This is a genomic window from Aeromonas molluscorum, from assembly GCF_051376105.1.
GTDB classification, from domain to species: domain Bacteria; phylum Pseudomonadota; class Gammaproteobacteria; order Enterobacterales; family Aeromonadaceae; genus Aeromonas; species Aeromonas molluscorum.
This window is the reverse complement of record NZ_JBPQCY010000001.1, coordinates 1-57,671: the sequence shown is the minus strand read 5'-3', so window position 1 is coordinate 57,671 and position 57,671 is coordinate 1. Positions and strand designations below refer to the sequence as shown.

At 59.2% G+C, this 57,671-nt stretch carries 46 protein-coding genes and 1 pseudogene (1 of these 47 running past the window's edge); 15 read left to right on the top strand and 32 right to left on the bottom strand.

Annotation, left to right across the window (positions count from 1 at the left end; genetic code table 11):
- Positions 1-208: the 5' portion of a lipid A biosynthesis (KDO)2-(lauroyl)-lipid IVA acyltransferase gene (locus ACSMDR_RS00235; protein WP_436466608.1), read on the bottom strand. 782 nt of this gene lie to the left of the window's left edge; 208 of the gene's 990 nt are visible here — the first part of the coding sequence; its start codon is at positions 206-208; its stop codon lies off the left edge, out of view.
- A gap of 348 nt (positions 209-556) precedes the next feature.
- On the opposite strand from ACSMDR_RS00235, the gene ACSMDR_RS00230 reads away from it, so the two are divergent.
- Both ACSMDR_RS00230 and ACSMDR_RS00225 read left to right on the top strand, forming a co-directional pair.
- Positions 557-1,108 carry a lipoprotein gene (locus ACSMDR_RS00230; protein WP_436468157.1) on the top strand — a complete coding sequence of 184 codons (552 nt, stop codon included), beginning with the start codon at positions 557-559 and terminating at the stop codon, positions 1,106-1,108.
- A gap of 129 nt (positions 1,109-1,237) precedes the next feature.
- Positions 1,238-3,235, top strand: coding sequence for a hypothetical protein (locus ACSMDR_RS00225; protein ID WP_436466607.1), 1,998 nt, complete (start codon positions 1,238-1,240; stop codon positions 3,233-3,235).
- 74 nt (positions 3,236-3,309) lie between these two features.
- Here ACSMDR_RS00225 and glgC read toward each other — a convergent pair whose 3' ends face one another.
- Positions 3,310-4,590 carry a glucose-1-phosphate adenylyltransferase gene (glgC, locus tag ACSMDR_RS00220; RefSeq protein WP_436466606.1) on the bottom strand — a complete coding sequence of 427 codons (1,281 nt, stop codon included), beginning with the start codon at positions 4,588-4,590 and terminating at the stop codon, positions 3,310-3,312.
- Between the two features lie 186 nt (positions 4,591-4,776).
- On the opposite strand from glgC, the gene ACSMDR_RS00215 reads away from it, so the two are divergent.
- Positions 4,777-6,357 (top strand): EAL domain-containing protein, encoded by a 1,581-nt coding sequence (locus ACSMDR_RS00215; RefSeq protein WP_436466605.1) that lies wholly within the window; start codon positions 4,777-4,779, stop codon positions 6,355-6,357.
- Here the strand turns inward: ACSMDR_RS00215 and ACSMDR_RS00210 are convergent.
- The 10 genes from ACSMDR_RS00210 to ACSMDR_RS00165 form a co-directional block, all read right to left on the bottom strand.
- Complete coding sequence (locus tag ACSMDR_RS00210; RefSeq protein ID WP_436466604.1) at positions 6,351-6,845, bottom strand: hypothetical protein; 495 nt, start codon at positions 6,843-6,845, stop codon at positions 6,351-6,353. The two genes, ACSMDR_RS00215 and ACSMDR_RS00210, sit on opposite strands and share 7 nt — an antisense overlap.
- A gap of 127 nt (positions 6,846-6,972) precedes the next feature.
- A complete protein-coding gene (locus ACSMDR_RS00205; protein ID WP_005907707.1) occupies positions 6,973-7,335 on the bottom strand; it encodes a DUF2750 domain-containing protein in 363 nt (120 codons plus the stop codon).
- 196 nt (positions 7,336-7,531) lie between these two features.
- Complete coding sequence (locus ACSMDR_RS00200; protein ID WP_436466603.1) at positions 7,532-9,163, bottom strand: methyl-accepting chemotaxis protein; 1,632 nt, start codon at positions 9,161-9,163, stop codon at positions 7,532-7,534.
- Positions 9,164-9,319: 156 nt separating this feature from the next.
- Entirely contained in the window at positions 9,320-10,624 is a 1,305-nt protein-coding gene (locus ACSMDR_RS00195; RefSeq protein WP_005908563.1) for an inosine/guanosine kinase, read from the bottom strand.
- A 252-nt stretch (positions 10,625-10,876) separates the two neighbouring features.
- Positions 10,877-11,269, bottom strand: a complete 393-nt coding sequence (locus tag ACSMDR_RS00190; RefSeq protein WP_436468156.1) for an MAPEG family protein — start codon at positions 11,267-11,269, stop codon at positions 10,877-10,879.
- An 89-nt stretch (positions 11,270-11,358) separates the two neighbouring features.
- Complete coding sequence (hemH, locus tag ACSMDR_RS00185; protein WP_436466602.1) at positions 11,359-12,333, bottom strand: ferrochelatase; 975 nt, start codon at positions 12,331-12,333, stop codon at positions 11,359-11,361.
- Positions 12,334-12,406: 73 nt separating this feature from the next.
- Entirely contained in the window at positions 12,407-13,051 is a 645-nt protein-coding gene (gene adk, locus ACSMDR_RS00180; protein WP_005908560.1) for an adenylate kinase, read from the bottom strand.
- Positions 13,052-13,302: 251 nt separating this feature from the next.
- Positions 13,303-15,216, bottom strand: coding sequence for a molecular chaperone HtpG (gene htpG / locus ACSMDR_RS00175; RefSeq protein ID WP_436466601.1), 1,914 nt, complete (start codon positions 15,214-15,216; stop codon positions 13,303-13,305).
- A 168-nt stretch (positions 15,217-15,384) separates the two neighbouring features.
- Positions 15,385-15,987, bottom strand: coding sequence for a recombination mediator RecR (recR, locus tag ACSMDR_RS00170; RefSeq protein ID WP_436466600.1), 603 nt, complete (start codon positions 15,985-15,987; stop codon positions 15,385-15,387).
- 57 nt (positions 15,988-16,044) lie between these two features.
- The gene (locus ACSMDR_RS00165) at positions 16,045-17,946 is read right to left on the bottom strand and encodes a putative bifunctional diguanylate cyclase/phosphodiesterase (protein WP_436466599.1); all 1,902 of its coding nucleotides are present in this window, start codon (positions 17,944-17,946) and stop codon (positions 16,045-16,047) included.
- 553 nt (positions 17,947-18,499) lie between these two features.
- On the opposite strand from ACSMDR_RS00165, the gene sbcB reads away from it, so the two are divergent.
- Both sbcB and ACSMDR_RS00155 read left to right on the top strand, forming a co-directional pair.
- Positions 18,500-19,906 carry an exodeoxyribonuclease I gene (gene sbcB, locus ACSMDR_RS00160; RefSeq protein ID WP_436466598.1) on the top strand — a complete coding sequence of 469 codons (1,407 nt, stop codon included), beginning with the start codon at positions 18,500-18,502 and terminating at the stop codon, positions 19,904-19,906.
- Positions 19,907-20,015: 109 nt separating this feature from the next.
- Positions 20,016-20,522 carry a hypothetical protein gene (locus tag ACSMDR_RS00155; protein ID WP_005907752.1) on the top strand — a complete coding sequence of 169 codons (507 nt, stop codon included), beginning with the start codon at positions 20,016-20,018 and terminating at the stop codon, positions 20,520-20,522.
- A 59-nt stretch (positions 20,523-20,581) separates the two neighbouring features.
- On the opposite strand, the gene ACSMDR_RS00150 is transcribed toward ACSMDR_RS00155, so the two are convergent.
- A complete protein-coding gene (locus ACSMDR_RS00150; protein ID WP_436466596.1) occupies positions 20,582-22,294 on the bottom strand; it encodes a glycoside hydrolase family 36 protein in 1,713 nt (570 codons plus the stop codon).
- A 179-nt stretch (positions 22,295-22,473) separates the two neighbouring features.
- Between ACSMDR_RS00150 and ACSMDR_RS00145 the strand changes: the two genes are divergently transcribed.
- The 3 genes from ACSMDR_RS00145 (at position 22,474) to cdd (ending at position 24,703) form a co-directional block, all read left to right on the top strand.
- The gene (locus ACSMDR_RS00145; RefSeq protein ID WP_436466595.1) at positions 22,474-22,878 is read left to right on the top strand and encodes a CidA/LrgA family protein; all 405 of its coding nucleotides are present in this window, start codon (positions 22,474-22,476) and stop codon (positions 22,876-22,878) included.
- Positions 22,875-23,561, top strand: coding sequence for an LrgB family protein (locus ACSMDR_RS00140; RefSeq protein WP_005907749.1), 687 nt, complete (start codon positions 22,875-22,877; stop codon positions 23,559-23,561). Before ACSMDR_RS00145 ends, ACSMDR_RS00140 begins: the two co-directional genes overlap by 4 nt.
- Before the next feature lie 263 nt (positions 23,562-23,824).
- Positions 23,825-24,703 carry a cytidine deaminase gene (gene cdd / locus ACSMDR_RS00135; protein WP_436466594.1) on the top strand — a complete coding sequence of 293 codons (879 nt, stop codon included), beginning with the start codon at positions 23,825-23,827 and terminating at the stop codon, positions 24,701-24,703.
- Between the two features lie 145 nt (positions 24,704-24,848).
- On the opposite strand, the gene ppiD is transcribed toward cdd, so the two are convergent.
- From ppiD to tig, 6 genes are all read right to left on the bottom strand, one after another.
- Positions 24,849-26,762: a peptidylprolyl isomerase gene (gene ppiD / locus ACSMDR_RS00130; protein WP_005904130.1), complete on the bottom strand. Its 1,914-nt coding sequence runs from the start codon at positions 26,760-26,762 to the stop codon at positions 24,849-24,851.
- A 149-nt stretch (positions 26,763-26,911) separates the two neighbouring features.
- Positions 26,912-27,184, bottom strand: coding sequence for a nucleoid-associated protein HU-beta (gene hupB / locus ACSMDR_RS00125; RefSeq protein ID WP_005315375.1), 273 nt, complete (start codon positions 27,182-27,184; stop codon positions 26,912-26,914).
- 240 nt (positions 27,185-27,424) lie between these two features.
- Positions 27,425-29,779 (bottom strand): endopeptidase La, encoded by a 2,355-nt coding sequence (lon, locus tag ACSMDR_RS00120; RefSeq protein WP_042043129.1) that lies wholly within the window; start codon positions 29,777-29,779, stop codon positions 27,425-27,427.
- 141 nt (positions 29,780-29,920) lie between these two features.
- Entirely contained in the window at positions 29,921-31,195 is a 1,275-nt protein-coding gene (gene clpX / locus ACSMDR_RS00115; protein ID WP_005904125.1) for an ATP-dependent protease ATP-binding subunit ClpX, read from the bottom strand.
- A 70-nt stretch (positions 31,196-31,265) separates the two neighbouring features.
- Positions 31,266-31,889 carry an ATP-dependent Clp endopeptidase proteolytic subunit ClpP gene (gene clpP, locus ACSMDR_RS00110; RefSeq protein WP_005904123.1) on the bottom strand — a complete coding sequence of 208 codons (624 nt, stop codon included), beginning with the start codon at positions 31,887-31,889 and terminating at the stop codon, positions 31,266-31,268.
- Positions 31,890-31,975: 86 nt separating this feature from the next.
- Positions 31,976-33,286: a trigger factor gene (gene tig / locus ACSMDR_RS00105; protein WP_436466593.1), complete on the bottom strand. Its 1,311-nt coding sequence runs from the start codon at positions 33,284-33,286 to the stop codon at positions 31,976-31,978.
- 422 nt (positions 33,287-33,708) lie between these two features.
- Here tig and ACSMDR_RS00100 point away from each other — a divergent pair, with 422 nt between their 5' ends.
- Both ACSMDR_RS00100 and yfbR read left to right on the top strand, forming a co-directional pair.
- Entirely contained in the window at positions 33,709-34,143 is a 435-nt protein-coding gene (locus ACSMDR_RS00100; protein WP_005904121.1) for a YccF domain-containing protein, read from the top strand.
- Between the two features lie 90 nt (positions 34,144-34,233).
- A complete protein-coding gene (yfbR, locus tag ACSMDR_RS00095; protein WP_436466592.1) occupies positions 34,234-34,824 on the top strand; it encodes a 5'-deoxynucleotidase in 591 nt (196 codons plus the stop codon).
- 96 nt (positions 34,825-34,920) lie between these two features.
- On the opposite strand, the gene lolE is transcribed toward yfbR, so the two are convergent.
- The 3 genes from lolE to ACSMDR_RS00080 are packed head-to-tail and all read right to left on the bottom strand — an operon-like array spanning position 34,921 to position 38,139.
- Entirely contained in the window at positions 34,921-36,162 is a 1,242-nt protein-coding gene (gene lolE / locus ACSMDR_RS00090; protein ID WP_005904117.1) for a lipoprotein-releasing ABC transporter permease subunit LolE, read from the bottom strand.
- Positions 36,162-36,860 carry a lipoprotein-releasing ABC transporter ATP-binding protein LolD gene (gene lolD / locus ACSMDR_RS00085; protein WP_005904115.1) on the bottom strand — a complete coding sequence of 233 codons (699 nt, stop codon included), beginning with the start codon at positions 36,858-36,860 and terminating at the stop codon, positions 36,162-36,164. The genes lolE and lolD overlap by 1 nt, the downstream gene beginning before the upstream one ends.
- Before the next feature lie 43 nt (positions 36,861-36,903).
- On the bottom strand, positions 36,904-38,139 hold the full coding sequence (locus ACSMDR_RS00080) for a lipoprotein-releasing ABC transporter permease subunit (RefSeq protein ID WP_005904112.1): 1,236 nt from the start codon (positions 38,137-38,139) through the stop codon (positions 36,904-36,906).
- Between the two features lie 76 nt (positions 38,140-38,215).
- Here ACSMDR_RS00080 and ACSMDR_RS00075 point away from each other — a divergent pair, with 76 nt between their 5' ends.
- Both ACSMDR_RS00075 and mfd read left to right on the top strand, forming a co-directional pair.
- Positions 38,216-38,791 carry a PilZ domain-containing protein gene (locus ACSMDR_RS00075; RefSeq protein WP_436466591.1) on the top strand — a complete coding sequence of 192 codons (576 nt, stop codon included), beginning with the start codon at positions 38,216-38,218 and terminating at the stop codon, positions 38,789-38,791.
- A 92-nt stretch (positions 38,792-38,883) separates the two neighbouring features.
- Positions 38,884-42,360 (top strand): transcription-repair coupling factor, encoded by a 3,477-nt coding sequence (gene mfd, locus ACSMDR_RS00070; RefSeq protein ID WP_436466590.1) that lies wholly within the window; start codon positions 38,884-38,886, stop codon positions 42,358-42,360.
- 137 nt (positions 42,361-42,497) lie between these two features.
- Here the strand turns inward: mfd and nfo are convergent, their stop codons facing one another.
- Both nfo and ACSMDR_RS00060 read right to left on the bottom strand, forming a co-directional pair.
- Positions 42,498-43,340 (bottom strand): deoxyribonuclease IV, encoded by an 843-nt coding sequence (gene nfo / locus ACSMDR_RS00065; protein WP_005899484.1) that lies wholly within the window; start codon positions 43,338-43,340, stop codon positions 42,498-42,500.
- 200 nt (positions 43,341-43,540) lie between these two features.
- Positions 43,541-45,562 (bottom strand): glycoside hydrolase family 3 protein, encoded by a 2,022-nt coding sequence (locus ACSMDR_RS00060; protein ID WP_436466589.1) that lies wholly within the window; start codon positions 45,560-45,562, stop codon positions 43,541-43,543.
- Positions 45,563-45,805: 243 nt separating this feature from the next.
- Between ACSMDR_RS00060 and ACSMDR_RS00055 the strand changes: the two genes are divergently transcribed.
- Positions 45,806-46,816 carry a helix-turn-helix transcriptional regulator gene (locus ACSMDR_RS00055; RefSeq protein ID WP_436466588.1) on the top strand — a complete coding sequence of 337 codons (1,011 nt, stop codon included), beginning with the start codon at positions 45,806-45,808 and terminating at the stop codon, positions 46,814-46,816.
- A gap of 211 nt (positions 46,817-47,027) precedes the next feature.
- Positions 47,028-48,431: a GGDEF domain-containing protein gene (locus ACSMDR_RS00050; RefSeq protein WP_436466587.1), complete on the top strand. Its 1,404-nt coding sequence runs from the start codon at positions 47,028-47,030 to the stop codon at positions 48,429-48,431.
- Here the strand turns inward: ACSMDR_RS00050 and ACSMDR_RS00045 are convergent.
- Positions 48,428-49,393, bottom strand: coding sequence for a LysR family transcriptional regulator (locus ACSMDR_RS00045; protein WP_436466586.1), 966 nt, complete (start codon positions 49,391-49,393; stop codon positions 48,428-48,430). The two genes, ACSMDR_RS00050 and ACSMDR_RS00045, sit on opposite strands and share 4 nt — an antisense overlap.
- Before the next feature lie 122 nt (positions 49,394-49,515).
- On the opposite strand from ACSMDR_RS00045, the gene ACSMDR_RS00040 reads away from it, so the two are divergent.
- Positions 49,516-50,274: an SDR family NAD(P)-dependent oxidoreductase gene (locus ACSMDR_RS00040; RefSeq protein WP_436466585.1), complete on the top strand. Its 759-nt coding sequence runs from the start codon at positions 49,516-49,518 to the stop codon at positions 50,272-50,274.
- A 198-nt stretch (positions 50,275-50,472) separates the two neighbouring features.
- Here the strand turns inward: ACSMDR_RS00040 and ACSMDR_RS00035 are convergent, their stop codons facing one another.
- The 7 genes and pseudogenes from ACSMDR_RS00035 to ACSMDR_RS00005 form a co-directional block, all read right to left on the bottom strand.
- Positions 50,473-51,801 (bottom strand): MltF family protein, encoded by a 1,329-nt coding sequence (locus tag ACSMDR_RS00035; RefSeq protein ID WP_436466584.1) that lies wholly within the window; start codon positions 51,799-51,801, stop codon positions 50,473-50,475.
- A 58-nt stretch (positions 51,802-51,859) separates the two neighbouring features.
- Complete coding sequence (locus ACSMDR_RS00030; RefSeq protein WP_436466583.1) at positions 51,860-52,654, bottom strand: immunity protein TsiV2 protein; 795 nt, start codon at positions 52,652-52,654, stop codon at positions 51,860-51,862.
- Positions 52,654-54,840 carry a hypothetical protein gene (locus tag ACSMDR_RS00025; RefSeq protein WP_436466582.1) on the bottom strand — a complete coding sequence of 729 codons (2,187 nt, stop codon included), beginning with the start codon at positions 54,838-54,840 and terminating at the stop codon, positions 52,654-52,656. Before ACSMDR_RS00025 ends, ACSMDR_RS00030 begins: the two co-directional genes overlap by 1 nt.
- 100 nt (positions 54,841-54,940) lie before the next feature.
- A complete protein-coding gene (locus ACSMDR_RS00020; protein WP_436466581.1) occupies positions 54,941-55,102 on the bottom strand; it encodes a hypothetical protein in 162 nt (53 codons plus the stop codon).
- On the bottom strand, positions 55,099-55,824 hold the full coding sequence (locus tag ACSMDR_RS00015; protein WP_436466580.1) for a toxin VasX: 726 nt from the start codon (positions 55,822-55,824) through the stop codon (positions 55,099-55,101). The genes ACSMDR_RS00020 and ACSMDR_RS00015 overlap by 4 nt, the downstream gene beginning before the upstream one ends.
- The gene (locus ACSMDR_RS00010) at positions 55,821-56,702 is read right to left on the bottom strand and encodes a DUF4123 domain-containing protein (RefSeq protein WP_436466579.1); all 882 of its coding nucleotides are present in this window, start codon (positions 56,700-56,702) and stop codon (positions 55,821-55,823) included. Before ACSMDR_RS00010 ends, ACSMDR_RS00015 begins: the two co-directional genes overlap by 4 nt.
- A 5-nt stretch (positions 56,703-56,707) precedes the next feature.
- Positions 56,708-57,671, bottom strand: a pseudogene (locus ACSMDR_RS00005) (type VI secretion system Vgr family protein); the annotation flags it as partial.

Sequence of the window (57,671 nt, the reverse complement as noted above, 5' to 3'; positions counted from 1 at the left end):
TATCGAGGTTGGTATTGGCGATATAGATCTGTTTCTTGGAAAAACGCAGTACCAGGGGGGTCAGCCAGTCCGCCAACTTGTCACGCAGACACACAGGAATGAAAGCCATGACAAAGAGCAGGCCAAGTGCCAACCAGCTGAGCCAGTAGCGGGGACTGAGCAGGCGAGCTTGAAATGAGGTATCGAAAACAGGATCTGACACAGGCATGAAACGGATCAAAAAGTGGGGGGAAACATATTGTAAAGCGACTGACAGGTTATACCAGTTAATTCATCAATATCCCCTCACAGTGATGACATATCCCTGCCATTAGGCAGGAGATACCCCACTTATCTCGCTTCATCTGCATCCCTGTTGCCTTAACCGGACGGTCAGTTACCGCCCTCATCGGATGCAACCTTCACCCCGAATGAACTACGCTCTTCATCCTGTGCCTGCCCCTTGCGCCTGTTGTTACAGTCGCTCGGCCAGCCGCTCCCGGGTTGGCGAGTTCACGGTTTATCCGTAAGATGGCAGCCTCTAACGACCATCCCTGGATACCCTATGTCAACCAGCCTGTTACGCACCCTGTTACTACTGCCATTAACCCTGCTGCTTGGCGCCTGCTCCTTGACGCAATACAACGTCAGTGAGAGCGAGATCAATGACTACCTGAAAAACCAGGTGGCCTTCGAGAAGCAGCTCGGCATACCGGGCATCATGTCGAGCAAGATCCGCCTGGACGAGATGCAAAGCCGCATCGGCCGGGCCAAGGCCGACAGAGTTGAACTCGATGCCGCAGGGGATTTGCAGGTAACCAGCCCCCTTGGCAGCCAGCAGATGAAGATCCGTCTCACGCTGAGTGCCCGCCCCGACTATGTGGCCGAGCAGGGAGCCATCTACCTGCGCGATCTCGAGCTGCTCTCGGTCAAGACGGAGCCTGCCGACATAGGTGCCGCACTGGGCCCCGTGCTGCCCTCCTTCAATCGATCCCTCGGCCTCTTCTTGAACCAGACCCCCATCTATCGCCTCGATGGCAATCACCAGAACGAGGCCCGCATCAAGGACAAGGTGGAAGGGCTCAAGGTCGAGCCGGGACGCCTGGTGATCCCTTTCAAGTTGTTGTGATTAATTCAGCCGCTCCTTCGAGCGGCTTTTTTCTTCTCATGACTGATAGCATGTCGCATAATGCACACCATTCTCATTTAGATTGATGAGAAGCGTCGCTGCAACATCACAGATAAGAAGAAGGGATACATGAACAAAACCGCACTGGTACAGGGGATCACCCTGGCGCTGCTGGGCAGTGCTGCCCACGCCGCCGTCAAGGTTGAAGATACTAGCTTCAATACCGCCGCCAACATGCTGGCCTACACCGAATTCGAACTGTCCGGTGAACCCCTGGCCGAGGCCCTTGGACTGGATCTGGATGTGCTGGATCCCAATCGCGCCGATGAGCCGACTCCCTTCGACTTCGCCGCAGGTATCGAGTCCTACGAGTATTCTGAAGAGGCGATGTACGCCCTCAACTACCAGTCCGGCATGGGTCCTCATCTGGTCAATGGCCCGCAGAACCTGGCGCGGGGTGGTACCATGGCCGCCCTCGGCGAACGAGTATTGGCGATGGCCGACGCCGTTGGCTTCCCGGCAGATGAAGTGCCACAAGGCATGTATCCCCTCTCCCTGCCCTACTCGTCGGCCAAGCCGCAGTTTGCTGGCGCCGTCAATGCCAGCCCGGTCAATGGTGACGAACTGAGCATCAAGACCGCCAAAGGCGTTGAGAAGAGCGTCAAGACGCAAGTACCTGCCTACTTCCGTGATTACACCACGCTGCGCTGGAGCGGCTCGGACAATCTGCTCAATCCGGCAGCCGTCGGCGGCATTCTGCTCAAGGAAGTGATGTGGTCCCAGGACTTCCTCGGCGGCATGCATGTCGCCGCCACCGATGAGGAGGTCGAAGCCGCCTCCGCCTCCATGGACCAGGATGGCAAACACAAGCTCGGCGTCTCTGCCGCCGATGGCTTCAACGGCATGATGCTGACCGAGCAATCCATCGACAAGCTCGCCATCTTGCAAGGCCAGCTGGGGTTTGACGGTAAACAATTGGGCGCAGCCATCACACCGCAATACGACCCAGCCAAAGGGATCGTTTACTTCCCTCATCAGGTGAAAGTGACCGAGAGCGCCAAGAATGACGTCGGCGCCATCGGCAAGCTGGATCTGGTCGATGCCTCGTCCCAGTTGCGCGACAGCTGGATGCTGCTGTGGCCACTGTCTGAGTTCTTCGCCTACAGCGATCAGCGCAGTGCCAACAGCAACCAGAATCCGGCCTTCCACGCCGTGTTCGATGGTCAACCCTTCGCCGCGGCCCCGGTTGCCAATCAGAGCGGGGATCTGAGCAAGGCCACCGCCGGTCAGGATGCCTTCTCCCTGGCCCTGAACCTCTCCAACATGGTGTTCAAAAACCTCGATGCCCTGCATTTCAATCGCAACGCGGGCACCCTGGTCGACAGCTGGCAAGCGGGCAAACAGGGTCAGCATGTCACCACCTTCGATGCCGCCTACGCCCTGGTCGCTCTGCAGATCTTCCAGCGTGCCCAGGATGCCCTGCCGGTCGGTTATGCCGCCGGTGACAATGGCGAGCTGAACCTCAACACCCCCCAAGGCAAAGAGGCACTGGTGCTTGTCCGCAAGCAGGCCGACTTCATCCTGACCCAGTTGATGGGCAAGAACGGCTTGGTCTACGACGGCCTGACGCTCGGTGGCAAACCTGATGCAGGACAATCTGTGGATGCCCAGTTTGCCGCAGTGCGTGGCCTGAGTGCGGCCTTCCTGGCGACCCAGGACACCAAGTACCGCACTGCCGCCCGTAAGCTGTTTATCGCCACCGACAAGGCTTACTTCAATGCCAAGGCGGGTACCTGGCTGGTGGGCTCTCAGGGTGACTATACCCCCTGGACCCAGGCTGCCATCTCGGGTGGCTTGCGCGCGACCATGCTGAACCTGCGCAATACCGGCGCAGAGAAAGCCCCAGCTCTGGAGCTGGCGCAACTGACGCAACGTTATGTGAGCTGGTTCCGTGGCACCGTCAACGGCGGCATGCAGATGGCTGAATGGGTGGGTGACTCTGGTGAGAACATCATCCAGGGTGCGGGCAGTGACACTGATGAAGATGGCGTGCCCCAAGTGACCGCCGCCGGGGGTCAGCACGGCACTGCCATGGTGATGGCCGCCAAGGCAAGGATCAGCGAATAGATGAACCGCTGATCCGCATAACGAAAAGGGAGCGCGTTGCGCTCCCTTTTCTATTGGGGGTTGTGAACCTCGATCTACTTCTTGGTCAAGGCCTGCAACATGGGTTTGGTCACCAGCACGATACCGTTTTCAGAACGGTAGAAACGACGAGCATCTTCATCGGCGTTCTCCCCTATCACCATGCCATCTGGCAGCAGACAGCCTTTATCGACCACCACACGGCGCAGACGACAGCCGCTGCCTATCTCGACGCCAGGGAAGATGATCGATTGATCCAGAGTACAGAAGGAGTGCACCCGCACGTTGGTAAAGAGCACCGAGTTGAGCACGAAGGAGCCGCTGACGATGGATCCCCCGGCAAAGATCGAGTTGATGGTCATGCCATGCTGACCATTTCTGTCCTGCACGAACTTGGCCGGTGGCGTCATGATCTGGCTGGTCCAGATAGGCCAGTTTTGATCATAGATATCCAGATCCGGTACCACTGAGGCCAGATCCATGTTTGCCTCCCAGAAGGAGTCCAGGGTACCCACATCGCGCCAATAGGGTTTCTGCCCCTCACGCGCTCCGACGCACGACATGCTGAATGGATGGGCATAAGCCATCCCCTCGCCGACGATACGCGGGATCACGTCCATACCGAAGTCGTGCTTGGATTCCAGGTTGTTGATGTCCTCCTCCAGCAGTTGATAGAGATACTCGGCATCGAAGATATAGATCCCCATGGAAGCAAGGGAGGTGTCATCGCAGCCCGGCATCGCGGGGGGGTTGGCCGGTTTTTCCACGAAATCGCGGATCTTGCGCTGCTCGTCTATGTCCATGACTCCGAAGGCGGATGCCTCGCAGCGCGGCACCTCGATGCAGGCCACCGTCACTTTGGCACCCAGGCTCACATGATCGAGCAGCATGGCGGCATAATCCATCTTGTAGATATGGTCGCCGGCCAGCACCACTATGTATTTGGGACCGTAATCCCGAATGATATCGACGTTCTGATAGATGGCATCGGCAGTGCCTCTATACCAGTGCACCTCATCCACCCGCTGTTGAGCAGGCAGCAGATCGATGAATTCATTCATCTGATAGCGCAAGAAAGACCAACCCGATTGCAGGTGGCGCAGCAAACTGTGGGACTTGTACTGGGTGACCACACCAACGCGTTTGATCCCAGAGTTGATGCAGTTGGACAATACAAAATCGATGATCCTGAACCGGCCACCGAAGTGAACTGCCGGCTTGGCGCGATTATCGGTCAATTGCTTGAGACGACTTCCTCGCCCCCCTGCCAAGACCAAGGCCATACTCTGGTTCAACAGCTGCCGTGCCTTGGCAGTATTCATGGGCTCTAACGACATATTCACCTCGACGTCTCTGTCTCTGTTTCCATCCCATACTCCCTCTTTTCGGGGATCGTGAAAGTGGTTTCACTCACATTTACGGGATCCCGATTACCCTTATGGAAGGCTTATGCTCAAACTTAACTGCAGCATCCATACTGGCTGCATGCTTTACTCTAAGCGAACCAAGCACGGGATCCTAGGATGCATTTAAAACCGTCCAAGACCATTATTCCCTATCCTCTGATGACGATACTGATCCTGCTGGCGCAATGGAGCCTGCTTCCTGCCGATCACCCCTTGCTGGCAACCCTGGCACTGCTCGCTTGCACTCTGCTCGCCCTCGCCTATGGCCGTTATCACCGCCATAAAGCGCATGAGGTAAGGCAGATGGCCCTCATCAAGTCGCTCGAGCAAGGCTCGGCGGAGCCACTGCCTCCCTCACCGGAGCGCCTGGCTCTGCAACAGCTGCTCAATCGCCACAGTCTTGAGCAGGATCAGCTGCGCCAGCAACTCAACGATCTCAAGCATCGCACCGAGAAAGATCCCCTGACCCAGCTCGCCAATCGTCAACGTTTTCGTCACGATATCACCCATCTGTTACAGGAAGACCAAGGCACCCGCACCGCCATCCTGGTGTTGATCCGGGCCACCGCACTGGAGAGCCTCAATCGTCAACGTGGATTTCAGTCCGGGGACACCTACCTCAAAGACGTGGCGACCCTGATCCAGCAAGCAGCCCAGCGCTGGCCGGAACACAGGATCTATCGTATTTCGGGCGCCGACTTTGCCGTGCAGATCCATGCCATCAATAACACCCCCCTTCCTCTGCTCGGCCGGGATCTCAAGCTGGCATTCGATCTCTATCAAAACAGTCAGAAGATAGAGAGTGTGGCGTGCAGCGGCATCACCTCCATCTGCAGTGGCCAACGTATCGAGGCCATATTGGCCCGTGCCGATCTGGCGTTGGCGCGTGCCCAGACTCAAGAGATCAACGGCTGGTCCATTCAGTTGGAGGATGAATATGAGGAGGGGCTGGGTCAGCAGCAGTGGCGCCAAGTGCTCGAGCATATCATGCAGCAGGAGCGCATTACGCTCTCCTACCAGCCCATCGAACTCCTCAATGGCCATCATCCGGCCTACTACAGCCTCTACCCCCAGTTCTATGGGGAAGATGGGGCCGTATTGGCCTCGGATAGCCTCTTTGCCATGGCCCAGCGCCTGGACCTGCTGATACGGCTGAGCCAGTTGATGATACGGCACCTGATCCGCGAGCACAGAACCCTGGGGGGGCAACAGAGCCGATGGGGCATCAAGCTCTCCCCCCATCTGCTCCATAACAGCAGTTTTCTCATCTGGCTGGAGCGCCAGCTCATCACTGAGCCCGATATCAGTGCGCATCTGGTCTTCGAATTCGATGAGGAGCATCTGTCCCGGCAACTGACCGGCGCCCGGCGGCTGTTTGAGCTGCTACGCCGCTGTGGCAGCCGTTCGGCCATCTGTAATTTCGGCCAGGGGATACGCTCCTTTTCCCTTTTTCAGGAGATCAAACCTGACTACCTGAAGTTGGATCCGGCGCTGCTGCTCGATCTGGAGCAGGACAGTACCAACCAGAAGTTTGTGCGCATGATAGTGGAGGTGGCGCACCGCATGGGGAGCCAGGTCATAGCCGAAGGGGTAGAACAGTCGAGCCAGAAACAGCTACTGGCAAGCATGTACGTGGATGGGTTGCAAGGCTACCTCATCGCCCATCCTATGCCAGCGCCGGTCGGGCCGGCTCACTGAGTGTGCTTTAACCGCAGCAAGGTGAGAATGACATCATTGAGCTGACGATAGCGCTCCAGCTCTTTCTGATCGTAGCGAGTCGCCAGCAGGGTTGGGTTATGACGATGCTTGAGGTAACGATTGATCTGTAATCGGTTGAACCCTGCGACCCGGTAGATCTGACCGAGCAAGGCATTGAGCTCCTCGTTGCTCAACCCGGCGCTGGCAAGATAGTCCGTCTCGGCGGGGCTGCGCTGCTGGCACGACACCTTGGCAATACGCCCACTCTCCTGCAAATAGCCAAGCCACTGCTCAACATAGAGCGGCTTGCAGCCAGCCAGCAGATTGAAGAAGCCCACGGCATCGCAGCGGCACTCGCTCAGTAGCAGAACGGCCAGATTATCGTCGGTACAAGTGAAGCTTACCGGGCCACTCTGACTCCAATCCAGAGCCTGCACCCGGATCTCGCCGCACTCCCCCTCAACTCCCGTCACCTCGAATACAAACATGGCGCTTCCTTTGGCAAAACGTTCATGATGAACCATAGGAGGCAGCGCTGCAAAGGCAAAACGCCCATAAAAAAACCTGCGACGAAGCGCAGGTTCAATGCAGGTAGCGTGATGGGGTCGCTAACCTTCAGGCGTCCAGTTCAACCAGCGCCTTGGCCAGCTCGATAGGCTCGAGCTCCTGGCCTTCCAGCTCCGCATTCCAGTTCGGTCCAACCAGGACATCATCTTCGTCCAGATCACCAATCCAGATATCGAGAAACTCTTCCAGATCGATGAGCTCAGGCTCATAGTCGGCCCACTCATCGACGCAGTGCAGACGGGCATCCCCTTCTGCAGACCAGAGTGGCATCACATCGGCATCTTCAAATTCGGCGGAGCGGCACACCACCCAATCCTCACCGTAGCGCAGGCCCCACAGCTGACCCGACTCACGGACCTCTTCGATAAACAGTTGGAAATTGGCGTCAAGGTTGTCAGTTAGCTTGCTCATGGTGCTCTCTCTTTCGGGCTGCCGGGGCCAATGCTGGCCAGGTTGGGGCAAATGGTGTCCCAAAAGTGCAGCGGACTCAAGTCAAATCCCTAAAAAGGGGGGATCCGGGCCATATCCCCTCAATGAAGCGGCGATAAGGCGCGGATCCACACAATAGTACCGCTCTTGCTCCCCCATATCCCTGACGCGTCGGGGATCAGGTACGGTACTGACTCACCAGCGCACTCAACTCATCGCTCGAGTGTGCCAACGCGCTCGTCGCCTGCTCCGTCTGGCAGTTCTGGGCCTGCGCTTCCCTGGCCTGCTGGGAGATGGAGACCAGGCGGTGATTTATCTCATCGGCCGCCTTGCTCTGCTCGCTGGCGGCATTGGCTATCTGGGCATTCATCTCGGTGATGGTGTCGACCACCTCGTTGATGGCATGAATGGCGCCGCCAGCGTCGCCAGCCTGATCGGCGGTGGCACGCGACAACTGCTGCAACTGGTCGATCCCCCCCGTTACCGTACTCACCCCCTCCTGCAAACGCAGTATCATCTGACGGATTTCGTCGGTCGAGCTGTGGGTGCGATTGGCCAGAGTGCGCACCTCATCGGCCACCACGGCAAAGCCTCGGCCCTGCTCGCCCGCCCGGGCGGCCTCAATGGCCGCGTTGAGCGCCAACAGGTTGGTCTGCTCGGCGATGCCACGGATCACATCCAGCACCGAGCCTATCTTCAGGGTCTCCTGCTCCAGATGAGTGACGGCATCTACCGTCACCTGCATCTCGTCGGCCAGTCGGGCTATGGTGGCGATGGTCTGCTCCACCACCAGGCAACCATCTCCGGCAAGACGTTTGGCTTCGTCGGCGGCAGCCGCAGCCTGAGCCGCATGATCCCCCACTTCCCGACTGCTGACCGTCATCTGTTCCATGGCGCTCGCCACCCGCAGGGTGTCCTGCTCCTGACTGGTCACTATCTGGCTGGTACGCTCCACGACCTGGCCAAGCTGACCCGCCGCCTGGCGGTTCTGGCTCGCTATCTGCTGGGTGCGTCCCACCAGCAGTGCCATCTGGTTGGCAAAGTCGTTGAAGTTGGACGAGAGCTGGGCCAACTCGTCACGGCCCTCGGCGGGGAGACGAAATCTCAGGTCGCCCTCCCCCCGCGCTATGTTGCCAAGGGCGGTAACTGACTGGGCCAGCGGCGTCACTATACTGCGCACAATCAAGCTAACCAGCGTGATGAGCAAGAGGGCCAGCACCAGGCCGATGGCAAGCTGGGTCTTCAGCACGCCCTGATATTGGGCCTCGACATCATCCACATAGACGCCAGTGCCGATGATCCAGTCCCAAGGGGCGAAACGCTTGACGTAAGAGATCTTGCGTACCGGCGCATCGACTCCCGGTTTGGGCCAGTAGTAGCCCTGTTCGCCCCCATCGGGATGCTGTTTGACCACATCAGCGAAGGCGACAAACAGCTTGAGTCCCTGCTTGTCCTCCACGGCGGAGAGATCCTTGCCATCGAGTTCAGGCTTCATGGGGTGCATCACCATAGTCGGATGACTGTCATTGACCCAGAAGTAGTCGTTGTCACCGTATCGCAACCCTTTGAGAGCGGCCAGAGCCTGAGCTTTCGCCTGGGCCTCATCGAGCTTACCGCTGCGCGCCTGCGCCTCGAAGCTCGCCACCAACGAGTAGGCGGTTTCAACCTGATCCCTGGTCTGACGGCTTTTTTCCGCCATCAAACCATCAAAATAGAGATGCAGACTGCTCGCCAGCAACGATGCCAAAATCAGCAGTATGCCCAGGGTCACCAGCAACAGGCGCCGGCCTATAGTCCATCGTCTCAACATTCCGTCATCCTTGCCCACTTCACACATGATGACCAAGGTATGTCGGCCCAGTTGGCGCTGTCCATGCATAGGCAGGATGGAGCACCAAAAACATGATCCAGCCCTGATAATGCAAAAAGGCGCCCGCAGGCGCCTAAAGTTTTCAACAGGGCGGGATCAACGCTCCCAGTAAACCTCTTCCAGACTGTCTTCTTTCTCGGGCAAGCCCCGCGACAGACGCGGACTGCTCTGAGCCAGCACCTCGTAACTCACCCGATTGGCGTATTTGCACACCTGGGCCAGGGAGGAATAGGTCAGAAACTCGGCTGCATGCTTGGCGGAATTGGGCACATTCATGCGGTGATAGGAGTTGGCCACCATGTCATGGAGCACGGCAGACAGGGCTCCATCACCGGCGCCATTGGTGTTCTTGATCTTCTCCGGACCGCCCATGTAGGGGGAAATGTGGGAGTAGATCCGCGCCGGGTTGCGGCAACTGAGCCGAGCCATGGGACGACTGAACTCATACATGTTGAACTCGGGGATCTGGCCCGGCAGCAGAGTATGAGTGGTTTCGCGCTTGCTCTCCTCCTCGGTGTAGCTCGCCATGTAAAGGCCGATGGGGCCCGCAGTGCACAGCACCATGTCGGCCCAATCCAGCGCCTTGTCGGCGGCCATTAGAGGATCTGAGAAACCGGTCAACGCCTCCCCCTCATCTTCGTTCATGGCGAGCACGGTCACATTTTCGGCAATAAAGTCGCGCCACCACTGGGGGTTTTCGTCGATGACGAAGCGGGTGCCCAGGGTCAGTACCACAGGCACCTTGGCCTCGCGGGCATAACGCACAGCAGCCATGGCCGCCTCTTTCATCGGCGTGCCATCTGCGCCACGCACCAGATAAGCGGTGATCACCAGGGCGGAGGCCTCTTTGATCACCGCTTCCGGAATATGGGCCACGTCCAGATGATCCATCTTGCCGGCATTGATGCCAAAGCTGCGCTCGCCACATTCGGTAATGAAGGTGAAGCAGCGCCCGACCGGGCCCTTGACCGGTTGCAGGTAATCGAGATTGACCCGCGACGAGGTGTTGCACAGATAGCGATAGGCATAACTGCCGATGCGGATATCCTGGCTCATGACGCCGAGCAGGATGGAGTGGGAATCAGCCAGCACGGAATAGTTGTGCATGGTATTGCCTATGGTGCCGCCGGCAAATTCGCTCACCACCATGTTGTTGGCCTTGAGCTCTTCATAGACCCGCTCGGCCACGTCGTCACTGATCACCACAGAGTGACCCTTGCTCAGGCCATAACGGGTCAGGAAGGCCTCGTCAACATGGGCTTCGATATCCACCAGGGTCTGATCTATCCCCACCACATAAGCCTGACCCAGCTCGGTCATCTGCGGATTCTGGGTGATGAGAGGATCGCGCCTGTCGACCGGAAAATAGTGTTTGGACTTGCGCTGACCTGGAAATTTCATGGCTGTAGCCTTGACTCTGGGATGGACGAGGGGCGGGATTTTAACACAATCCGGGGCGGCGAAAAGACGCACATTTAAAATATGAAGTCAGTATAGACAAGGCTTCCAGGGAGAAAACGTTTGTCTTGCCAGCATAAAAAAACCACCCTGCCATGGGGTGGTCATTAACAATCCGGCGCTGTGGCAAGGGGTCAGGTTGCGGCAAGCATATTGCTCCTGTCGAAAACCAGGACTGAGTGGCTGGCAGGGGGACTAGCTTGCCATGATGCCCGCCTGCAAAGCCAACAGACTCAGCAGCGCCAGCGAGAACCAGAACAGCAGTGTGCCGAAGAGCCGCGCCGGGTTGGGTGCCTTGGGCAGCTGAATGCCGATGGCATGCAATATGCGCCCGAGCAGCAGTGTGCCTCCCCCAAGATGCAGCCAGAGCGGCGCCGTGCCCGCCAACTCGCACAGCGCCAGCAGCACCAGGGTCAAGGGCACATACTCGGCAAAGTTGCCGTGGGCGCGAATGGCCGCCAGCATTTGTGGCGCATCCCCTTCTCCTATCATCACCTTGAACTGGGCACGGCGCTTGACCACCCAGGCAGAGAGCAGCAGAAACAGCAAGCCGAGCAGGCCGGCGTAGGTCAGGGTGATGGGTAGCAGCATAGGGATGTCCTTCTGGCAGATTGGGTATCAGGATGGGAAAACTTGCCAGGAGCGGCCCTCAAGAGCCAGGAGCCGCTCCCGCTCATTTAGGCCAGCTCGCGACAGATGAGCGACACCATCATGCGAATGTGGGCCTGATCGCTGTTGAGTGCAGGAATGTAGTGGAACTGCTCTCCCCCCGCCTCGGTGAAGACGGCACGATTCTCGACCTGGATCTCCTCCAGGGTCTCTAGGCAATCGGCCGAGAACGCCGGGCAGATGACATCGAGTCGCTTGATCCCCTGTTCGGCAAGCTGGGCAATGGTGACGTCGGTGTAAGGCTTGAGCCACTCCTGCTTGCCAAAGCGGGACTGGAAGCTCGCGCTCCACTGCTCAGGGGCCAGTTCGAGGGCCTCCGCCAGCAGGGCAGCGGTACGGCGGCACTGGTGACCATAGGGGTCGCCCTCATCTTCACAGCGCTGGGGAATGCCATGGAAAGACATCAACAAGTGCTCACCCTGGCCCTGCTGCTCCCATTGGCGGCGCACGCTCATGGCCAGTGCCTGAATGTATTCGGGGTGATTATGATAATCACGGATGAGGCGCATCACCGGCAGGTGACGTTCACCGCGCATCACATCGGCCCAGCCGTCAAACACGGCCGCCGTGGTGCTGGCGCTATATTGGGGATAGAGCGGCAGCAATATCACCCGGTTGACTCCTTGCGACTTGAGCGCCTGCCAGCCATCGCTCAGGGAGGGTTTGCCATAGGTCATGGCGAGTACCACTGGGACATCGACGCCCTCCCGTTTGAGCTCTTGCTCAAGGGCTGCACGTTGGCGCTGACTGATGGCCATCAGCGGTGAGCCTTGCTCGGTCCAGATCTGCTGGTAGAGCTTGGCCACCCTGGGGGCTCGCAGGGGTAAAATGGCGAGATTGAGCAGTGGCACCCACAGCAGGCGCGGCAGTTCTACCACTCGAGGGTCTTGTAAAAATTGGCGGAGAAAGGCCCTGACGCCGGCGGGGGTCGGAGCGGCTGGGGTGCCCAGATTGACAAGCAGGATCCCGGTTTTGGTGGTCACGTTTGCTTCCTGTCACATGCAAAGAGGGCCCAGTATGGGCCCTATTCATATGGCAATGATCCCGATGACGGGATCAGGCCAGAATGGTGGCCAGCTGCTGGCTCACCTGATCAACGGGCTGAGTGCCATCGATCTTGACGTAACGGGTGTTGCCGGCTTCGGCCTCTTTGCCGTAGAAACCGATCAGCGGTGCAGTCTGCTCATGGTAAACATCCAGACGCTTGCGCACTGTGGTCTCTTCGTCATCGGCACGGATCACCAGATCCTCACCGGTCACGTCATCCTTGCCTTCCACTTTTGGCGGGTTGAACACCACGTGGTAGGTACGGCCGGAGCCGGAGTGAACGCGACGACCGCTCATGCGCTTGACGATCTCTTCGTCCGGCACGGCGAATTCGAGCACGAAATCAACAACCACACCGGCATCCTTCATGGCTTGCGCCTGGGGAATGGTGCGAGGGAAGCCGTCCAGCAGGAAACCGTTGGCGCAATCAGCCTGAGCAATACGCTCCTTGACCAGACCGATGATGATGTCGTCGGAGACGAGCTGACCTGCGTCCATCACGGCCTTGGCCTTGAGGCCCAACTCGGTGCCCGCCTTGATCGCGGCACGCAGCATGTCGCCGGTGGAGATCTGGGGAATACCGTGTTTTTCCATGATGAACTGAGCCTGGGTGCCTTTACCGGCGCCCGGAGCCCCCAACAGAACAATGCGCATACACGCTCCTATTGATTGGTTATTCAAATCTTGAGAAGGCAAAAAACTACACGGTTTCCCGCTTTTTAACAAGCAAACCGCGAGCGAGTGCCGATTTTACCACCAGTATCCCCACAGTCCCCTTGGCGCAAGGAGAGACAGTCGGAGACCTGAAGTGAGTGAAAATGCAGCAGGTGCCGTGCCTGTCTGGCACGACACCTGTCAAGGTATAGGTAATAAAGAGGCCCACTCGCAGGAGTGGGCCAAGGTCATCAGGACTGGAGTAACAATCGGTTGATACGGGAGACGAAGCTCGCCGGATCATTGAGACCGCCCTGTTCTGCCAGCTGGGCCTGTTCGTGCAGCAGGGTGACCCACTCGCCAAACAGCGCCTCGTCTTCGATGGCACCCAACTTCTTCACCAAGGCATGGTCGGGGTTGAGTTCCAGTATGTACTTCTGCTCAGGTACCGGCTGACCGGCAGCGCGCATCAGCTTGATCATCTGGGTGCTCATGCCGCTGTCATCGGTGACGATGCAAGAGGGTGAATCGGTCAGACGATGGGTGACTCGCACCTCTTTCACGGCATCGGCCAGGCTCTGCTTGACCCGCTCCACCAGACCGGCGTTGGCTTTTTCAGCCTCCTCCTGGGCCTGCTTGGATGCCTCGTCTTCCAGATCCCCCAAGTCCAGCTCGCCACGGGTGACGGAGACCAGCTGCTTGCCATCGAACTCGTCGAGGTGGCTCATCAACCACTCATCGACCCGCTCCCACATCAGCAGCACTTCGACACCCTTCTTGCGGAAGATCTCGAGGTGCGGGCTGTTCTTGGCAGCCGCGAAGCTGTCGGCAGTGATGTAGTAAATCTTCTGCTGACCTTCCTTCATGCGGCCAACATACTCTTCCAGGGAGACGGTCTGGGCTTCGCCCTCGCCCGCGGTGCTGGCAAAGCGCAGCAGCTTGGCGATCTCTTCCCGGTTGGCGTAGTCCTCGGCCGGACCCTCTTTGAGCACATTGCCGAACTCGCTCCAGAACTTGGCGTACTTCTCGCTGTCGTCCTTGGCCAGCTTGTTGAGCATGGTCAGCACCCGCTTGGAGCAAGCCTTGCGCAAGGAGGCGGTGACCTTGTTGTCTTGCAAAATTTCGCGACTGACGTTGAGCGGCAGATCGTTGGAATCGAGCACCCCTTTGACGAAGCGCAAGTAGGTTGGCATGAACTGTTCGGCGTCATCCATGATGAAGACGCGCTGTACATACAACTTCAGGCCGTGTTTCTGCTCGCGGTTATAGAGATCGAAGGGGGCACGGGCCGGCACGTAAAGCAGGCTGGTGTACTCTTGGCTGCCTTCGACTCGGTTGTGACCCCAAAGCAGCGGATCTTCGAAATCGTGGGCGACGTGCTTGTAGAACTCCTGGTACTCCTCGTCCTTGATCTCTTTCGGGCTGCGAGTCCAGAGTGCGGTGGCGCGGTTGACCTGCTCCCACTCGCCGGAGGTGCCGACTATGGTCTCACCCTCTTCTTCCCTGTCCGGGGAGCCCTCTTTGTACATCTCCACCGGCACTGAGATGTGGTCGGAATATTTGGCGACCACGGCCCGCAGACGCCAGTCGTCGAGGAACTCTTCTTCCTCGGCACGCAGGTGCAGGATGACGTCGGTACCGCGACCGGCTTTGGTCACGTCGGCCACGGTGAAGGAGCCTTCCCCTTCCGATTCCCACTGCACGCCCTGGCTCGGCTCGGTGCCGGCGGCGCGGGAGATCACGGTCACCTTGTCGGCGACGATGAAGGCGGAGTAGAAGCCCACCCCGAACTGGCCGATCAGCTGGGAGTCTTTACCCTGATCGCCGGAGAGGTGCTTGAAGAAGTCGGCGGTGCCGGATTTGGCAATGGTGCCCAGGTGCTCAATCACCTGGTCACGGGTCATGCCGATGCCGTTGTCCGAGATAGTCAGGGTCTTGTTCTCTTTGTCTACGACCAGGCGCACGCGCAGCTGGCCGTCATTTTCGAACAAAGAGGCATCGGAAAGCGCCTTGAAGCGCAGCTTGTCCGCCGCATCTGAGGCGTTGGAGATCAGCTCGCGCAGGAATACTTCTTTGTTGGAATAGAGGCTGTGAGCCATCAGGCTCAGCAGTTGTTTGACTTCGGTTTGAAAGCCGTGGGTTTCGGTATGAACACTTTGGGTCATCGACCAGTCCTCAAAACATCGGTTGAACACATGCTCAACCTAGATGGGGGTGGCCTTGCAAATATCAAGGGGCGAGTGTGCAATCTTGCTCACTCGCCCCTGGTCATGGCGATCACACTGCTGGGGCTCGGCGATGGCGCATGCCAAGAACCAGACCCTGCCAAGGCGCTACTTCAGACGCTGTCGCCCCATCAAGGAGTGAGAGAGCGTGGTGCCATCCACCAATTCAAGCTCGCCGCCAACCGGCACCCCGTGGGCGATGCGGCTCACCTCGACCCCGGTGCTGCGCGCCAGATCAGCGATGTACCAGGCGGTTGCATCTCCCTCAATGGTGGGGTTGGTAGCGAGGATAAGTTCGCTTATCTGCTCCTCTTTCAACCGCCTCTCCAGGATCTCCAGCCCCAGCTCTTCGGGCCCAATGCCATCGAGGGGGGACAGATGACCCATCAAGACAAAATAGCGTCCGGAGAACTGACCCGTGTGTTCGATGGCCGCGACGTCAGCCGGGCTCTCAACTACGCAGAGCAGGCCACTCTCTGCCCGTTTGGGGCTCTGGCAGATCTCGCAACGCTCCTGTTCGGTGAAGGTGCGACACTGGCTGCAATGGCCAATCTCGGTCAGGGCGCGGGTCAACAGCTGGGCCAATCGCAGGCCGCCACTGCGTTCGCGCTCGAGCAGGGTAAAAGCCATGCGCTGAGCGGACTTGGGGCCGACCCCGGGCAGAACCTGCAAGGCCTTCATCATGTCGTCCAGCAGGGGACTGAATTTCATCTCGCACTCCTCAAGGCGTTTCCTGGCGCAGGACTATACCCGAGGCGGGGACGGGCGTCAGCCCATGAGTGAGACGGCGTGCGGCTGATGGGCAAGGTAGCGCTGGCAGAAGGCGCGAAAATCGGCGGCTGGCATGGGCTTGGCGTAGAAGAAACCCTGGATCTCATCGACGCCGAGATCGTACACCATCGCCAGCTCTGCCGCCGTCTCCACCCCCTCTGCCACCACCGGTACCGCCAGCTTGTGCGCCAGATCCGTGATGCTGCTGACAAACAACTGTTGGCGGGTATGGCTGTCGATATTGCAAATGAAAGACTTGTCTATCTTGATCTTGTTGAAGTTGAGCTCTTTGAGATAAGCAAAAGAGGACCAGCCGGTGCCGAAATCATCCAAGGCAATGCACACCCTCAACTGCTGCAAGGCGGTCAGAATACGTTGGCTGAGCTCGAGATCGTCAAGGGCGATGGTTTCGGTCAACTCCAGGATCAACTGATCGGCGCACAGGGGGCTTGTCAGCAACATCCGCGCCACCCGGGAGGGCAGCCCTTCGTTGAACATGGAGCTGGACAGGTTGATGGAGAGTTCCAGCTTCATCACCTTGCTCGGCGGCAAGGGGGCCAGATCCTGGCTGACCTGGTTGAAGATCCAGTCACCGAGGCGCTCTCCCAGGCCATTGTCTTCGGCCAGGCTGATGATGTCCGGCGGGCTGATGAAGCCGTATTGAGGATGCTGCCAACGCAGCAGTGCCTCGGCGCCAAGCCGGTGACGTCCTTCCCGTTTGATGATGGGTTGATAATAGAGACTGAGCTGATCACTCCCCTCTCCATCCAGATGATCACGCAACTCGGCGGCAAGCTGACGACTGCGCTCATAGCGGCTCAGCATGGCCTGATTGAACAGCTGGCTGCGAACCCCTTGCTGGCGGGCATTGTCCAGCGCAATGTCGGCAAACAGCATGATCTCCTCAACCTGATGACAGGCAATGAGGCTCTGGCTGATCCCCATGCTCACCTTGACCCTGTGGGCCGGATCAGCCTGAAACACCAGTTGTTGCAGATGGGCCAGCAGGCGATCCGGGTACTCCTGCTCACGCTCGCCAAAATACGAGAGGGCGAACTCATCGCCACCGATCCGCGCCACGAGCGCCTCTCCTGCGACGAAATCCTCAATGGCCCGAGCCACCGTCACCAGCAGCGCATCCCCTGCCGCATAACCCAGGCTGTCGTTGACCTCCTTGAAGTGATTGAGCTCGAGCAAGCAGAGCGTCAGCGGGCGATCCTGATTGGCAACGCGCCGCGCCGCCTGATCCAGGTCCCGGATAAAGGCGGCGCGATTGGGCAAGCGGGTAAGGGGATCGTTCCAGGCCAGAAATTGATGGCGGCGGGTCTCCCGGAACAGCATGTAAAGCATCACCAATCCCATCAGCAAGAGACCGCTGAGCAACCAGAAATTGCTCTGCTTGGATTGCAGCAATGACATACGCTGGCGAATAGCGCTCGGGCCGGTGAAGTTCTCGACCATGAGGTCACGAATGTCCGGCATCATGTCGGCAAGTCCCAATGCCAGCTTATCAAGACCCGCAGACCCCGGGTGGGGATCCAGCACATCCTGCTCGTGCTGCTTGATCAGCTTGAAGATGCGTCCCACCTTGCGTTCGGCTTGAAAATGCTGCCGGATGGTGCTCGACTCGTCCCCATTGAGGAAAATATCTAGCCGATTCCAGACCAGATCGTAGCGTTTATTGAGCTCGCGCCCATCCAGATTGCCGCTCTGGTAGAGGCTTACCCCCTCCTGGAAGCTTTGCATTTCAAACTCAAGCTGGGCCAACGACCAGGCGGAGAGCTGGGTGTAACGCACCAGCACGGAGAAGGCGCGATCATTGCTCCAGGCCGACCAGAGAGTGACCCCGAGAAAGGCCACCAGGATCAGGGCAAGGGAGGCAAACTTGCCGCGCACCATGTTATGGCATCTCGGGGCGAGTCACTTGCCGCACCATCTGGTCATGGTGTGGCTGTTAGCCCGTGGTGGGACTAGGGGTAAGACCCCTGAGCAAACCATCACCAATAAGGATGCTGGCCCCGACGACAGGGGGGGCTGATCGTCATGTTCACCCCGAGGCCGAGGCCGACTCGCCAAGGGCGCGGTCATATCATGCCCCACTGCGCGGCCCTCCCCGTCACGGCCAATGATTGTTGCCTTAAGCTGCCCGCGCTGTGCTGCCCGGTGCACTTGTCCCGCCAGCCCTGTCCCGAGGGGAGTCCAGCTTGCGACGCTACTCAACATAAGGCTTCCTCCGAAGCTGAATACACGCTATCAACTTGATATTTCAACTTATAGTAGATCATGTTCGAATGACAACCAGCCTCTTGCATGAGACAGCATGGCGACCAATAAAGCAGCAGATGCCAGCCCCTTGCCCCGCTAGCATTGCAGTGGGATCCCCATCTGTGCCAGCATTGGCGGCCCAAGGCCTCAGGGGCCATGTTTCACCGCGCAGCACCAGTAGAGATCCATGACACAGCCAACATTTTACTTTCACGATTACGAGACATTCGGGATAAGCCCGGCCCGCGATCGACCGGCGCAGTTTGCCGGGGTGCGCACCGATGCGGATTTCAATCTGATTGGCGATCCTCTGGTCATCTACTGCAAGCCGCCGGCCGATTACCTGCCCAGCCCGGAAGCTTGCCTCATTACGGGGATCACGCCACAAAAGGCGATGAAAGATGGTCTGTGCGAAGCGGACTTCATCGCCCAAATTCACGCCGAATTCGCCAAACCTGACACCTGCATTCTCGGCTACAACAGCATTCGTTTCGATGACGAAGTCACGCGCTACACCCTGTATCGCAACTTCTATGACCCTTATGCCTATGCCTGGCAAAACGGCAACTCTCGCTGGGATATTCTCGACATGCTGCGCGCCTGCTACGCGCTGCGGCCAGAAGGGATAGAGTGGGCCTTCGATGAGGAGGGCAAACCGAGTTTCCGCCTGGAAAAACTGACCGAAGCCAATGGCATCAGCCATGCCAATGCCCACGATGCCCTCTCGGACGTGCTGGCCACCATCGCCATGACCAAGAAGGTGAAAGAGGCGCAGCCCAAGCTGTTCGATTACCTGTTTGCCCTGCGCAACAAAAACAAGGTCAAGGCCTTGCTCGATCTGGTGACCATGAAACCCCTGGTGCACGTCTCCGGCATGTTCTCCCCCTGGCAGGGTTGCGTGAGCTGGGTGTCGCCACTGGCTTGGCACCCCCATAACCAGAATGCCGTCATCATGGTGGATCTGACCCGTGACCCGACGCCCCTGATTGAGCTCAGCAGCGCAGAGATCCGCGAGCGGCTCTACACCCGCAAGGACGAGCTGGGCGAGCTGGCCCCCATCCCGGTCAAACTGGTGCACATCAACAAGTGCCCGGTACTGGCCCCGGCGGCCACTCTGACCCCGGAGCGTGCCGACACACTGGGGATTGATAGGGAACAGTGCCGCAGGAGCCTTGATCTGCTGCGGGCGCATCCACAAGTGCGCGAGAAGCTGGTCGAGGTCTTCAATCAGGAGTTTGAGGGTAGCAACGACAATGACCCCGATACCCAGCTCTATGCCGGCTTCTTCGGACAGGGGGACAAGGCGAGCATGGATATGGTGCGTGCCACGTCCCCGGAGTTGCTCGGTGAACGGGAGTTTGCCTTCAGCGACAAGCGCCTGCCCGAACTGCTGTTCCGCTATCGCGCCCGTAACTGGCCACAGACCCTTAGCGAACCTGAACTCAAACGCTGGCGCCAACATTGCAGCGACTACTTTGAATCCCAACTGCCGGACTATCTGCCCAGGTTAGAGGCGCTGGCGGAGCAGAATCAGGGTAACGAACGGAACTTTATCATCCTGAAGTCCCTCTACCATTACCTTGAAAATCTGTAACTTGTGACTAGTTTCACAGTTAAAGCCCTGTCGCAGAGGCCTGCTCACGCCATAATGGCAACAGGCCCTGATGACAGGGCAGCCATCCAGAGGGATATTCCATAACAAGATGCGCGCTAACCTGCTTACCGCCAGCCTGCTTGGTCTGACACTGCTGACCCCCACCGTCTTCGCGGCGCCTCGCTTCGAGTTGCCCGAATATCTGTTGCAGTTGCCACGCCAGAGCTATCAGTTGATGCAGCAGAGTTTCAGCGTCCTCTACCAGCAGACCAATTTCACCCCCTCCATTACCAACAGCTACTTCAACTATTCGGATCTCTACAAGTTTGTCGGGGTGCCCTTGGCCATCACCCCCCAGGCCGGATTTCAGCTGGAGGTGTTTGGCCAGCTCTATAACCTCGCCTCCCAAAGCTATGTTCATATGAGCCAGGACATGTCCCTCTATCGCATGCTGCGGGCCGATATGATAGGCAACCCGAACGATCAGATAGCCGTTGGCATGGGGCTGGGTGTCCCGCTCAGCCCCATGCTCACCGTCAAGGCCCTCGCCTCCACCAATCAGATCCCCGGTTACGGTCAAGCCAACTACGCCCTTGGCATCGAGTGGCGCTACTGAGTCGCATATCGCGCAACAATCAGGCTCCCACGGGAGCCTGATATCATCTTGGCGCAGGTTCAGGAGTAGCTGATCACTCTCCCTTGCCCGCCCTGCAGGGTGAGCCACTCACCCACCCCGGTCTCATGCCAGAAATCGATCCCCCCTGCTGGCACAGTGACTGTCTCTGGCTTATCGCACCAGTTGAACAGACAGAGCAGCCTGCCACCTGAAGGGAGGACAACCCAGCCGCGCTCAAACGCCATGGTGTCAAAGCGCGCGCTGGGGGCGCGCACCGCACTCAGCGCCAACAGTTTGTGCAGGGCTGCCGCTTGTTCCTCATCGAGATCCTGCAACCTGTCGCCGGCCAACACCATGCCGCCGCTGGCTACCAGGGCAGCCAGGTGGAACTCATAATTGTGGGGCTCCGCCCGCTGGCTTGAGAGATCCCGCAGACAGACACAGTCAGGATCCAGCGCCCACAACCGATCGTTTTGCCAGGCACGGCAAAAGCTCTCTCTGGCTATCTGGCGAAAACGCGGGCCACTACGCTCCACGTCATCGCTTGCCCGCATGCCGTGCACCAGCCCCAGACTCGGCCATAGCGGCGCATTGCAACCAAGCAGAAAGGCCCCCTCCCCGGCGCCCGCCAGTATGGCCCCCATGCCACGGCGATAGGCCTGAATGCGGGTCGCGGCCGGGTCAAAGAAACGGCCGCCGTGTATGGCTCCCCAGAAGTTGGCATCCAGCTTGAAGTAATGAATGCCCCACTGCTCGCGCAAGGTACGGAAGCTGCGCTCGAGGTGGGCCTGCACCTCGGGGTGAGTGCCATCGAGCACATACCAGGGAGTACAGCGCCAACCGCCATAGGTTACCCGCTCGGCGGGGAGCGGCAAGCCATCCTCCCCTTGCACGAACCAGTCAGGGTGATCCTGAAACACCCGGGAACCTGGTTCGGCAATAAACGGAGCGACCCAGAGCGCAGGTTCACAACCGCTGGCACGGATCTCTGCCGCCAAGCTGGCAACCCCTTGTTCGAACTTGGCCGAGGGTGTCAGCCAGTCCCCCATCCTGGCCTGATAGCCATCGTCGATCTGCACGTATGTCAGCGCAGGGAAGCGCGCCCCACGTTCCGCCAGGTTTTCGCGAATATCCTCAGCGCTCACTTCGCTGTAATAGTGATACCAGGAACACCACCCCGTTGGCCGCGCCTGCGTCGGTGAGATCAAGGTGCCATGCTCTGCGCTGATCCTGCCGGCCAGCGCTGCCAGCAGTGCCTCACGATCCGGCCCCGTCAGGCAGAGCAATCCTTCGCTCTGCCAATGCTGACCCGGTTGCAGTGCCCGCCCCTCGGCCCGCATCAAGATCTGCAGACGGCCATCGGGGTAGAGGCGAAATTCACCGCCAAATTGCCCGCAACTGGCAAATGCCAGCAGCAGCCACCCTTCGGGATGGGCAACCAGCAAGAGATTGTGAATGGTGTGAAAGCCGTCATCCTGGGTGATGCGATAGACATCGGCATCCGGGCAACGTCCCACCGGCTCGGGCGCCTGCCAGAGCCCCATTGTCTGGGCCAGCATCTGGAAACCCTCGCCATAGATGGCCGCATCCAACGAGATGCCAAGGGAGCCATCAAACAACACCCAGTCATCGACGGCCACGGGATCGGGTCCCAGATTGTCCAGCCGCACCCGGCACAGGGGCCCGTCCCACTGCCGGGTCTGCAGCAAGTTGTCGGGTTGGGCCAGATCCGCTGGCAGTGCCCGTAACCGGGCGAGGAGTGAAGACGACATGGATGTTTCCTTGGATAAGTACGCAGAGGAGCGCTGAGGGTGCTCGGCCAATGCCGTTCAGCCTGCGCAAAGTGAGGCCCACTCCTGCTTGTATCATAAGTGGGTCAGTTGGCCCTGTCCTGCGGCCCCTGCACTCTGTTAAACTGCGACCTCGCTCACAGCTATCCAATGAGGCTCACGTGCTCGCCCAACGCGCCTTGATCTACTTTCGCGACTTCATGGTCATCATCGCCTGCCTGTTGATAGGCAAAGCCCTGGCGGCAATGCTGCCCTTCGCCTTCCCCGGCAGCATACTGGGGCTGTTGACCCTGTTTGTGCTGCTCTCCCTGCAAATCGTCAAGCTAGGCTGGGTCGAGCAGGGCGCCGGCCTGCTGCTGCGTCATATGGGAGTCTTGTTCGTGCCCGTGGCCGTCGGCCTGGTCGCCTGGCTAGAGCCACTGAGTCAATCCATCGAACTTATCTTGCTGTGCGTCGTGGTTGGCATAGTGCTGATCCTGGCTGTGGTGGGGCGCCTCTATCAGCGCATGAATCAGCAGATGAATCAGCAGATGAATCAGAAAATCAATCAGAGGGTGGATTCATGATCTGGCTGGCCCTGCCCCTGACCCTTGCGCTCTATTTCCTGACCCGGGCCCTCTATCGCCGTCTGCCCTGGCCCATCATCAACCCTGTATTGATCCCGACCCTGGTGATCATGGGGATCATCCTCGGATTCGGGCTCCCCTTCACCGACTATCAGCAAGGCACCCGTCCCATCACAGCCCTGCTCGAGCCTGCCGTGGTGGCCCTTGCCCTGCCACTCTATCAACAGGCCCGCCAGATCCAGGCCAGGCTCAAGCCCATCTTGATCTGCACCCTGGCCTCCGTATTGATCTCGGTGTGTACCACCTTGGCGATCGGTTACTGCATGGGCGCAGAACCGGCCCTGCTGGCGTCGCTGGCCACCAAATCGATCACCACCCCCCTGGCCATGAGCGTCAGCCAATCCTTGGGGGGCATACCAGCCATCGCCGCCGCCGTGGTAGTGGTGGTCGGCATCATTGGCGCCCTCATCGGCTATCCCTTGCTCAAGCTGTTTCGCGTCACGGATCCCGAGGCTCAGGGCCTCGCCATGGGTGCCTGTGCCCATGCCATCGGCACCGCCGCATCCGCCGAGCAGGGCATTAGCCAAGGTGCCTTCGCCTCCCTCGCCATGGTGATGTGCGGCATACTGACTGCCGCCGTGGCGCCGCTGCTGTTCGCCCTCTATCACTGGCTGGTTCCTTGACATCCGATGGCGGCTGCCAGGCCGCCATCGCTGCTGTTTCATAACCCCTATAAGCCTCCTCGGGTCATTGTCCAGGCCTGCCTGCCCTCCCCGTAACACGCTTTCGAGGCAAGCTGCCCCTTGCCGGTGACTCGCCACTGGAAAAGCAAACGTTTCCCATTCCCTGTCGGCCGGACAGCGCGAGCAAGCTGTGAGTTGGTTCACACAAATGACCTCGGCCACTCCCTACAATGTCCTCCCAATTGGCCCATGAGGACAGATAGATGCATCCCCGCTTTGCCAAGATACTCGACCAGCTGCCGACGTCCCTGAGAGACGTCGTGACCCCCATGCTTGGCGATGACTTTGCCGCCAGCTTCAGCCAAGACCAGATCCAGCAGTTGCTCGCTGCAAGCCAGCTTGCCGAGCGTGAGCTGCGCCTGGCCCTGTTGCCCCTGGCCGCCGCCTGTTCGGTTGCCCCCATCTCCCGCTTCTTCGTCGGCGCCATCGCCTGTGGCCTCAGTGGTCGCTGGTATCTGGGCGCCAACATGGAGTTTGCAGGGCAAGGTCTGTTCCACTCGGTACATGCCGAGCAATCTGCCATCTCCAATGCCTGGCTCAGTGGCGAGACCGGGATCAGCGAGATCACGGTCAACTACACCCCTTGCGGTCACTGCCGCCAGTTTATGAACGAACTGAGCACGGCCAAGGCATTGAAGGTTTCCCTGCCCGATACCATCAGCACCCTGCAAGCCTTCTTGCCCCACTCCTTCGGCCCGGCGGATCTGGATATCAGCGATGCCCTGATGAGCCCGCAGCACCATGATCTGACCCTGAGCAGCGACGATGCCCTGGTGCTCGCCGCCCTGGCCGCCGCACGCCAGAGCTATGCCCCCTACAGCCAGGGCTTTGCGGCGGTCGCGCTGGAGTTCAATGACGGTCGCATCTTCTGCGGTCGCTACGCCGAAAACGCCGCCTTCAACCCCAGCCTGCCGCCCATGCAGATGGCTTGTGCCCATGCGGTGCTCAATGGCGCAGATCTGGGTGAGGTACGCCGTGCTGTCCTGATAGAGAACAGCAAGGGTCAGATCAGCCAGCAAGATGCGGCCAGATCTGTGCTCAAGGCGCTGGGCAAGGTCGAGCTGGAATACCAGGCCGTGTAACCTTCCCGGTCGTGCAACTTAACCAGAGGGAGCCAGGCCCAGGGTCAGGCTCCCTTCTTGTTGTTCTGCCCCGCGGCATGATGAAATGTGCATAAAAAAGGGCCCGCGATTGCGGGCCCTTTTCATGTTTTCCTGAAGCGGAAGATCACTCTATCGCAGACTCCACATCGGTGAAGTACTCAATCTTGGCGGACTTGCGCAGCCCTTCGACCAGCGACTTGTAACTGGCCTGAGCCTTGCCCTGACCGAGCTGCCCTTGCAGCATGGTCAGCATCTGGGAAGCCTCGGCAGGCACGTTGACCTGGTCCAGGGCAACGATAACGCGATCGCCATTGGCCTCGGTCACCAGATCCACGCTCGGCTTGCCATCTTTGGGATGGGGCAGGCGGAAGGCGTCGGCCAGCAAGTTCTGATCCAGATCCTGGGTGAAACGAGCGACCCCCTTGTGGGTTTCAGACTTGAGACCCAGCGCCGTCAATTGGGCGCTGATATCTTCCCCGGCCTTGATCTGCTCGAGCAGGCCCTGGGCCTTGCCGCGGGCAATCTCGCTCGCCTTGTCGTGGGTGATGGCGGCAACGACCTGCTCCTTCACCTCGGCCAGCGGCTTGGCAGCTTTGGGCTGATGACCGGTCACATGCAGCACCAGCGCCTTGCCATCGGCCAGCTCGATCACATCCGAGTTGGTGTTCTCCTCGCGCAGTTGCTCGGAGAAGGCGGCATTGAGCGCCTTGCCATCATTGAGCGGCGCCGGGGCATCAGCCTGAGTGAAGTAGTCAACAGATTGCACCTTGAGACCCAGGGCATCGGCTGTCATGTCCAGCGAGTCCGGGTTTTCGAAGCTGGTATCGGCCATCTTCTGCTGCAGATTGAAGAACTGCTCCTTCGCCTTGTCTGCCTGCAGACGCGTGATGGTATCGCTCATCACATCGTCAAACGGTTTGGTCTGTGCGGCTTGCACGCCCAGCAGCTTGATGATGTGGAAACCGAACGGGCTCTTGACCACGGCGGAGAGATCCCCCTCTTTACCAAGGGCAAAGGCGGCTTGCTCGAAGGCCGGATCCATGACGCCCTTCTCGAACCAGTCCAGTTCACCGCCCTGTTTGGCGGAGAAGGTGTCGGAGGAGTTGGCCTTGGCCAGGGCTGCGAAATCGGCACCGCCCTTGAGTTCGGTCAGCAAGCCTGCGGCTTTCTGCTCGGCGGCCTGCTCATCCTTACCAAGGGGGATCAGGATGTGCGCCACGCGGCGACGCTCGGCACGCTGGAACAGGTCCTGATGCTGGTCGTAGTAATCCTTGGCCTCCTGCTCGGTCACCTTGATATCTTTGCTCAAGCTGGCGGCATCGAGCAGCAGATAATCGACCTTGACCTTCTCATCGCTCATGAAGCGGTTGCTGTTGCTCTTGTAGAACTGCGCCACCTCCTCATCAGTCACCTTGACCTCGCCCACATAGTTGTCGGCGGCCAGACGCACCAGACGCAGATCCCGGGTCTGGTTATAGAGCTTGTCGAGCTGTTCGGCCTCGCTCTTGAGAGCGAACTCGGTGCCCAAGAGAGCGCCAACCAGTTGCTGGCGTACCATGTCCTGGCGCAGGGAGTCGCGGAACATCTCGGGGGTCATGTTGGCGCGGCGAATGAGCTGCAGGTAGAGGTCGTTGTCAAACTTGCCCTCTTTGGCAAACTCCGGCATGGCGACGATGGCCTGCTTGATCTGTTCGTCACTGATCCGCAAGCCAAGCTCATGGGCCTTGCTGTCAACCAGCGCCTGATCGATCAGGCGATCGAGCACGCTGCGACGGAACTGTTTCATGTAGTCAGGGTTGGCGGCCAGCTGGCTGAAGGCTTCTCCCATCTGGGATTCCATGCGGGCGCGCTCATTACGATAGGCATTTTCCAGCGCCTGCTGGCTGATTTCAGTCCCGTTGACGGTAGCGGGGGCGGTACGAGCAGGGCCATTGAGGTAGCTGCCTACTCCGGCCAAGGCGAAGGAGAGGATGATCAGGCCCAGGATTACCTTGGCGACCGTGCCCTGCGCGCCTTCGCGTAGTTTATCCAACATCATGTGTGTACTTATGCTCCCGAACTCGATGGGCATGAATAATGAAAAGGCGCACCGATTGCGATGCGCCTTGGTCAATCAGTATGAGGGAGAGCCCTCTAACTTTGTCTGGTCTGCGACCAAGGACGGAGCCGACAGGATCAGCAACCGACTCAGTTTACAGCGTCTTTCAGAGCCTTACCGGCCTTGAAAGCAGGCACTTTGCCTGCAGCGATCTCGATGGTCGCACCAGTTTGCGGGTTGCGGCCAGAACGGGCAGCGCGCTCACGAACAGCGAAAGTACCGAAACCAACCAGAGCAACCTGGTCACCCTCTTTCAGGGCTTCGCCTACGGCATCAATGAAAGCATCCAGCGCACGGCCAGCGGCGGCTTTGGAGATATCGGCGCCGTCTGCAATTTTGTCAATCAGTTGAGATTTATTCACTCTTATATTCCCCTTTTATCGAACATCGCTGCAGCAGTGATTTCCCTGGCCGCAACAAGTGGAGGTTTTATAGCAAGCCTCCTGGCCAGTTGCAAGTGACAATATGGCGCAAACCCGCGCCACATCACGCATTGCGACTGATCATGAGTACCGGATCGGGGGTCAAGGCTACTGCCGTTATCCGGCGCTTGCAAGCCTTAACCCCCGAGCACGTGCGCCAAGTTTGCGGCGCATCAACTTTTATACGACAGAAACGCGTTCGAAACCCTGTGGATTGTCCTGCAATGCCAGTTCCAACACCTCATCAATCCAGCGAACCGGATAGATTTCAAGATCTTGTTTGACGTTGGCCGGGATCTCTTCCAAGTCTCGTTCGTTATCTTTCGGGATCAACACCCGCTTGATGCCACCACGATGGGCTGCCAGCAGCTTCTCTTTGAGGCCACCGATGGGCAACACTTCGCCACGCAGGGTGATCTCCCCCGTCATGGCCACGTCGGCACGTACCGGGTTGCCGGTCAGACTGGAAACCAGGGCAGTACACATGGCGATACCAGCACTCGGACCATCTTTCGGGGTAGCCCCCTCGGGTACGTGTACATGGATGTCGCGTTTCTCGTGGAAGTCGGCGTTGATACGCAACTTCTCGGCGCGAGCCCGCACCACCGTCATGGCAGCCTGGATGGACTCTTGCATCACATCACCCAGGGAACCTGTGTAAGTGAGCTTGCCCTTGCCTGGCACATTGGTGGTTTCGATGGTGAGCAAATCACCGCCGACCTCGGTCCATGCCAGACCACATACCTGACCAATCTGGTTCTGATCGGCGGCCTTGCCGTAATCGAAACGCTGAACCCCCAGGTACTCCTTGAGGTTGTCCTGATTGACCAGAATATGCTTGATGCTCTTGTCCAGCAGGATGCGCTTGACCGCCTTGCGGCAGATCTTGGAGATCTCGCGCTCCAGGCTACGTACCCCGGCTTCCCGGGTGTAATAACGAATGACACCGACCAGTGCGGAATCCTCTATGGTGATCTCCGCCGGTTTCAGGCCATTGCGCTGGATCTGCTTGGCGACCAGATGCTGCTTGGCAATATTGAGCTTCTCATCCTCGGTGTAACCGGACAGACGGATCACTTCCATCCGGTCCAGCAAGGGACCCGGGATGTTCATGGAGTTGGAGGTGGCCACGAACATGACGTCCGACAGGTCATAATCCACTTCCAGATAGTGATCGTTGAAGCTGTTGTTCTGCTCGGGATCCAGCACTTCCAGCAAGGCGGAAGCGGGATCGCCGCGCATGTCGGAGCTCATCTTGTCGATTTCATCGAGCAGGAACAGCGGGTTCTTCACGCCGACTTTCGCCATCTTCTGAATGAGCTTGCCGGGCATGGAACCGATATAGGTACGACGGTGGCCGCGGATCTCGGCTTCGTCCCGCACGCCGCCGAGCGCCATGCGCACATATTTGCGGCCGGTCGCTCTGGCAATGGATTGACCGAGCGAGGTCTTGCCCACGCCGGGAGGCCCAACCAGGCAAAGAATGGGGCCCTTGAGCTTGTTGACTCTCGCCTGCACCGCCAGATATTCGAGGATGCGATCCTTGACCTTCTCCAGACCATAGTGATCCGCGTCCAGCACCTCTTGGGCCTTGCCAAGGTCTTTTTTGACCTTGGAGCGGGTACGCCAGGGCACCTGCACCATCCAGTCCACATAACTGCGCACTACGGTGGCTTCGGCCGACATCGGGGACATCATTCTCAGCTTGGCAAGTTCCGCCTGCGCCTTGTCATGAGCATCGGCAGGCATGCCAGCCTCTTCAATCTTGCGACTGAGTGCCTCGAACTCATCCGGCGAGTCTTCCAGCTCACCCAACTCTTTCTGGATGGCTTTCATCTGCTCGTTGAGATAGTACTCGCGCTGGCTCTTCTCCATCTGCTTCTTGACCCGGGAGCGGATGCGTTTCTCAACCTGCAAGAGGTCAATCTCCGACTCCATCATGGCCATCAGAAACTCGATGCGCTCGGACACAGAGGCAATTTCCAGCACCTTCTGCTTGTCTTCGAGCTTGAGCGGCATGTGCGCGGCCATGGTATCTGCCAGGCGCGCCGCATCGTCGATCGCCGAGATCGAGGTGAGCACCTCGGGCGGGATCTTCTTGTTGAGCTTGATATAGCCCTCGAACTGACCGATGGCGGAGCGCACCAGCACTTCCTGATCCTGCTCTTCGATGGGCGTGGAGGCGATGTACTCGGCCTCCCCCACAAAGAAGTCCTGATCGTCGATCATCTGTTCGAGACGCGCACGCTGGCCGCCTTCGACCAGTACCTTGACGGTACCGTCCGGCAGCTTGAGCATCTGCAATATGTTGGCCACAGTCCCGACCGAGAAAATCTCCTCGACGGTAGGCTCATCGGTTGACGCATCCTTCTGGGCTATGAGCAGGACTTTCTTGTCTTGCTCCATGGCCGCTTCCAGACAGCGAATGGATTTTTCCCGCCCCACGAAGAGTGGAATGACCATGTGGGGGTAAACCACCACGTCACGAAGAGGCAGGACGGGAATCTTGATGCGTTCTGAACGCTCTAGGTTCATATATGTCCTCTCGGCTTGTTATACCGTTGGCAAAGCGCTTGGCTGAGTATATGGGGGCGTAAAGATGAGATTCAATCGCCTTGGCCGTAAAAAGCAAGAAAGGGGCAAAATGCCCCTTTCATCTGATTAAAAATCAGTCTGTTACTCTGACGCAGCCGCCTGGGTATCGTTGTTTTCGTAGATCATCAGGGGCGCAGACTCCCCCTTGATCACCGTCTCGTCGATCACCACCTTGCTGATCCCGTCCAGGGACGGCAAGTCATACATGGTGTCGAGCAACACGGCTTCGACAATAGATCGCAGACCCCGGGCACCGGTTTTGCGCTCCATCGCCTTGCGCGCAATGGCGTTCAAGGCATCGTCACGAAACTCCAGCTCCACCCCTTCCAGATCGAACAGGGCGGCATATTGCTTGGTCAGTGCGTTCTTCGGCTCTTTGAGGATCTGGATCAGCGCAGCTTCATCCAGCTCGGTCAAGGTCGCGACCACAGGCAGACGACCGATGAACTCGGGGATGAGACCGTACTTGATCAGATCTTCCGGCTCCACCTTGGCAAAGGTCTCGCTCAAGGAAGCCTTGGCGTCCTTGGATTTGACCTCGGCGCCAAAGCCGATACCTGCCCCTTTGTGGGAACGCTGCTCGATAACCTTGTCCAGGCCGGCAAAAGCACCGCCACAGATGAAGAGGATCTTGGAAGTATCAACCTGCAGGAACTCCTGCTGCGGATGCTTGCGACCCCCTTGCGGCGGAACAGAGGCAACGGTGCCTTCGATCAGCTTGAGCAGGGCCTGCTGTACCCCTTCCCCGGACACGTCGCGGGTGATGGAGGGGTTGTCCGACTTGCGGGAGATCTTGTCGATCTCGTCGATGTAGACGATGCCACGCTGGGCCTTCTCCACGTCGTAGTCGCACTTTTGCAGCAGCTTCTGGATGATGTTCTCCACGTCCTCGCCCACATAACCGGCTTCGGTCAGTGTGGTGGCATCGGCCATGGTGAAAGGCACATCCAGCAGGCGGGCCAGGGTCTCGGCCAGCAGGGTCTTGCCGCTACCGGTCGGGCCTATCAGGAGGATGTTGGACTTGCCGAGTTCGACACCACTGCCATCGCCGCTGTTACGCAGGCGCTTATAGTGGTTGTAAACGGCGACCGCCAATACCTTCTTGGCATACTCCTGACCGATGACATAGTCATCCAAGTGCGCACGAATTTCGTGAGGGGTCGGCAGGGCATCGCCATCACGCTTGGGAGAGATCTCGCGGATCTCTTCACGGATGATGTCATTGCACAGCTCGACGCACTCATCGCAAACGTAGACGGAAGGGCCAGCGATCAGCTTGCGCACTTCATGCTGGCTTTTGCCGCAAAAAGAGCAGTAGAGCAGCTTGTCACCTTCACCCTTGCGTTTCTCTGTCATTCAGCAACCTCGTTGTATCAATAGAGGATGATCAGTCTGCTGAGTTTACAACAGACCGGTGTACCCTGCGTTAGGCGCGCTGGTTAAACACGCCATCCACCAGACCATAGGCCACTGCCTGCTCTGCCGACATGAAGTTGTCACGATCGGTGTCACGCTCTATGGTGGCCATGTCCTGGCCGGTGTGGAAAGCCAACCGCTCGTTCAGGGTATTCTTGATCTTCAAGATTTCCTGGGCATGGATCTGGATGTCCGATGCCTGGCCCTGGAAACCGCCAAGCGGCTGATGGATCATTACCCGGGCATTGGGCAGGCAGAAACGCTTGCCCTTGGCGCCGCCTGCCAGCAGGAAGGCTCCCATGGAGCAGGCCTGCCCCATGCAGACGGTGCTCACATCCGGCTTGATGAACTGCATGGTGTCATAGATAGACATGCCTGCCGTTACCGCGCCGCCTGGAGAGTTGATATAGATGGAGATGTCTTTATCCGGGCTCTCGGACTCGAGAAACAAGAGCTGGGCCACGACCAGATTGGCCATGTGATCTTCAACCGGACCGGTCAGGAAGATGACCCGCTCCTTGAGCAGACGGGAGTAGATATCGTACGAACGCTCACCCTTGGCAGTCTGCTCGACCACCATGGGGATCAGGGCATTGCGGGGAGAATCTGTCACGTCGTTATAGTTCTTGTACATAAGGCATTGTCCCTAAAATAAAATGGCCCGAGTGGACATCACACGAGCCATTATACTTAACAGTTTTGACCTTAAGTCAAATCTTCTTAGGCAGCGGCGCCAGACTTGTTGATCACGTCGTCAAAGGCCACTTCTTTTTCGGTCACTTGCGCCTTGGAGAGGATCAGGTCGATGGCTTGATCTTCTACTGCCAGGTTGCGAACGCCATTCAGCATCTGCTCATTCTTCTGGTAGTACTCGATCACTTCCTTCGGATCTTCGTAGGCGGTGGCCATGGACTCGATCAGTGCGGTAACGCGTGCGTCATCAGCCTTGATCTCGTTGGTGCGGATAACATCACCCAGCAGCAGACCAACGCGGACACGGCGCTCGGCCTGGGCCTGGAACAGCTCAGCCGGCAGCTCAGGTGCTTGACCACCCTGGAAACCACCAAAACGCTGCAGTGCCTGCTTGCGCAGGGCCTCGATCTCTTGCTCGACAGCCGCTTTAGGCAGATCGATCTGGTTGGCTTCAACCAGGCCGTTCAGCACTTGCTCTTTCACGCTGTTTTTCAGCGCTTGAGTCAGTTCGCGTTCCATGTTCTTGCGCACTTCGGCTTTCAAATCGTCAACAGAACCGCTTTCGATACCGAAACGCTTGACGAACTCTTCGCTCAGCTCAGGCAGCACCTGCTCTTCAACCTTGATGAGCTTGGAGGCAAACTTGGCCGCCTTGCCTTTGAGGTTTTCAGCATGGTAGTCAGCCGGGAAGGTCACTTCGATGGTGAACTCGTCCCCTGCTTTCTTGCCGAGGATGGCATCTTCGAAGCCCGGGATCATGCGGCCAGCGCCCAGCTCCAGCGTGAAGCCTTCGGCCTTGCCACCGTCGAACTCTTCACCGTCGATGGAACCGACGAAGTCCATGGTAACACGCATGCCAGCGGCAGCGGCGGCGTCAACATCAGCCCAGGTGGCGTGCTGCTTGCGCAGGGTGTCGATCATGTTGGCCAGGTCGGCGTCCTTGACGGTCGCAACCGGCTTCTCAACCTTGATGGCATCCAGACCGGCAACTTCGAATTCCGGATAGACTTCGAAGGTGGCGGTGAACTCAAAATCTTCGCCCTCTTTGATCTCTTTCGGATCCATGGTCGGGGCACCGGCCGGGCTCAATTTGCTCTCGATGATGGCTTTGATGAAGTTGTTCTGCATCATCTCATCGGCAACGCGGGCATGAGCCATGGCACCAAACATCTTCTTGATGATGGCTACCGGAGCCTTGCCAGGACGGAAACCGTCGATGCGACGGGTCTTGGCCAGGCCATTCAATTCTTTACGTACGGCAGCGTCAACAGCGGCAGCCGGTACAGTGATGGTAAGACGGCGTTCCAGACCTTGGGTTGTCTCTACAGAAACTTGCATTCTTTTACCTCGTTCAACTCAGCACTCTGTGCTGACCCTTTATTGCCCCTGGGTCGAGACCCGGAGTCTTCCTGTTTATAAAGACAACGACTGTCTTTGTGATGAGAAAATATGACGCGACATTATAGCGGCGCACTTTGGTCGCGTCGAGCCGCAGAGCCCCACATCCCTGCCCCTGAAGCGGCAATTAGTGCAATTCTGTGGTGGATATGGGGCAACCGGGGGCCAACTTCAAGGGGAAAGGGTGCAAGAATTTGCACTGGCTCACTTTTTCCTCGATAAATCGGGGAAAAATGCTCTTCGGTGGGCCACAGGCTGCGACTCTAATTGACAGTTCAGTATGGCAAGGAGTCTATTCACATATTGCGTCCCCCGCCCCGCGCGGCTATGGTGGCAACCAATTTGGATCTGGAGTCAAACTGATGGGCTTTTTTCGCTTTGTGTTCAACCTGCTGTGGTTTTTACTCGGTGGCGTCATCATGGGACTGGCCTGGTGGCTGGCGGGATTGCTCTGCTTTGTCTCGCTCATCGGCATTCCCTGGGGCCGCTCCTGCTTCGTGATCGGCACCTTCACCTTCTTCCCCTTCGGCAAGCAGGCCGTGAGCCGCAAGAGCATGATGGGTCAAAGAGACATAGGGACTGGGACACTGGGCCTCATTGGCAACATCATCTGGTTCCTGGTGATCGGCATCTGGCTCGCCATCGGCCACATCGCCTCGGCACTGGCTTGCTTTGTGACCATAGTGGGTATCCCCTTTGGTATCCAGCACCTGAAGCTGGCACTGATTGCCCTGGCCCCCATAGGCCAGATGGTGGTTACCAACCAGGAAGCGGAATCAGGCCGCTATATTCGTTGATAACCAACGGGCTTGATGCCTGATTGGGAAAAAGGGCAGACTAGGGTCTGCCCTTTTCATGTGTTCTGTTCACCCATTTGCGAGGCCTCCATGCTGCCCAGCCACTTCTTCGCCAATCTCTCCCGCATGAAACTCATCTACCGCTGGCCATTGATGCGCAACATACAGCCGGAGAACATCGCCGAGCACAGCTTGCAGGTCGCTATGGTGGCCCATGCACTGGGGCTCATCCATAATCGCCTGTTCGAGGGTCAGTTCGATGCCGATCGCGCCGCCGTCATGGCCCTCTATCACGACAGCAGCGAGGTACTCACCGGGGATCTGCCCACGCCGGTCAAGTACTTCAACCCAGAAATTGCCAGAGAATACAAAAAGATAGAACTGGCCGCCGAGCAGCGACTGCTGGCACTGCTGCCTCCCGAACTGGTGGAGGATTTTCGTCCCCTGCTCGATTCCGCCGCCCAGGACAGCGAGCTCAGCCGACTGGTCAAGGATGCAGATACCCTCTGCGCCTATACCAAATGCCTGGAGGAGATCAACGCCGGAAACCGAGAGTTTGAACCGGCCAGCAAGCGCCTGGAACAGATGCTGGCGCAGCGCATGAGCCCGGCCATGCGCTACTTTATCGATGTGTTCGTGCCAAGCTTCTCTCTCCCCCTTGATGAGCTCAGCGGACACTGACCCGCCTGCGCCGCAAATAGAAGAAGGGCCCTATGGGCCCTTTTTCATTTCTGTCATTGTTGTCGCGAGCAATGCTGTTCATAACGCATCGTTCGATCAGTGCCCCAGCTCCCGGGACGGCACCAGACCGCTCGCCCGCCAGGCCGGGTAGAGGGTCGCCAGCAGACTCATCAAGATGGCGGCACCTGTGACGATGGCCATGTCCTGCCAATGCAGTTCGGTGGGCAGAAAATCGATGAAGTAGATGTCGGGGTTGAGGAAGCGGTGGCCGATCATCCCTTCGATAGCACTCAAAATCTGGGTCAGCTTGCTCGAGAGCAGACCGCCGAGCAGGGCGCCGAGCAGGGCGCCGAGCACACCGTTCACCATGCCCTGGATGACGAAGGTGAGTCGGATCTGGCCGGGGCTGGCCCCCATGGTCTTGAGAATGGCAATCTCGCTGCGTTTCTCGTTCACCGCCATCACCAGGGTGGAGACGATGTTGAAGCAAGCCACGGCCACCACCATCAGCATCACCACATACATGACGGTGCGCACCATCTGGATATCCTGATAGAGATAACCCTGGCTGTTCATCCAACTGCGGATATAGACATGATGAGGGAAGCGCTGGGCGGCAGCCACTGTAATGGACTGGGCCTTGAGCACGTCACCCACCTTGAGGCTGAAGCCCTCCACATCCGTGCCCATGCCGGTAATGGCCTGGGCATCATTAAGGTGCATGAAGCCGAGCAGGCCGTCGAGCTGGCCGCCAAGTTCAAGCAAGCCAACCACGTGCAGCGCTTCGCGCCTCGGGTTCTTGATGCCAGCGGCATCCCCGCCTTGCGGCAGCAAGATGACCACCTGATCGCCGATGCCGACCCCCAGCTTGTCCGCGATGGTTTTGCCGAGGATCACACCGCGCTCACCGGCCTTGAGCTCGCGAAAGCCCCGCCCTGTCATGAAGTTGCCGGCATCGGAGAGATTCGCTTCGAGTTCGGGCAGCACGGCGCGCAGCTGCACCCCCTTGAGGGCGCTGCCATGTTCGAGCAGGCCGCTCAGCCGGATCACCGGGGCCGCAGCCTCGATGCCGGGCTGGGCCAGCAGATAGTCACGCAGCCTGGGCCAATCGGGCAGCGGCGTCTCCACCGCATCCAGCTCCCCGTGGGGAATGACGGCCAATACCCGGTCTTTAAGCTCCCGCTCGAAACCGTTCATGGCGGAAAGCCCCAGGATGAGCGCCATCACCCCCAGCGCAATGCCGATGAGGGAAGAGGCCGAGATAAAGGCGATGAAACCGTTGCGACGGCGGGAGCGGCTGTAGCGCAGGCCCAGAAACAGGGGCAGCGGCTTGAACATCAGGCAACCTCCGCCATGACGCCGCTCACCAGATTCACCCTGCGGTGCAACTTGGCAGCCAGGCTGAGATCATGGGTCACCACCACGAACGCCGTGCCCAGTTCGCGGTTCAGCTCGCACAAAAGCTCATAGACGGCGGTGGCGCTGGCATGATCCAGGTTGCCGGTCGGCTCGTCCGCCAAGACCAGGCTGGGCTCATTGACCAGGGCACGGGCGATGGCCACCCGCTGGCGTTCGCCACCGGAGAGCTCGGACGGCCTGTGGTTGAGACGATGGGATAGCCCGACCCGGGCCAGCATCTTGCTCGCCTTGTCACTGGCCGATGCCACGGACTCACCGGCGATGAGCAGCGGCATGGCGGCATTTTCAAGGGCGGTAAATTCGGCCAGCAAATGGTGGAACTGGTAGACGAAGCCCAGCTCCTGATTGCGGAATCTGGCCTGAGTACGGCTGTCCCAGTGATGAATATCCTGACCCTTGAACTGCACTGAGCCGCTGGAGGGATTGTCCAGCGCGCCCATCAGGTGCAGCAGCGTGGTTTTACCCGAGCCCGAGCTGCCCACCACGGCCAGCATTTCGCCGGGAGCGACACACAAGTCGATCCCCTTGAGCACCTGGGTCTCCAGCTCCCCCTCTTGATAGACATGAGTCAGTCCCTGACAACGCAGCAGAGGTTCGTGCAATAAGGGCTCATTCATAAGGGGGACTCCACTCACATCGGGGGTAGAAACAGAAGATGAATTATTCATGGCGCAGTGCCTCGGCCGGGCGTACCCGCGCCGCACGGGCCGCAGGATACAAGGTGGCACCGAAGCTGAGCAGTACGGCGCCGGCCAGTATGGTGACCACCTGCATCGGCTCGACGATGACGGGCAGACCACTGCCCCCCGCCGCCATGTAAAGGTTGAGGCCCAGCCCGCTTAGCAAAGGGTTGAGGCCCAGGCAGAGACCCAGGCCCGCCAAGGCGCCGAACAGGGCACCAATCACGCCGCTGGATGCACCCAGCACCATGAAGATCCTGACGATACCAGACTCGTTCATGCCCATCGTGCGCAAGATGGCCACCTCCCCTTCCTTGTCCGTCACCACCATGACCAGGGCAGAGAGGATGTTGAAGGTGGCGACCGCGATGATCAGCACCAGCATCAGTCCCATCATGCGTTTTTCCATGGCCACGGCCTGGAACAGTTCGCCGCGCTCCCGTCGCCAGTCTTGCCACTGATAACCGTCCGGCAGCGGCGTCTTGATCACGGCGTCGGCCGCGAAGGGATCATCGAGCCAGAGCCGCAGACCGCCCACCTGATGTTCAGGCAAGCGCAGCAGGCGCTGGGCATCCTGAATGGCGATCAGGGCGATTTGATCGTCCACATCGGCGCCCACGCCGAAGATGCCCGAGACGGTGAAGAGCCGCTGAGCGGGTACCCGGCCAAAGGGAGTGAAGCGGGTGCCTTCGGTCAGAATAAGACGCACCTCATCCCCCAGACCGACGCCGAGTCGACGCGCCACGCCCTGCCCCAGCACTATCTGGTAGTCACCGCCCTTGAGGGAGGCAAGGCGCCCCCCCAGCATCTGGGAGTGCAGAATGTCATCTTTTGGCCAGTGGGCGGGATCGATGCCTTGCACGCTCACCCCGGTCAGCTGACCGGGGCTTTGCAGCATGCCCTCGCTATCGAGCATGGGCGCTACCGCCACCACATGGGGCAATTTGGCAAGATCAGGCAGCCCCTCGGGGGCGGTATCGATGCGCCCGGCCTCGCTGGTCAGCACCACGTGGGGGATCACCCCCAGGATGCGCCCCTTGAGCTGCCCCTCGAAGCCATTCATGACGGAGATCACCACCATCAGGGCCGCGACCCCGATGGCGATGCCAAAGGTGGAAAACAAAGAGATGAAAGAGACGAAGCGATTACTGCGCCGTGACCCTGCATATCGCAGGCCAATGGCCAGCGAAAGGGGCTGAAAAAGTCCGGTCTTCAAGGATATGCACGTTGCCAACAAAATAAGATACCGGATAATAAAGGGAAACCGTCTATGACAACAAGGGATAGCCTCCATGCAGGAACAGTTCTTCAGCGTCACCCATGCCACGCCGGTCAATGTGATCCCCCTGCCGGATGATTACAGCTTGCCAAGCGAACAGGCGCTGGAGGCCGAGCTGCCCGAGCCCTTTCGCATCGCCGCCGCCATCAGCTCCATCGACATGGCGACCACCCGGCTCATTCGCAACCAGAATGACGCCATGCAGGATCTGGTCGAGATCATCAATCAGCAGTCTCGCAAGATAGACATGATCATGAGCTATGTGCTCGCCGCCCAGGATCACCCAGAGCAGCGCTTTCACACCCTGACCTTTGGGGCAGGCCAGCTCACCTACCTGCACCCGGCCCAGGGGCATGGCCAGGCTCCCCTGCGGGATCAGCTGGTGCGCCTCAAGATATTCCTGCGTGACGAGGCATCTGCCGTCTACTGCTATGCCAGGGTACGCGAGGTGACGGCGGGGGAATATGGCCAACATATCGTCCTCGACTATGCCCGCATTCGTGAGGAAGATCGTGAACTGCTGGTACGGGCCAGCCTCCATGTCCAGTCCCGTCAGCTCAAGGCGCGTGCCCAGGAGCGACTGCGCTAAGCTGCGCGCCAGTATGTGGCCCGAACGATGGCTGACATCCTTCGAGTCGACCAGACACAGAGCCCGAACGGGCCAAGGCTAAAGACAGAGTGATGAGATCCCTAACCCTACCCGTCCTGCCCGCCAAAGCGGGCCAAAAGAGCACCTTGGGCCAGCTGCATGGCAGCGCCCTGGCCCTGGTGGCCGCCGAACTCACCCGGTCAAATGATGGCCCCACCCTGCTGGTCACCGCCGATACCCCCAATGCCCTGCGCCTCGAACACGAGCTGCGCTATCTGCTGAGCCAGGTCGAACCCGGCGAGCAAGCCTGCCCTGTGCTGCTGTTCCCGGACTGGGAGACACTGCCTTACGACACCTTCTCTCCCCATCAGGACATCATCTCCCAGCGCCTCGAGACCCTCTACAAGCTGCCACAGATGCAGCGCGGCGCCCTGATAGTGCCCATCTCGACCCTGATGCTGCGCTGCGCCCCCCGGGTCTATCTCGACAAGTACAGCCTGATGGTGAAAGCGGGGCAACGCCTCAATCTGCAACAGTTGCGCGGCCGCTTGGCCGAGGCCGGCTATGTGGCGGTCGAGCAGGTGCTGGAGCATGGGGAATTTGCCGCCCGCGGCTCCCTGCTCGATCTCTTCCCCATGGGCAGCACAGCGCCCTATCGCATCGATTTCTTCGATGATGAAGTGGACTCCATCCGTCCCTTCGACCCCGAGACCCAGCGCTCCAGCGAACCGGTCAAGAGCGTCAGCCTGTTGCCCGCCCGGGAGTTCCCCACCGACGAAGGAGCCATCGAGCTGTTTCGCGGCCAATTCCGCGAGCTGTTCGAGCTGTCGCGAGCCGACGGATCCATCTATCAGGAGGTGAGCAAGGGGCGCTGGCCGGCCGGCATCGAATATTATCTGCCGCTCTTCTTCGAGCAGACCGCCAGCCTGTTTGACTACCTGCCCGCCCAGACCCAGCTCATCACGGTCGGCGACATCTACCCCGCCGCCCAGGGGTTTTGGAACGACATAGGTCAACGCTTTGAAGAGCGGCGCTGGGATACCAGCCGTCCCCTGCTCGAACCCGCCCGTCTCTATCTGCCGGTGGAGCAGCTGTTCCAGGCCCTCGGCCAATATGGCGCCGTGCGCCTGCAAGAAGAGCCGACTCCCCAGGGCGCCGGCCAGATCAATCTGCCGGTCGAGCCCCTGCCCGAGCTGCAACTCGACAACAGCAAGGAGCGCCCCCTGCTCGCCCTGGAGCAGTTCCTGCAAGACTTTGCGGGACGAACCCTCTTTGCGGTCGAAACCGAGGGGCGCCGCGAGGTATTGCGCGACTTGCTGGCCCGTATCGGTCTCAATCCGCCGGAATTTGCCAGCCTGGCCGCGTTTCTCGCAAGCCACAGCGAGCAGGGTATTCTGGTCGGGCCCCTCGAGCGTGGCTTCTTGCTGCGCGAGCCGAAGCTGGCCCCCCTTGCCTTCATCACCGAAGGCGAGCTGCTCGGCGGCAAGATCCGCAGCAAGCGCCAGCGAGACAAGAGCAAAAACCTCAGCTCCGATGCGGTGATCCGCAACCTCGGCGAGCTGACCCAGGGTCAGCCGGTGGTGCATCTGGATCACGGGGTCGGCCGCTACCTGGGCCTGGAGACCCTGGACGCCGGTGGCCTGCCCACCGAATTTCTGACCCTGGAGTACGCGGGGGGCGACAAGCTGTTCGTCCCCGTCACCAACTTGCACCTGATCAGCCGCTACACCGGCTCCGACAATCCCCCCAGCCACAAGCTCGGCGGCGAGGCCTGGGTCAAGGCCAGGCGCAAGGCGGCCGAGAAGGTGCGCGACGTGGCGGCCGAGCTGCTCGATGTCTATGCCCTGCGCGCGGCACGCAGCGGCTTTGCCTTCAAGCACGACAAGGAGAACTACCGCCAGTTCGCCGCCGGTTTCCCGTTCGAGGAGACCGACGATCAGCTCAATGCCATCAATGCGGTGCTCGGCGACATGTGCCAGGCCAAGAGCATGGACAGGCTGGTGTGCGGCGACGTGGGCTTTGGCAAGACGGAAGTGGCGATGCGCGCCGCCTTCGTGGCGGTCCATGGCGGCAAGCAGGTGGCGGTGCTGGTACCCACCACCCTGCTGGCCCAGCAGCACTATGACAACTTCCGCGACCGTTTCGCCAACTGGCCGGTTCGGGTCGAGGTGCTGAGCCGCTTTCGCTCCGCCAAGGAGCAGACCAGCGTCTTGAAGGAGCTGGCCGATGGCAAGGTGGACATCATCATCGGCACCCACAAGCTGCTGGGCTCCGATCTGACTTTCAAGGATCTGGGGCTGCTCATCGTCGATGAGGAACACAGATTCGGGGTACGTCAAAAAGAGAAGATCAAGGCACTGCGCGCCGACGTGGATATCCTGACCCTCACCGCCACGCCGATCCCGCGCACCCTCAACATGGCCATGGCCGGGATGCGGGATCTCTCCATCATCGCCACCCCCCCCGCCAAGCGGCTCGCCATCAAGACCTTCGTACGCCAGCAAGAGCCCGCGGTCACCCGCGAGGCCGTGTTGCGTGAACTCAAACGCGGCGGCCAGATCTACTACCTGCACAATGACGTGGCCAGCATCGACAAGTGTGCCAGCGATCTTGCCGAGCTCATTCCCGAGGCGCGTATTGGCATCGCCCATGGCCAGATGCCGGAGCGCGATCTTGAACGCATCATGTCGGACTTTTATCACCAGCGCTTCAATCTGCTGGTGTGCACCACCATCATAGAGACCGGCATAGACGTGCCGAGCGCCAACACCATCATCATGGACAGGGCCGACCACCTGGGCCTGGCCCAACTGCACCAGCTGCGTGGCCGGGTCGGGCGCTCCCACCATCAGGCTTATGCCTATCTGCTCACCCCCAATCCCAAGCTGATGACCAAAGATGCCGCCAAACGGCTCGATGCCATTGCATCGCTGGAAGATCTCGGCGCCGGGTTTGCACTCGCGACCCACGATCTGGAAATTCGCGGCGCGGGTGAGCTGCTCGGCGACGATCAGAGCGGCCAGATAGAGTCGGTCGGCTTCACCCTCTATATGGAGATGCTGGAGCAGGCGGTCGAGGCACTCAAGAGTGGCAAGGAGCCCTCCCTCGAGCAGCTGATGAGCGACCATACCGAGATAGAGCTGCGCCTGCCCGCGCTCTTGCCCGAAGGCTATATCCCGGATGTCAACATGCGACTCTCCATGTACAAACGCATCGCCAGCGCCAGTGATGAGGCTGAGCTGCGCGAGCTGAAAGTGGAGCTCATCGACCGATTCGGTCTGCTGCCCGACGCCGCCAAGACGCTGTTCGACATTGCCAGCTTCCGCCAGCAGGCGGCTGCCCTTGGCATCAAGCGCCTGGAGATGAGCGAGCGGGGCGGTTACCTGGATTTCACCCAGGAGACCCGGGTCAACCCCGGCTACCTGGTCAAGTTGCTCTCCGAGCAGCCTCGGGTGTTCAAGATGGACGGGCCAACCCGATTGCGCTTCCAGGTACCGACCCAGGACAGGGTCACGCGCTTGCAGCGGGTGGAAGGCTTGCTAAAAGATCTTGCCGCTCACTCAGGTTGAGGGGCCCCTTCGGCGTAGGCGCGCTTGCCATCGTCAGGATTGAGCAATAAATAAAAGAGGCCCCGAACCGGGGCCTCTTTTCGAGTGCGTCGCCGACGCCATGCAAGCACAGGCAGCGGCAGCGGCAAGCCTGGACGTCAGCTGGCCAGACTGCGCAACCAGCGGATCTCGTCGGCCCAGATGGACTCGTCGATGGTCTCCAGGATCAAAGGAATACCGTCGAAGTTGGTGTCATTCATGATGTGATGGAACACCGCCTCCCCCAGATTGCCCTGCTGCAAGCTGTGGTGCCTGTCAACCCGGCTGCCAAAGCTGCTCTTGGCGCCGTTGATGTGCATTCCCTTGAGATATTGGAAACCCACCTGACGGTCAAAATCTCCAAATACCTGGGCACAGCCCTCGGAGGTACGCAGATCATAACCGGCGGCAAAGGCGTGGCAGGTGTCAAAACAGATGCCGACCCGGCTCTTGTCCTCCACCCCGTCGATGATGGTGGCCAGATGCTCGAAGGACCAACCGAGATTGGTGCCCTGCCCCGCCGTATTCTCGATCACCGCCGTCACCCCCTGGCTACGCTCCAGCGCCCAGTTGATGGACTCGCTCACCAGTTTCAAGCTCACCGCTTCGGATATCTGCTTGAGATGACTGCCCGGGTGAAAGTTGAGATAGCACAGACCCAGCTGTTCACAGCGTCTGATCTCGTCGAGAAAGGCATCCCGGGATTTGGCCAGCGCATCGGGATCCGGGTGGCCCAGATTGATGAGGTAGCTGTCATGGGGCAGGATCTGGCCAGGGCCAAACCCCTCCCGTTCGCAGGCACTCTTGAAGGCATCGATGGACTTGGCAGTCAGGGGGGCAGCCTGCCATTGGCGCTGATTCTTGGTGAACAGGGCGAAGGCGTTGGCCCCGATGGCCTTGGCGCGGGCTATGGTGTTCTCCACGCCGCCAGCGGCACTGACATGGGCTCCGATATACTTCATTGAATCTCCTCTGAGCTGTGGATTGTCATCATGCAACACCATTGTGCCCGGTCAAACCAGGGCGTAGATGGTCTATGTCATGGCATCTCCTCTATCGGGGGACATTATGCCCAAGAGGCCCACCCGCGCCAAACCGGGTTTGTCGATAGCGGCCATAGAAAAGGCGCCCGCAGGCGCCTTGACTGTGATGGTCTCCGGGCTCAATAGGCGAGACCCGCGCCATAGGGATAGAGCGGATTGACCGAGTCGCTCGCCACATCCGGGTGCTGATTGAGCACCGCTTGCCAGTTGGAAGGCAGCTCGAACGGCAACTTGCCCCGCGCCTTGACCTGGCCGCTGATGACATCAAACAGGGCCTGATCCAGGGCGCCAAAGTTGGCCAGCAACACCTGGGCGGCCGGGGCCACCTCGGTCAGGATCGCGGGTCTGTCCAGATAGACGGAGAGCACCAGAGGCACGCCGGCTTGCTGTATGGTCTGGATGGCGGCCAGATCCTCGCTGCCATGATAGACCCCCTCATGGGCCGTCTCCTGCTCCGCCTGACCGGCACTGGCAAAGCCCAGCTGACCAAAGTGGATGCTGCCGAAGGGGAAGCGAGGGTCCTGCTCATTCGGGGTATTGACCCGAGCGATGGCAAGATCGGCCTGGGCCAGGTCGGTCACGACGGTGAAGCCGTTGGCTGTCGCCACCGCCTCATTGACTTGATAGAGATAGACCCGTTTGCCCGCCGCCTGGAGTGGCAGCATCTTGCCATCATTTTTCAGCAACACGTGAGCCTCAGCCTGGGCAGCCTGAGCGGCCGCCTGAAACTCCCGCTTGCCAACCAGCGCCACCGCGGCCTGGGCATCGACATAGGGGTTTTCAAACAATCCCAGTTCAAACTTCTGTACCAGAATACGCAGGGCAGAGGTCGAGACCGCCGCCTCGGTCACCAGACCAGCCTGGACTGCAGCCAGCAAGGGCGCAGGATCTTCGACACCGCCAAACTGATCCACCCCCGCGTCAATCGCCTTGGCGTAACGCTCGGCCTTGGTCAGACTCTCGACCCCCCATGACATGCCAAAGGGCACAGACCAGGGGCTCACTCCTGCGGTGACTTGCTCCTGGGTCAGACCATCTTCACAGGCAGTGTTGCAGTCGTTGACTATGCCCCAGTCGCTGAGCACCACGCCGTCAAATCCGAAGTGGCCGCGTAGCAGGTCGGTGAGGATCTGGCGGTTAAAGCCAAAGCCCACCTCCTCAATGGGCTGCCCTGCATAGGTCAACCCCTCCGGCTTGGCATAATAGGGCATGACGGCGCCGACCTTGGCCTCGAAGGCGCCTTCAAACGGCACCAGATGATAGGCAAACTGATCCCCCGGATAGATCTGCTCCTTGCCCCAGGGGTTGTGGGCATCCAGCCCGTTCTTCTGGGGGCCTGCGCCGGCGAAGTGCTTGACGACGGTCACCACGCTATCTTTGCCTATCCCCTCGCTACCGTGCTGGAAACCCTCGATGTAGGCGCGCACCAGTGATTTGGCGAGCAGGTTGTTTTCTCCAAAGGTACCGTTGATGCGGCCCCAGCGTGGCTCGGTCGCCAAATCGGCCTGTGGGGAGAGCGCTTCATGAATGCCGACCGCTCTGTACTCCTGACGGGCGATGTCGCCAAAGCGCTGCACCAGTTCCGCATCCCCGATGGCGGCGAGCCCCAGGGTCTCCGGCCACTGGGAGAAGGCGCCGGCACCGACGCTGGTCGCGTTGGGGTCGTGGGTGAAGTGGTTGCGGGGATCCGTACTGATGGTCAGGGGTATGCCCAGCCCCACCCCTTCCAGCACCGCCTGCAGCTTGTTGTTGTCCTCGGCGATGGCCGCCGGATCCCCGGCCATCCGGGTAATGTAGGTGTTGACCCCATCGACGCGCAGCATCTTGTCCATGGCGGTCAGGTTGACCCGCCCCTCGCCATCGAGCACCAGGGTGCCGTGCATCATGAGGCCCGCCTTCTGAGCAAGACTCAATCGCCCCAGCAGATCCCGAGCTCGCTCGGCAGCACCGAGACGCCAATCCTCGTAGGGGGTCAAGGTGCCGCTGCCATCCAGATCCTTGAATTGCAGGCCATCTTGTTCAATCAGATTCACTGTGCGGTGGCCCAGTTCGGGCTGGCTGGGCTTGGGGGAGGAGTCGTTGTCGTTGCACCCGGCCAGCAGCAGGGCACTGACTGTCAGCGCGAGACTAGGGTATTTCATTATTGTGACCTTCCTTGTGTGTATGAGTCTGGCCACTCTATGCAAAGCCGGCCGCCCACACTTGCCCGCCGGGAGCAGGAAATTGTCGGTTGGGAGCAGGTTGCAAAAGTGTGAAAAGCCTTGCAGGGTTACCTTTGGTTACACAAGCAGGAGAAGAAATTGCGCCGGGATCACGGCAATGGATCCCAATCCGGGGATGATGGCGAGCCAGGATGTACATGGCCGCCAATCAGGAGATCTGCCGTGAAGAGTGTTTCCAACCGGATTGCCCTGCACTGCCTCGCACGCTGGCAGGCCCAGGGCCGGGATCCCGCCTCGCTCCTCCTTGCCGCAGGCATAGCCCGGGAGGAGCTGCATATTCCCCAGGGACGCATCGATGCCCAGCGCCACTTCCGGCTGCTGGCCCATTGTGCCCCCCATGCCGATCTCTCCAATCACTGGTCACCCCCCTCATTGACGGGGCTGTTCTCCGACTACCTGCCACTGGCCAGCCTCTGCTGCAACGCCGCCACCTTGCGTCAGGCGCTGCACTTTTTCCTGCACTATCGCCCTTTAATAGGTGAGTGCGACCGGATCGTGCTGCAGGAGCAAGATGATGTGGTACGGCTTAGCTACTATTCGGATTCCGATCACCCGGACGTGATCGCCATGAGCAGCCTGGTCAACCTCTGCTACCTCTATGCCCTGGTGCAGTTCTATCAGCCGGGCCAGGGACAGCTGGTGCTGCCCACGCCGGTACGCCCCAAGCTGTGGCGGGAACTGGCAGCCTGGCTGGAAGGACGCGTGCGCCTGGGGGACGGCTATCAGCTTATCTTCCCCGCCGTCCTGCTCGATCAACCCTATGGCAGCCACAATGTCGCCCTGCAACCCCTGTTGCTGGGGGAGCTGGCACAGCAGATGGCGCAGCTGCGGCCGTCCTCCCGTTATCGCGAGCAGGTATTGACCCTGATCCGGCGACAGCTCTGGTTGGGAGATGCAGATCCCCGGGCCATGCTGGCCGGGATCTGCGAGAACCTGAACTTGACCCGCTGGACCCTGAACCGCCATCTGCGCGAGGAGCAGTGCCACTTCTCGGCATTGCTGGAACAGGTGCGGCGAGAGGAAGCCTGCCGCTTGCTGCTCGACTCCTCTTTGCAGTTGCAAGAGGTGGGGGGGCGGCTCGGCTTTGCCAGTCAAAGCAGTTTTACCCGCTTCTTCAAGGAGGCCTTTGAGCAATCACCCAGCCAGTATCGCGCTCGCCGCTACCGGGGCTGAGAGTGGCCTGCCATCGCCGCTCGGCCCCGCGCAAGCCTGTTTATCGCCAGCGGTCAGTGGCATCAAGCAAGACGCCATCTGGGTAGCAGCACCCACTTGCGGGGCCGCAATCTGGCTCATGGGAGCAGAACCGGCTGAATTTATTAAATTTAGTTACCGCATAACATTGGCTATAGTAGCGCCACTGGCATCATAAGAACCGATCAACGGATTGAACAGACTCTTACCTCCCCTCTCCCGCGCCTCACGAACTCGGTTCGCCTTGGTACTGGCCTGTCTCTGCTATTGCCTCACGGGCTGGCTCGGGCAGACGCTGTTTAGCCTGCAACCCGCCAACATCACCCTGATCTGGCTCCCCTCCGGGATTGCCCTGATCATGCTGCTGAACTGGGGGGGGAAGGCGCTGCCCTGGATATGTTTGGGCAGCTTCATGTTGAACGTAAAAGGCATGATGATGGAGGGCGCCTTGCTCTCCTCCCTGCTCCATACCGCTATCGCCGCCCTGATCGATACCCTGGCTCCAGCACTTGCCTTGCACCTGTTACAACGTTTTCTTCCTCTGGGAACGCGCAACGCCAGCGATCTCATCAAGTTCGTGCTGCTGGCCGGGGTGGTGCCCATCTTGCTCTCCAGTGTGCTGCTTGCATGGAATCTCGTGCTGGGTCACTACATTCCCGCGTCTGCCCTGCCCGGCATGGTCAAGATGTTCTTCCTTGCCGATATCCTCGGCATCGTGCTGATGTACCAGATCTATATCGGCTGGCTGGAGCCCTATTCCCTGCGCGTTGTGCAACTGCGCCACATCATTCTGCCTCTGGCGGGGCTGTCGCTGTTTGCCATGCTGGGACTGGGCTTGCAGTGCGGCTGGCTGCTCTATCTGATGCCTCCTTTACTGATCGTGCTGGCCTTCGAGGTCAGCCGTTTTTATCTGGGGATATTGAGCAGCCTCGCCATGCTGTTCATCATCCTGGCCACGGCGCACGGGCTCGGTCCGTTTATTCATCTGACCCAGGAGGAGACCAATACCGAGATGATGGCCTTCGTGCTCTCCTCGGCGCTCACCATCTTCGGCGTCTCGCTGCAACGTGCCCAGTTGCACCGCACCGAGCAAGACAAGCAGACTGCCGAGAAAGAAGCCAGCTACGATCCCCTGTCGGGACTGCTCAACCGCCGCGCCTTCATGCCGAAACTGGCCCAGCTTGACCACCAGGGCAGCCGCTACTGCGTGGCCATGCTCGACATAGACAACTTCAAGTCGATCAACGATAAACACAGCCACAGGGTGGGCGATAGGGTGATCCAGATCCTGGCCCAGATCATTCACAATCGCTGTCGCAGCCAGGACATCACGGCTCGGATCGGCGGAGAAGAGTTTGCCCTGGTGCTGATCGACATCTCGCCGAGCGAGATACACCCCTTGCTGGAAGAGATCCGCAGCACCCTGGCCAACATGTCCATCGTCGCCGAGCAGCAGACCCTCTACTGCACCCTCAGCATTGGCTGGGCCGACAGCGCATCGGGCCACGACGGTGAAACCCTGCTGCATCATGCCGATCTTGCTCTCTATCAGGCCAAGGCGGCGGGCAAGAACCGCATCGTGAAATTCGCCGACTAGTTGCGCCGCGGCGCCTGTTTGGCTCCTTGCCCCTGCGATGCCTCATCACTATCCCCTTCTCCTGGTGCCAGGGCATCCCCCAGCACCTCAAAGAGCCACTGGATGAAAGCCTGCACCCTGGGCGCCAGTTGGCGGCGATGACCATAGAGCACATGAATGGGCAACGGCGGCGCTTGCCACTCGGGCAAGATGGCGATCAGATCGCCCCTGGCCAGCAGCTCATCGAGCCCCTGCTCTGGCAACTGTATGATGCCAAGCCCAGCCAGGGCTGCGGCCAGGTAGCTCTCGCTATCATTGACTGTCAGTGCCCCCGCCATGGGGTGATGCACGATCCGGCCATCCGCCCCCATCACCTCGAATCCCCTCTGTTCACCCCCCAGATCGCTGCCGTAGTGGATCAAGTGATGCTGAGTCAGTTCCGCCAGGGTCTTCGGCAGCCCGTGCCGAGCGAGATAGGCGGGACTGGCGCAGTTGATCTGCCGATATTGACCCAGCCTGCGCGCCACCAGGCTGGAGGATCCTAGCGTCCCGACCCGTACCACGCAATCGAACCCTTCCCGCACCAGATCGACCCGCCTGTCCGTGGTGCTCAACATCAGGGTCAAGTCCGGGTGCTGAGCCAGAAACGCCGATAAGCGAGGGATCACCTGTAGCCGAGCCAAGCGACTCGGCATGTCGACCCGCAATCGCCCGCTCAGGCGCTGCGCGGGCTGAAACAGGCTCCGCAACTCGTCCACATCCGCCAACAGATCCAGGCAACGCTCGTAACAGAGCCGCCCATCTGCGATGAGTTGCACCCTGCGCGTGGTGCGTTGCAGCAATCGGGTGCCCAGTTGCTCCTCGAGACGACGAATGGTGAGCGAGAGGGTCGCCTTGGGCACCGCCAGCTGTTCGGCGGCGCGGGTAAAGCTTTCCAGCTCGGCTACCCTCACAAACATACCCATGGCATCCAGTTGATCCATATCGGCTATTGTTTATGTAAATGGAACATTGCATTCAGTATGACCATCTTTATCCAGTTTCAAAGATTAAATACAGTCGTGACACCGCATCTCCCTACCGCCAACCAACCCAGGAGTTCATCATGTACCAACCCATTGCCCTCATCACGGGCGCTAGCCGAGGCCTTGGCCGCAACACGGCCCTGACCCTGGCAGCCCGGGGGATCTCTCTCATCATCACCTATCGCAGCCAGGCCGAAGAGGCCGATCTGGTGGTTGAAGCCGCTCGCACCCTGGGGGTCCAGGCCCATGCGCTGGCGCTGGATGTGGCCGACAGCGCCAGCTTCCCGGCTTTTGCCGAGCAGGTGCAGCAGCTGCTGCAAAGCCAGTGGCAACGGACCCAGTTCGATTTTCTGGTCAACAATGCGGGCATAGGTATCAACGCTCCCTTCGAGCAGACCACTGAGCAGCAATTCGATACCCTGATGAACATCCACCTCAAGGGCACGTTTTTCCTGACCCAGCAACTATTGCCCCTGCTGCGCGATGGAGGGCGCATCGTCAACCTCTCCTCCGGTCTGACTCGGTTCGCCCTGCCGGGTTATGCCGCCTATGCGGCCATGAAAGGAGGCATTGAGGTATTGAGCCACTATCTGGCCAAGGAGCTGGGGCCGAGGGGCATCGCCGTCAACGTGGTGGCCCCCGGCGCCATAGAGACTGACTTTGGTGGGGGTGTCGTGCGCGATAATCGGGATGTGAACGATTTTATTGCCAGCCAGACGGCGCTCGGCCGGGTGGGTCGTCCTGACGATATCGGTGGTGTCATCGCCGCCCTGCTCGCGGACGATTGCCGCTGGATCAATGCCCAGCGCATCGAAGCCTCCGGGGGTATGTTCATCTAGTCGCACAGACTTGAACGAGATAGCAGGCCTCGAAGAAACACCGAGCCTGCCTGCATGGAACACGGGCCAACCGCCGCTCCGATCAGCCCTTGTGCTCACCGGGGCGCAGCGAGCGCCGTTCAGCGGCTCTTGCTGCCTGGCATCACATAAAGGCGCCCTGGCCAATGGCCAGGGCGTCTTTGCGCCTGCCTGAACACCTCACTTCGCGGCAGGCTCTGCCTCAGGCTGCCTAGTCGGCGGCGTGGCTGGCTCAGGCGTGACCGGTGCGCTGGCCCCGCTCACCTCCCCCGCATGCTCTGCCAACGCAGCGGCAGCCTGGTTCTTCTGTTCTATCTGCGCCATCACCAACTTGTAGGCAATGTAGTACTTATAGATGTTGCTCACATAGGTCACCGTCTCGGGACCTATCTTCTCCGCCGCCACATACTCGACATTCTGGAACCAGATATCGGGATCCAGTCCCCGCTTCTTGGCCTCTGCCCGCAGGCGCGCTACCCGGGCCGGGCCCGCGTTATAGGAGGCAAAGGAGAAGAGTGCCTTGTCCAAGTCCGTCATGGGCTCGTCCGCATAGTAGTGATCTATCATCCAGCGCATATATTTGACCCCGGCGTGGATGTTGGGCTCAATGTTTCGAATATTGCCCACCTTCATCTGCTTGCCGGTGGCAGGCATCAGCTGCATCACACCAATGGCGCCCACATGGCTGCGCGCCTTCTGGTTGAGCCCCGACTCTTGATAACCTTGAGCCGCAATGAGCAGCCAGTCCACCTCATAACGCCCCCCGTATTGGCGAAACAGGTCAACCAGCTGCAAGAACTTCTTGCGGTCCGCCTCTGCGGCGGCGCTCTTGACGTAGCGGTTCTGCTTGAGATAGAGCGCCAATCGCTGGGATCCGCTCTGCTTGCCACGCAGGGCGGCGATCTGTTTATTGAGCATCGCCAACAACTGGGTGCTCTCCTTGCGTACCGCCCAGGCGATGACACCCCCTTCACGAAATACCGGCTGCTCATGAACGTTGATATCGGGAAAAATCTGCTTCCAGAAGCGCGCCTTGTGCTCATCCACGATGATGAACGGCAGCAGACCGGCATTGACCATTTCGATCAAGTCTTCATCTTCCAGGGTCTCAGGTACGGCACGAATGTCAATCAACGGCTGCCCGGCGGCCTTGCGCGCCTGGTTATCACTGAGCAGGCTCTCGAAATAACTCGATGAGGGGCGCACATAGATGGCCTGTCCACCGAGATCCCCCGCCCCTTCCACCTTGGGGGAAGCCGGGCCAGAGACCAGCAGTTCACGCACATCCTCAAGCAAGGGGTCGGTGAAATTAACCCCCTGCTTGCGCTGATCCGTGATGGTGAGATTGGCGGCGGCGATATCACCCTTGCCGGCGATCAAGCTCTGGGCCGGGGTGCGTACCACCGTCAAGCTGGCGCCCGGTTTATTGACCAGCAACTCGAAGCGGGCCAGTTCATCCTCGGCAGACTGGTTGCCCAGAGTTGATTGAAATGACCACTTCTCTGACACCAATTATTTGAATTTCCCTATAGCTGTCACACCTGAAAAAAAGTATTACTCGAAGAAGTCACTTGTTAATTTCATCCAGCTTTCTTGGAACGCCAACATCCAATACACCAACGGGGGCTCTGCGAAGAGATAATTCATTTTTAAACTCTCTATATTCATTGCACCCAAGTTCGTCCATCAAGCATGACAGAATTTTATATACATCCCCTTCGTGACAATACATATAAGAAAACTCAAACCAGCTAAATGGGATAGCGTCAAACCGAATAAGGCCTCTATTTTTTACTACCTTTACAACGTATGCTTTATCTTTATTAAATACAGTGTATTCAGTCGTAGGTTTTTTTTCAAAACCAGTAAAGAACACGGCCAAGAGAGCCATGCCGCCTGCACCAACCAATGCTAACGGCCCCAATACGGCCACTGCCATAACGCAAGCTACTACCCCAAGCCAAGCCAAGCCACGCACTATGGTGTAGGCAACTTCGGGAATAGCCTCATGATAAGTGACGATTAAACCCTCTGTCGTTAGCCGATAATAGTAATGCTTATCCGCCATCACCAAATAACGTAAATAGGGGAACATAACTGCCCCGACTATAATAAAAACCCAACCATTAGATGATTCATTCCATAACATCCAAGCACCAATAAGTACAGGTATTCCGATCAATAGCAATATAAAAATAGGAACAAAAGACTCCCTAATCCTTATTTCCCACTCATGAATCGTCGATGCCTCGCGTACTCTTTTCTGATTAGTAGCGCTAATTCTATGCTGCTCTTCCTGCGGTAGCAGATGAAAAGGGGTCTCCTGCTCGCTTGCCTCAGATACTTCATTCACCTTGTTCATTATTTACTTCCTTGATTGCCAACTACCAGAGCAGGCATATTTTTCAGTTCCACGCTGCTGGTATCCAATATAATGTGGCCGTTGCTATTACCACTGCCCTTGAAGACAAATTGCCGCTGTACCATGCCGCCTAGATAGCCCAACTCCAGCTTGATGGCGGTATTGGTATCGACCCCCAGCGGCAGGGTATAAACCACGCCATCCCAACGTCCGCGCTGTGTCTCCAGCGTCTTGGGCTGCATGGCTGCCTTATAGCGGGCCAGATCCTCTTTGGATCGCACCGGCACCATCTGGCCAGCCCGTGCCAGGGGTTGACCAATGACGCTTAGCCCTATTGTCTGCCCTCGCAAGTGAGCCGGTAGCGAGAGTTGCAACTGCCACTGAGCGCGGCCGCTGTCCATCCAGCCTTGAGCGGCGGAGCGCACCACCGTCAGGCTGGCGCCAGGCTTATTGACCAGCAATTCAAAGCGAGCCAGTTCGTCTTCTGCGGACCAGTTAGCGGGTTGCTTGCCCCAGGTGGATTGCAGCAACCACTTTTCCAGATCCGAGCGTTTGAATATATTCAGCAGCACTGTTAGAGCCAGATAGGCGATGCCCAGCACAAAGAGTCCAACTATCATCCAGGGCGCAAAAATCGCAGCGATTGATGAGAAACCCAGTCCATTACCCAATAGATAGAAGAGTTGTGTGCCAAAGATAATTCCCTGCCCCAGCAATACCCCTGCTTTCATCTGTAAGAGCGTCTTTTCCATACCGCTTATCAAAGGATCCTTGCTGGCCTGGAAGGTGTCCCACATCTCTGCCCCTGCAGCCACCATTCCCAACCCAGAAAAAGCTAACATCCGTATAGAGAAGGACTTAATCAAAGCTCCACTCTCACTTCCCAGCACGTCACTAATTGGCAATGATGTCAGTGTTTTGCCGTTAATTACGAGAGGCTTTAACTTCTCCCACACAGCCCCCTGATAGAGCGCAGCAATGGCGTTCCCTGTCCAGGCAAGGGTTGCGCCCAGCTGTAGTGAGGCTCGCTCCCATCCCAAGGTTTTGGCATTTTGCGCCGTCCCGGCAATGACCACACTCAGGTTCCAGAGGTTGAGCAAGGCCACCAAGCCGCCGAAGCTGCCCATATTGGGCACCCGCTCATTCATGGCCGAGATCCCCTTGCTCACCCCAGCTCGCGCACTGGCCAGATAGTCGCCGATATATTGCCGTGCCTGCTGCTGGTAGAGCTCGCCCTTGAGTCTGACCAGTTGCGGCATCTCGGCTGCTATCAGGGTATCAAGCTCTTGTTGCAAGGCCCTTAACTGGCCATTGATGGCTTGCACTGTGGTGTTGCGCCCGGGCGGGGGCGAGGAGATGACGGCGATCTGCTTGACGATAGGCTGCATCTTGCTCTGGAAACCGCCCCAGCGCAGCTTGAAACCGCTGTCGACCTGGAGCGGCTTGTCACCAAGCAGGGATTCGAGCAGTACCAGCCTTAAGTTGCCTGCCAGACTGTTCTTCCAGGCATGGGGCAAGATGGCCGCCATGAGCTGGGCGTGAGCCCCCTTGGCAAGGGATTGACCCGCCCCTTTTATGGCATCGATCACGGCTTCGACCGCCTGGAACCAGGGCTTCTGCTTGAGCCTCTCCTCCCCTAATAGCGTTTCTAGGTCGGCCGTTCTACCAAAGAGAGCCGTCATGTCACCCGAGGAGGTACTGAGCCAGGTATTGTCCACCGTCTGCTCGCTCAACCCCTTGTGCAGATCACTATCAAAACCATAGGGAGCCAGCGCCAGCAGGTTGTCCCGACGTTTCTCATCGAGCAGTTTTTCCAGCGCTTTTTTGTGGTCCTGACTGGTGCAGCTGAGGGTGGTCGCCTGCGCCGCTTCGGCTATCAGGGTCAACAGATAGGCCTGTCCCCTGGTCGTTCTGTTATCCAGACCAAAGGGCAGTGGATCGGCCTTGAGGCGGGTCAAGCCATTGCGCAGATCTTCGTGGGCACGCGTCAGGGCCAGATCCAGCTCATTGAGTGGCACCTGATACTGCTTGATAAAGGCATTGAGCCCGCTCCAATTGACCTCATCCTGGAAGGCGGCGCGCTCCTTCCATTGGGCGACCTGTTTTTGGGATGGGTTGAAACCATATTGTTCCCGCAGGATCTTCAGCTTGGCATCGGCCCGTTTCTCCATAGGGGAACTGAACATCGCTATTCCTGGCTCTGCCGTCATATTCTCCATATCGGCAAGGAAGCGATCCCCAAGATAATCATCCAGCGCCTCTTCAAAAGCCTGGGTCCTGGCCACATTACCCCTGACGGAGGCGGGCAACTCCTTCTCGTTCGAGCCGCACCTTGGCAAGATTGCGCGTGACCTCCGCCATCATCAGCTTGTGACTGTTGGCCTTGATGGTGGGGTCATCTTTCCCCAGCAGTACTTCGCGCTTGGCGAGCAGCTGATTGACCTTCATGGAAAGGTCGGCAAGGTCGGCCAGCGGGTCCTCCAGGGCGACCACCATGGCGTTCTTGGGATCCGGCATGCCGGCCTTGTAGGCAGCCGGTGAACTCGCTGGCTTGTGTGAGCCAGCAACTTGATCCCCTGCTTGTCCTCTTCTGCAGGCTTGGCAAGGGGGGTAGAAGAGAGCACAAATCCCTGATTCGACATCCCCAGATCCGCGACCTTGTCGAGCACATCGGGCAGACCGCAATGAGGGGCCTTCATGGTGCTGGCAAAACTGGCCAGTTTCACCTGCCGCATCCAGGTGGTGCGCAAACCGCCGCTCTTTTCCATCTCATGCTTGATGCGCCCGTCCAGCGCTGGGGAGAATAAGCGAGGGAGAGTGTGACTCGCCGGGTAGAGCAGATGACCTTTGCTTCCCCTGCTCTGGCTGATGAAGGTCGCCCCTTTTATTTCGTACTCATCAAATGTCTTGGCCTTTTCGTCATAAACATAGAGCCAGCCATCACGCAGTTGGCGCAAGGCATAACCACTCTCTTTCAACTTGAGAGGCACCACAAAGCCTGCTTCGGCGGGGACTGGGTGCGGCTGACGCTGGGGGGAGACGAACCCCTCATCCAGTGCATAACGCACCGGTACTATGGCTATCTCTTTGTTCTTGAACGGACAGGCCCCGGCGGGGTGCTTGCCGTCACTCGGATTTGCACACTGGGCTGCCTGATAGGGGGTGCTCATGCCACTCTCTCCTTCTTGTTCTGCACGCGAGCCTGGGCCAGTTCGGCGGCCCGTTCGATACGTTGGGACGGGGTCTGGCTCGATGGGTTCAGCGCCAGTTCGCGTATGTCGTCCACTTCGTCTTCTTCACCTGGCACCTGTTGCGCCGGGGTCAACACGGTGTCTCCCAGATAGCCCAGCAGGTTGAACATCAGCAGCAGATCCCGCTCGCTCTGAAACCCCCTGCCATAGCCCCACTCGGCCCACTCGGCGATCCACCGAGGGGCATCTGTCTGCTCGGCCAGCCGCACGGGAAACCATTTCTCCATATGGCGCCCTATCGCCCCCAGCGTGTTCTGCCAGGTGACCTCCCCCAGCCGCGTCCACTGCTCATCGGTCAGCCGCAACCGTTCACCCTGTCTTGGGGCAAGCACAGGGGGGGCCTGCCGGTGCTGCCAGCCCTCTGGCGTCGGGATCCAGACCTGCCCTATCCCCTGCCACAGCCAGGGGTCCTCATCCATCAGCAGCCGTCCCATGGTCTCGGGTTTGGCCATCTTGAGCAGAATGCGGCTGCCATAGGGGCTCTCGACCTCGATTAGCGTGCGCAGGCTCTCGGCCAACGCCAGCAATTCGAGGGGGGAAGATAACAGGTAACCCCATGATGATTCACGCTTTTCCATAAACCAGTCCAGCAGTGTCCGGCTGGCGCTGACCAGACAGGGGCTCACCTCCCGCAGGCTGTCCCAGGGCTGATGCAGGTAGATGGGCTGATAGTCGGGTGAGTCGGAAATTTCAAACAAGGTCCGTTCAATACGCGGGATCTGGCCGCCATCAAGCAACAAATAGAGTTGCTCTCCGCTGTTCAGCTCGATGTCGGGACGCTCTGCGATGAAAGCCATGACCATCAGCCACCTCCCTCCTGTCTGGCCAGTTGTTCACAAATTTCGCACACAGGTTCGGCAGACTTGAGCGTCGCAATCTGACGTTCGGGGTCCATGGGAGGCGGTGGTGCCACCACCTCAACCGCCTCCGGTTGGATTGGCATTTGGCCACCCCAGCCAGAGCCTGAGCCCGGGACTACCGCCAGAGTTCATCTTGATGGTGGGGCCGACCGAGGGTGACGCCACCGGCATCCACCTTCACAAAGCTACCGCCGACCTTGAGGGTCAGCTCGGCACCGGCCTCCATCACAATCTTGTTGCCGACCTTGTGGTGAACCTCGCTGGCCGCCTCAACCAGCAGGGACTGGGCCAGCTTCTGATGCAGGGAGGCATCGACCGGTGAGCGAATAGTCGGCCTTGATGTGGTCGCGTTTCTCGCCACCGTCAGACCGTCAGGTGGTCATTGCCCTTGATGCGGGTCACCCGCTCATTGTCGATATCACGATGCTCGTCATGCTTGATGTGCCAGGCGCGTCGTTTTCAATCAGCACGTTCAGGTCTTTCTGACCGTGGATGTAAATCTCTTCCTGCCCCGCCTGGTCTTCAAAGCGCAGCTCGTTGAAGCCCTCCCCCTGGTGGGTTTCGGTGCGCAGCACGGTGCGGGTTTTGTTGGCGGGCAGCTCATACGGCGGCCGGTTGGTGGCGTGGAAGGTGCGACCGGTGACGATGGGCTGGTCGGGTCCCCTTCGAGGAAACTCACTATGACCTCGTGGCCGATACGCGGGATGGCCATCATGCCGTACTGGCCGCCAGCCCAGCCTTGCGAGACTCGCACCCAGCAGGAGCTCTGTCATTGCTAGAGCCGTAGCGGTCCCAGGGGAATTGCAGCTTCACCCGCCCGTGCTCGTCCAACAATCTCCTCCTCTTCAGGGCCGACCACGATGGCGATTTGCGGGCCGTCTACCATCGGTTTGGGATCCGCATCCA

Excerpts from the sequence above, each read along its gene's own strand:
- cdd (WP_436466594.1), top strand. The coding sequence starts at position 23,825 with ATGCATCCCCGCTTTGCCAAGATACTCGACCAGCTGCCGACGTCCCTG.
- ACSMDR_RS00210 (WP_436466604.1), bottom strand. The coding sequence starts at position 6,845 with ATGTTTGTATTCGAGGTGACGGGAGTTGAGGGGGAGTGCGGCGAGATC.
- ACSMDR_RS00225 (WP_436466607.1), top strand. The coding sequence starts at position 1,238 with ATGAACAAAACCGCACTGGTACAGGGGATCACCCTGGCGCTGCTGGGC.
- nfo (WP_005899484.1), bottom strand. The coding sequence starts at position 43,340 with ATGAAGTATATCGGAGCCCATGTCAGTGCCGCTGGCGGCGTGGAGAAC.
- glgC (WP_436466606.1), bottom strand. The coding sequence starts at position 4,590 with ATGTCGTTAGAGCCCATGAATACTGCCAAGGCACGGCAGCTGTTGAAC.
- sbcB (WP_436466598.1), top strand. The coding sequence starts at position 18,500 with ATGACACAGCCAACATTTTACTTTCACGATTACGAGACATTCGGGATA.
- ACSMDR_RS00075 (WP_436466591.1), top strand. The coding sequence starts at position 38,216 with ATGCAGGAACAGTTCTTCAGCGTCACCCATGCCACGCCGGTCAATGTG.
- ACSMDR_RS00060 (WP_436466589.1), bottom strand. The coding sequence starts at position 45,562 with ATGAAATACCCTAGTCTCGCGCTGACAGTCAGTGCCCTGCTGCTGGCC.
- tig (WP_436466593.1), bottom strand. The coding sequence starts at position 33,286 with ATGCAAGTTTCTGTAGAGACAACCCAAGGTCTGGAACGCCGTCTTACC.
- lolD (WP_005904115.1), bottom strand. The coding sequence starts at position 36,860 with ATGAATGAGCCCTTATTGCACGAACCTCTGCTGCGTTGTCAGGGACTG.
- lon (WP_042043129.1), bottom strand. The coding sequence starts at position 29,779 with ATGAACCTAGAGCGTTCAGAACGCATCAAGATTCCCGTCCTGCCTCTT.
- ACSMDR_RS00200 (WP_436466603.1), bottom strand. The coding sequence starts at position 9,163 with ATGTTGAGACGATGGACTATAGGCCGGCGCCTGTTGCTGGTGACCCTG.
- ACSMDR_RS00020 (WP_436466581.1), bottom strand. The coding sequence starts at position 55,102 with ATGAAGGTCAATCAGCTGCTCGCCAAGCGCGAAGTACTGCTGGGGAAA.
- ACSMDR_RS00025 (WP_436466582.1), bottom strand. The coding sequence starts at position 54,840 with ATGTTCAGTTCCCCTATGGAGAAACGGGCCGATGCCAAGCTGAAGATC.
- ACSMDR_RS00100 (WP_005904121.1), top strand. The coding sequence starts at position 33,709 with ATGGGCTTTTTTCGCTTTGTGTTCAACCTGCTGTGGTTTTTACTCGGT.
- ACSMDR_RS00010 (WP_436466579.1), bottom strand. The coding sequence starts at position 56,702 with ATGGCTTTCATCGCAGAGCGTCCCGACATCGAGCTGAACAGCGGAGAG.
- yfbR (WP_436466592.1), top strand. The coding sequence starts at position 34,234 with ATGCTGCCCAGCCACTTCTTCGCCAATCTCTCCCGCATGAAACTCATC.
- ACSMDR_RS00015 (WP_436466580.1), bottom strand. The coding sequence starts at position 55,824 with ATGAGCACCCCCTATCAGGCAGCCCAGTGTGCAAATCCGAGTGACGGC.
- adk (WP_005908560.1), bottom strand. The coding sequence starts at position 13,051 with ATGCGCATTGTTCTGTTGGGGGCTCCGGGCGCCGGTAAAGGCACCCAG.
- ACSMDR_RS00150 (WP_436466596.1), bottom strand. The coding sequence starts at position 22,294 with ATGTCGTCTTCACTCCTCGCCCGGTTACGGGCACTGCCAGCGGATCTG.
- htpG (WP_436466601.1), bottom strand. The coding sequence starts at position 15,216 with ATGACCCAAAGTGTTCATACCGAAACCCACGGCTTTCAAACCGAAGTC.
- ppiD (WP_005904130.1), bottom strand. The coding sequence starts at position 26,762 with ATGATGTTGGATAAACTACGCGAAGGCGCGCAGGGCACGGTCGCCAAG.
- ACSMDR_RS00195 (WP_005908563.1), bottom strand. The coding sequence starts at position 10,624 with ATGAAATTTCCAGGTCAGCGCAAGTCCAAACACTATTTTCCGGTCGAC.
- ACSMDR_RS00165 (WP_436466599.1), bottom strand. The coding sequence starts at position 17,946 with ATGGTGCGCGGCAAGTTTGCCTCCCTTGCCCTGATCCTGGTGGCCTTT.
- clpP (WP_005904123.1), bottom strand. The coding sequence starts at position 31,889 with ATGTACAAGAACTATAACGACGTGACAGATTCTCCCCGCAATGCCCTG.
- mfd (WP_436466590.1), top strand. The coding sequence starts at position 38,884 with ATGAGATCCCTAACCCTACCCGTCCTGCCCGCCAAAGCGGGCCAAAAG.
- clpX (WP_005904125.1), bottom strand. The coding sequence starts at position 31,195 with ATGACAGAGAAACGCAAGGGTGAAGGTGACAAGCTGCTCTACTGCTCT.
- ACSMDR_RS00040 (WP_436466585.1), top strand. The coding sequence starts at position 49,516 with ATGTACCAACCCATTGCCCTCATCACGGGCGCTAGCCGAGGCCTTGGC.
- ACSMDR_RS00045 (WP_436466586.1), bottom strand. The coding sequence starts at position 49,393 with ATGGATCAACTGGATGCCATGGGTATGTTTGTGAGGGTAGCCGAGCTG.
- ACSMDR_RS00155 (WP_005907752.1), top strand. The coding sequence starts at position 20,016 with ATGCGCGCTAACCTGCTTACCGCCAGCCTGCTTGGTCTGACACTGCTG.
- ACSMDR_RS00030 (WP_436466583.1), bottom strand. The coding sequence starts at position 52,654 with ATGAACAAGGTGAATGAAGTATCTGAGGCAAGCGAGCAGGAGACCCCT.
- ACSMDR_RS00205 (WP_005907707.1), bottom strand. The coding sequence starts at position 7,335 with ATGAGCAAGCTAACTGACAACCTTGACGCCAATTTCCAACTGTTTATC.
- recR (WP_436466600.1), bottom strand. The coding sequence starts at position 15,987 with ATGAAATTCAGTCCCCTGCTGGACGACATGATGAAGGCCTTGCAGGTT.
- ACSMDR_RS00140 (WP_005907749.1), top strand. The coding sequence starts at position 22,875 with ATGATCTGGCTGGCCCTGCCCCTGACCCTTGCGCTCTATTTCCTGACC.
- ACSMDR_RS00215 (WP_436466605.1), top strand. The coding sequence starts at position 4,777 with ATGCATTTAAAACCGTCCAAGACCATTATTCCCTATCCTCTGATGACG.
- lolE (WP_005904117.1), bottom strand. The coding sequence starts at position 36,162 with ATGTTCAAGCCGCTGCCCCTGTTTCTGGGCCTGCGCTACAGCCGCTCC.